A 54,415-nucleotide genomic window follows, 5' to 3' on the forward strand; every position below is an offset into this window, starting at 1 on the left:
CGCGGTGCAGCACGGATGGGCGCCACTGAAGTTTACGGATGAGTGCACCGACTACCACCTCAAGCTGGTGATGGAGACGGTGCAGGAGACGGTCGCGCATCGTCGCAGCGTGCGCGGGCTAAAGAGCAGGCCGCAGAAGGTGAGGAGGGCACTGGCGACTCCGGCGTGGAGGTTTCACCAGAGCTTGCTCTAGGCCCTAGTCAGCAAGGTGCGATTCAGAAAGGTGCGGCCAGCAGGCGCGCACGCGGTCGAACCACCAATCGCGGCGTTCAGCGGGGGCGGCGAGTGCAGCGAGACGGTCTGGGTCGGGGGCGAGGATATCGGCGGGAAGGTGGCCATCGATAAGCGGGCGCGGCGCGGTGACGTCTTCTTCAAAAAGGGAGCCGGTGGCAAGGCCGGCGGCGGCCGGGGTGACGTCGATGTCCTCATCGTCGTAGATGCGCGGGAGGGCGGCGACGGCCGCAAGGCCCATATTGATCCCAATGGAGGTATCCAGCGCGGAGGCCACCGTGATATCCATATGGCGCTGGCGCAGGTGTTGGGCCACCTCGAGGACGCGGCGCACGCCGCCGAGCGGGGCGGGCTTGACCACGGCGACGTCCGCGGCCTGCAACTCGGCCACGCGATACGGGTCGGCCACTTTCCGGATGGACTCATCGGCGGCAACGCGCACAAAGAGGCCGGCGCGCATAAGGCGGCCGCGGACCTGGGCGAGCTCCTCAGTGGTAGCGCACGGCTGTTCCATATAGTCCAGCGGCATCATCATCTGCGCGGCCTCGACCGCCTCATCGACGCTCCAGCCGCCGTTGGCGTCCACCCGCAGGATGGGGATATCGCCGCGTTGGGTGACGGCGTCGCGGACGGCGCGGACGCGAGCGGCGTCGTCGGCAAGCGTGTGCCCCTTCTCCGCCACCTTGATTTTGAAGGTGCGGCAGCCGGGATAGCGCTCCACCACGGCCGGGACCTCGCTGGCGGGCACGGCCGGGATGGTGGCGTTGACCTCGATGGAATCGCGCACCGGATCCGGAAAGCCCTCGTAGGCGGCCTCAAGCCCGGCGCGCAGCCACGCGGCGGACTCGGCCGAGCCGTATTCCAGGAAGGGCGCGAACTCGCCCCAGCCGGCCGGGCCATCGATGAGCAGGGCCTCCCTGGTGGTAATGCCGCGGAAACGCACGGCGAGCGGGAGGGAGACTACGTGGGCGCGGTCGAGGACGTCATCGATATGCATGGCCTTCATGGTAGCGCTCGCTAGCCGTTGACCCCTCCCTCACTCTGCGCTATTTTGGAAACCCATACCAATAAAGGAGGAATTATGCTGCTAGCTGAGGCATTGGCGGAACGCGCCCAGGCGCAGGAGCGCCTCAATAGCCTGCACGAGCGGCTGCTGACCGTGGCCCGCGTGCAGGAGGGCGATACCCCGGATGAGGATCCGCAGGAGCTGCTGCGCGAGCTCGACGGCGTGGCCGGGCGCATCGATGAGCTGGTGCAGGCCATCAATGCGACGAATATCGCCACCGCCTTTGATGAGAAGATGAACCTGATGGAAGCCCTCGCGCTTCGCGATGGCCTCTTGCGCAAGCGCCGCATCTACCACGACCTGGCGCAGCGGGCGGGCACTCGCTCGGATCGCTATTCCCGCACCGAGATTAAGTTTGTCTCCACCATCCCGGTGGCGGATCTGCGCAAGCGCGTCGACGATCTGTCTAAGCAGTATCGCGAGCTGGATACCCGCATCCAGCAGCTGAACTGGATTACCGAACTGAAAAACGGATAGTCATATCGCGCGCTGCTTAGAGCGCGCGATGGTAGCCCACACACCTGCAGCGAGCAGGCCCCCACCCTGGAGGGGAAAATCCTGGGACACTGGCCCCCCTTTAGCGCTTTAAGGGGCGGGGAGTTCGAGTCTCCCCATGGCATGGAGTACCGCGCTGGTATGGCGTACACGGGTATTATGCGGGGCAACAACCTCGCAGTATCGCGTATTGATTATTACCGGCCTGCTGGGCAGCGTGTGTGGGTGAGGGTTGGGAATGGGGACTATTCTTCTTTTGCCACTAAGCTGGCCATCATGAGCGAGCAGAGAAAATACAGCACCGATAATCCGTTCCGCCCGGAATTGTGGCATGCCGTAGAAGGTTTTGAGGACCTGACGGATATCACCTACCACCGGCTCAACGGCGAGGGCCGCAAGAACGGCATCGTGCGCATCGCCTTCGACCGCCCGGAGGTGCGCAATGCGTTTCGCCCGCATACCGTAGACGAGCTCTACCGCGCCCTGGATCACGCCCGCCGCACGCCGGATGTGGGCACGATTTTACTCACCGGCAATGGTCCGTCCGAAAAGGATGGCGGCTGGGCGTTTTGTTCCGGTGGCGACCAGCGCATTCGCGGCCGCTCCGGATACCGCTACGCCACCGAGCACACCCACGATGACGCCACCGCGGATGAATCCACTGTGGATACCGCCCGCGAGAAGGTCGAGGGCGGCCGCCTGCACATCCTCGAGGTCCAGCGCCTGATCCGCACCATGCCCAAGGTGGTCATCGCCGTGGTCAATGGTTGGGCAGCCGGCGGCGGACACTCGCTGCACGTGGTCTGCGATATGACGGTCGCTTCCCGCCAAGAGGCGCGCTTCAAGCAGACGGATGCGGACGTGGGGTCCTTCGACGCCGGCTATGGCTCGGCATACCTGGCCAAGATGGTGGGCCAGAAATTCGCCCGCGAGATCTTCTTCTTGGGCCGCACCTACGATGCCCAGCGCATGTACGAAATGGGCGCGGTCAACGAGGTCGCGGACCACGGCGAGCTGGAAGACGCCGCCATCCGCATGGGCCAGGAGATCAACATGAAGTCCCCCACCGCCCAGCGCATGCTGAAGTTTGCCTTCAACCTCACCGATGATGGACTCATGGGCCAGCAGGTCTTCGCCGGCGAGGCCACCCGCCTGGCGTATATGACCGACGAAGCCGTCGAGGGCAAGGAGTCCTTCCTGGAAAAGCGCGAGCCTAATTGGGATAGCTTCCCGTACTACTACTAATGCTTATCGCTTTTTGTATCGGCATCGCCGTCGTAGCTACGGGTGCGCTCATCGTGGGACGCATCGTGGTGCTGCGCGGCATACGCAAGGCGGAAAAGAACGAAACCCGCCCCTTTGACAGCTAAAATCGACGGCCGTGACTATCCTCTCCCCTCTTCCGGTTGACCCCCACTCCCCGGCCGCCATCCTCCCGGACCTGGAGGCCGCCATTGCCGGGCAGGCCTGCTTCTTGCCGCTCCCGCTTGCCGACGCCACCCGTGCCACCCTCCTGCGCAATACCCAACGCGCCGGTGAGCCCATCGATCCCGGCATCGCACTCGTGATGTCCACCTCGGGTTCCACCGGCACGCCGAAGGGCGCACAGCTCACCCCAGCAAACCTAGTGGCCAGCGCTGATGCCACCCACCAGGTGCTCGGCGGCACCGGCCAGTGGCTGCTGGCCATGCCGGCCCACCACATCGCCGGCATCCAGGTCTTGGTGCGCTCGCTGGTGGCGGGCGTGGATCCGCTATGCATGGATCTCAGCGAGGGCTTCGATATCCCTACCTTCGCCCGCGCAGCTGCAGAGCTCGACCGCACTGGCGACCGCACCTATACCGCGCTGACCCCGCTGCAACTGGCCAAGGCCATGGATTCGGTCGCAGGCATCGACGCGCTACGCACTTTCGATGCCATCCTGGTCGGCGGCGCGGCCATCAACCCGCGCCTGCGCGCAGCGGCCGAGGAGCTGGGCATTGCAGTAGTGGCGACGTATGGATCCTCCGAAACCGCGGGCGGCTGCGTCTACGACGGCCGGCCGATTCCCGGAGCCCAAGTGCGCGTCCAGGACGGCCGCATCCTCTTGGGTGGGCCCACCATCGCCCACGGCTACCGCAACGCGCCCGAGCACGAAGCCTTCCGCGAGCCAGGCTGGTTCGCCACTTCCGACGGCGGCTTTATCGACGCCGGCACCCTCACCGTCACCGGCCGGCTGGATAATGTCATCGACTCCGGCGGCCTCAAGCTGCACCCAGAGGCGCTAGAAACCGAAATCCTCAAGGTTAAGGGCGTGGACCATGCCTGCGTCGTCGGCGTGCCGCACCCGCGGCTTGGCCAGGCGATTATGGCGGCGTATACCGGCTGGGCCGATATCGGCGATATCCTCGAGGCCCTCGAGGACGCCGAGCTCCCCCGCTGGCAGATCCCAAAGGACATCAAGCGCCTCGCGGAATTTCCCACGGCCGGGCCAGGCAAAATAGACCGCCGGGCGGTGGCGCGCATCTTCGGCGCTTAGCCACCTTCCACGTCGCGCACCGCGATATCGCGCGCCGCGGATTCCCCGAGCGAAAAGCTGGCCCCACCATCCACGCTAACCTCTAGGAGGCCGGCTACCGGCGGGGCAACGACGGTCAGCCGCACGCCCGGCCGAACCCCGTGTTTGTCCAAGTAGCGCAGGAATTCGCCATCGGCGTCATTGACCTGTTCCATGGTGACGGGAGAGTTGGGTGGGACGTCGGCAAGCGTAATGCGCGAGAGCGGCTCAGCCGCGCCATCGGCCGCCGGAATGGGATCGCCGTGGGGATCGCGCGCAGGGGCGCCGAGGAAAGCATCGATGCGCTCGACAAACCTATCGGAGGTCGCATGCTCTAGCATTTCGGCTTCCTCGTGCACCTCGTCCCAGGTATAGCCCAAGGTGCGCACCAAGAAGGTCTCGAGCAACCGGTGGCGGCGCACCATAGCAACAGCCAACTCGCGACCTTCCTCCACCAGCCGGACGCCAAAGTAACGCTCGTGTTCCACGAGTCCCTTGGCCGCGAGGCGCTTAACGGCCTCGGAGGTGGTGGGCAGCTTTTGGCCGGCAGCCTTGGCCAGATCACCGAGCGGCATGGCGGTATCGCGCCCCGCCTTTTCCTCGTGGTTCCACAAAATCTTGAGGTAGTCCTGGGTGCGTTCGGGCAGCTCGCTTACGTGCATTCACCCCATCGTAGTTCATCCTATTGCTTCCGTAAGTTTCAATATGTATGTTTTACAGAGTTCATTCCATTGAACTTTGGTATTCATTTCTAATTTAAGGATTTTTCGTTGCAGAAAACCACCGCACTTCCCCTCGCCGTACTGCTCGCCGCTACTACGCTAACGGCCTGCTCAAGCGGCGATGACAACCACGGAGATAGCCTAAAAATCTTCGCCACCACCGGCTACTTGGCCGATGCTGCAGCCAACCTCGCCCCCGAAGCCGATATCACCACCATGGTCGGCCCCGGCGGTGATCCGCACACGTACCAGCCCACCACGCACGATATTGAGGCTATGAAGGACGCCGACCTCGTACTCTGGAATGGCCTCCACCTCGAGGCGCAGATGGTGGACCAGCTCGAATCCCTGGGAGAAAAGCAGCTCGCGGTGGGTGATCAGCTCGATGAACAAGATCTCCTGCCCTGGCCGGAACAAGGAAAGGGCGGCGAGCAACTCTATGATCCGCATATCTGGAATAGCCCCAAGCTGTGGAGCCAGGCCGTCGAGAGTATCGGCGACAAACTTGGCGATATCGATTCCGAGCACGCCGCGGACTACTCCACTGCCGCCGATAACTATGAGAGCCAGATCGCCGCTGCACAGGACAAGGCTAAGAAGGAACTCGCTGCTGCGAAGCCCCGCGTGCTCATCACCGGCCATGATGCTTTCAACTACTTTGGCAAGACCTTCGACTTTGACATCCACGCCACCGATTTCGTGACCACCGAGGCCACAAAATCCGCCACCGAAATTTCCGCTCTGGCCGATACCATTGCCGATAAGAAGGTCCCCGTCATCTTCAAGGACAATCAAGCCAACCCACAGGCCATCACCTCGCTGCAGCAGGCCGTGGAGTCCCGCGGCTGGAAGGTTACCGTCTCGGACGAGGAGCTCTTCGCCGATACCCTAGGACCCGACGCGCCCACCGATACCTACCTCGGGGCTTTCGAACACAACGCACACACCGTGGCAAAGGCCTTAAGCTAATGCTGCGCGCCACCCACCTCACCGCGGGCTATCCGCGCACGCCCCTGCTTGCCGACGCCACCTTTGCCCTCACTCCCGCCACCATCACCGGCCTCGTGGGTGCCAACGGCTCCGGCAAGTCCACCCTTGTGCGCACCTTGGTGGGCCTGCTTCCACCGCTTAACTGCGAATCGCTCACCTTTGATGGCACCAACCTTGCCCATTTCCGCCACCGGCTCGGTTACATGCCGCAGCACGCGGATATCGATTGGGATTTTCCGGCCACGGCCTTCGACGTCGCGCTTATGGGTCGCACCGCCGGCCTGCGCTGGTGGCAGTGGCCGAGCCGCGCCGATAAGCGCGCCGCTCATGACGCGCTCGCCCGCACCGGAATGCAAGAGCACTCGCACCTGCCCATTTCGGCCCTGTCCGGCGGCCAACGCCAGCGCGTCTTGCTCGCCCGCACGCTCGTGAGCGATCCCGAGCTCATTATCTTGGATGAGCCCTTCGCTGGGGTCGACGCCGCAAGCCAGCGCGCCATCATGGACGTGCTCCGGCAACTGCGCGCCGATGGCGCCACCATCCTGCTGGTCCACCACAACCTCGCAGAGGTCGCCGATTTCTGCGATGAGGTCCTCATGGTGGGCCAAGGCCGTCTCATCGCGGCCGGGCCTACTAAGCAGGTGCTCACCGAATCCGCCATCGCCGACATGTTTTGCCTGCCCTCATGAACCCACTAGAACTCTTTCAGGATTTCACCTATACGCAGGCGCTTTTGGGGACGGTACTCATCGGAGCCTGCGCCGGCGCGCTCGGCCCGCTGGTCTATGTGCGCCGCACCAGCCTGCTCGCTGATGCCATCTCGCATTCCTCCTTGCCTGGCCTGCTGGTCGCCTTCGTCGTGGCTACGGCCTTAGGGTGGGACGGCCGCAATATCTGGCTACTTTCTGCCGGTGCCATCCTCACCGGCACACTGGCCGTCGGCTGTATTCACCTGATTCCACGGCTGGCCCCGCTCGGCCCGACCACCGCGATGGCCGCTACGCTTACCACATTCTTCTCCATCGGCATGCTGCTCATGCAGTATATTTCCCGCCAGCCCTTGCCCGGCAAGGCCGGCATCCAGGACTACCTGCTGGGAAACGCGTCCACGCTCACGCGCGCCGATGTGAGTTCTGCGCTCGTCATTGGCGGCGGCGTCTTGCTAATTCTTTCTTCGGTACACACTCGGCAAGCCACCGTCGCCTTTGACGCCCCCTTTGCCCGCGTAGCCGGCATTCGCACCACGGCCTTAAATGCCCTCAGCTTCCTCTCCTTAACCGCCGTCACGGTTATAGGCGTCAAGGTGGTCGGCGTGGTCCTCATGGTGGCCGTAGTCATCAGCCCGGCCGCGGCCGCCCGCCCCTGGGTTCACCGCCTGATTCCCTTCATTGCACTAGCCGGCTTCCTAGGCGCGTTTACTGCCGCCGTGGGTTGCTACCTTTCCATCGCCTTTGGCCCGCTGCCTACCGGCCCCATCATCGTGCTGGTGCAAGCCGCCACCGTAGCGTTCAGCCTCGTCACCAGAAAGCTTCGACCATGACCCTTGCCGCTACCGCTTGCCTGCTCGCCGTCCTTACCGCCGTAGCATGCGCGCTGCCCGGCACTTTTGTAGTTCTACAGGGACAGGCCATGCTTATCGACGGCATCGGTCATGCCGTCCTCCCCGGCATCGCCGTGGGCTACCTTTTGACCTCCGATATCGACTCCCCGCTGCTGCTTATTACCGCCGCGGCCGGTGCCCTGGCCGTCGCGCTCGGCACGCGGTGGCTGCAGCGCAGCGCGCTGGTTACTGCCGACGCCGCCCTAGGCCTCATCTTCCCCGCGCTCTTTGCCGCCGGCGTCATCCTCATCTCTACCCGAATGAGCCACGTACATATCGATGTCCACGCCGTCTTGGTTGGCGATGTTAACCTCGCCGCCTTTTCCAATCCCCACTACTGCTATGTCATGGCCGGCGTGCTTGCCGCTAATGCAATCTTCCTCGCCCTTACCTTGCCGCGGCTTTCCGCCACGTCTTTTGACGCGCCATTCTGCACCGTGCGCGGGGTCCACTCCCGCGCCGTACAGACAACGTTTATGGCGGTCGTCGCCTGCACCGCTACCGCCGCCTTCCACGCCGCCGGCGCCATGCTGGTTATCGCCTTGATGGTCTTTCCCACCATGACCGCTCGGCTTTTCACCCGCCGAGTGCCCGCCCTAGTGCTGGCTGCCTGCGGCATCGCTGCCCTGAGCGCGGTAGCAGGATTCTGGCTGGCGTACTACCTAAACGCGGCCACCTCCGCCGCAATGACGGTCACCAATGCCGCGCTCTTTATCGCGGCGCTGGCTGCGTATCGGGTACACCAGCGCGCCTGCCTACGCTGATTGCCGCCCGCCACCACGCCAGTGGCACAATGGTGGCTATGTCTGCCTCGAAGTCTGCCCCGAATTCTGGGGCCCGTTCCGCCGGTAATTACCCCGCCACTGCTCAGGATTGGCTCGAGGGCGCGCGCCCGCATACCTGGGCCAACGCTTTTGCGCCCGTCGTTGCGGGCACCGGCGCGGCATTCGGCATCGACGGCGGCCACGTGGGCCGCGTGCTGCTCGCCCTCATCGTGGCGTGGGCGCTTATCATCGGCGTGAACTACGCCAATGACTATTCGGATGGCATCCGCGGCACTGACGACGACCGCACCGGTCCGCAGCGCCTCACCGGCGGCGGCTTGGCCCGCCCGGAGCACGTAAAGCTCGCCGCCTTCGCTGCCTTCGCCGTGGCCGGGATCGCCGGCATCGCGCTGTCCTTCGCGGCGCATGCGTGGTGGCTCATCCTCGTCGGCGCGCTATGCATCGCCGGCGCCTGGTTTTATACCGGCGGCAAGAACCCGTATGGCTACCGCGGGCTCGGCGAGGTCGCCGTGTTCGTCTTTTTCGGCCTCGTCGCCGTGCTCGGTACGGAATTTACCCAGGCCGGCCGCCTGTCGTGGTCGGGCCTCGCGCTAGCCGTGGGCATCGGCGCGATGAGCTCTGGGGTGAACCTAGTCAATAATATCCGCGATATTCCCTCCGACGCCGAAACCGGCAAGATTACCCTCGCCGTGCGCCTCGGCAACGAGAAGGCGCGCCTGCTCTTTACGGTGCTGCTCCTGCTGCCTTTCTTGCTAACCATCGGCATTGCCTTCGGCAGCTGGCTCGCGCTCGCTGGCTTGGTCTACTTCCCCCTTGCGCTGCGCGCCATCCGCACCGTCAACCGCGGCGCCCAGGGCTCAGAGCTTATCCCAGTGCTCGGCCTGACCGGCCGCGCGATGCTGCTATGGGCCGTTATCGAGGCCGCCGCACTCATCATCGTCTAGTCCTGGGCGGCGCGGCCTTCCAGCTCCGCCTGGACCCAACGCTTGTGGGCCTTGCGCTGGGCGGAGTACTCGGCCAGCGTCTGGGTGGCCTCGATGCGCCACTTTTTAAAGATCAGCATCGATAGCGGCAGCGCCACAAAGAGCGCCAGCAGCGCCGCGATGAGCACCGGGATGGGAAAGCCGATGGTGATGGCCAAAAGCTCAATCACCACGGTCAAAGCGATAAATAGCACCACGCGGGCGAGCCCGTACTTCCACAGCGCCGCGCGCGAACGGCGGCGCAGTTCTGGGTCCGGCTTGGGTGGCTCAGGGTTATGCGTCATGGGGGTTGATTGTACGCGGTACAGGTAGAATCGCACGCATGGGCCGAATAATCCTCCTCCTACTCTTTGTCCTCGCCGCCTACCTCGTCTGGAAGGCCTTCGGGCCCTCGACATGGAAAAAGCGCGAGGTGGAACAACCCCGCGCTATCAAAGGCCCCGATGATGACGAGGAATTCCTCTGGAAACTGGAAAAGGAGCGCTTCAAGCAACGCCGCGCACAGGAGGCAGAAGAAGAAAAACGCCGCCAGCGCCGCAAACGCGACGCCGACGGCGAGAAGGACTAGGCTTCCTTCGGCACGAAGCGCATCTCTAGGCCTAAGGCCTCGGCCACTGCCGTGATCTTTTCCCACCGCACGCCCGCACCACCGTGCTCGATGGTGTGGAGGGTGGAGCGGGAGATACCGGCGGCGTCGGCAAGCTGCTGCTGCAAAATGCCCAACTCGCGGCGCCGCTCGGCAAATTGGGCGCCAAGCCCCAGAATCACCGCATTATCGCCGGCCGGCTTTCCCTGCTTATGGCGTGGGCTATTATGCTCCGCCATCTAGTTCAGCCCCGCATAGGAATGCAGGCCGGAGACGACCATATTGATAAAGAACAGGTTGAAGACCATCAGCGCCATCGCCATGACGTTGATCCACGGTGCCGCCTTGCGGAAGGCCGGCGTCGCACGCGCATGCAGGTAAGCGGCATACAGGATCCAGGTGGCAAAGGATACGGTCTCCTTCGGGTCCCAGCCCCAGAAGCGACCCCACGCGGACTCGGCCCAGATGGCGCCCAGGATGATGCCCAAGCCCAAGGTCGGCAGGGTAATAACAGCCAGGCGGTAGGCCAGCTGATCAATCTTCGCGGCCGAAGGCAGCGGGCGGGCCACCGCACCGAAGAAGCCATGCTCGGCATGCTTCGGTTGCGCCATACGGAACAGCGTCAGCAGCGAGACAATGCCAGAAATAATACCGATGGACGCGCCCAAGGAAACCACGGTGACGTGGATGGGCAGCCAGTGCGACTGCAGCGCCGGCACCACCGGGGCGGACTCGGCATAGAGCTTGGTGGAACCATAAAACATCAGCGCGAGGGTCGGGGTGAGCAGCCACGGCCACACGGTGCGCCATTCCTTGCGCTGCATGGCCATATTGCCCACCAGCAGCACACCGAAGCTCACCATCAGCACGTACTCGTACAGGTTGCCAAAGGGGAAGCGGCCGGTGGCTAGGCCGCGCAGCACGATCGCCGCGGCGTGCAGGGCAATACCCACCCACATCAGCGCGCTGGTCATGCCGCCGAGCTTATCGGCCTTGCGCTCCTTTTCCTGCAGCTCATCGGCCGTGATTCCGGAAGAGGACTGGGCAACCTCACCCTCATAGCTGTGCTTGTCGACGCCCCCAGCGCCCGCCCCCACCAAGACCTTCGCGGCCTCGGACTTCACGGCGCGGCGGCCCTCGATAATGCCCTGCATGCGGCCGTAGTAAAACAGCCACATAAAGAGCGCGACGCAGTACACCACAAAGGCGGTCTGCACCGCGATATCCGAGAAATTAGACAGATTCTGATCAATCTGCATGAACGCTCCTAGCCAATACACGTGCGGGGATAATGCTGATTACCTTACTCAGCGAAACGGCCTAATCCAACTTTTGTTGGACTAGGTCGGCGTACTAATCATCGGTATACAGCTCGTCTTCTTCGACCTCGTCTGGGTCGGGCAGTTCGAGCAGCGCTCGGTGGAGCTCGTGGAACTCCTCGGACCAGCCGGCGCGGTCGGTGCGGGCGAGGCCGCCCATTTCCACGTCGGTGCCGCCTGCCACATTCGGCCGCAGGCGGATGTAGACGCGGCGGCGCTTAATCACCAGCGATCCCACCAAAGAAATGAGCATCACCAGCGCGGAGGCCAGCACCCACTTCTGGAAAGGATCATAAGAGACCTGGTAGTTGGCGAACTCGCTGGCGCCGTCGAAGGTGATCTTCGTGCCATCGTCCAGGGTGACATCCTCGCCCTGGTTGAGGTTCACGCGGTCAATCTTTTGCAGCTGGCCGGACTGCACCAGGTTCGGGTCCAGCGAGAAGAAGGACTGCGGGGTGCCGGTGTCCAGGCCGGCATCGCCGCGGTAGATATCGATGGCCATCGCCGGATCCTGCAGCCCGGGGTATGCGGACTGCAGCAGCTTGCCGTTCTCGCCGGACCACTCGGCCGTGGGCGCGAAGAGGCCCTGGATGGCGATCTGGTTCTGGCGGCGGTCATAGAGATCCGGGTGCATGCCGGCCGGTGGGTCAAAGCGCATCGCACCAGAAGACAGGAAGAAGGTCGTGTCATTCGGCTGGAACTGAATGGTCTGGGTGCGCTTTTCGCCATTGGGCCATTCCACCGTGACCGTCGGTGCGTAGCCGTGGCCCTGCAAGTAGACGCGGTTGTGCGCTAGGCGCAGCGGGTGGTTGACCTTAAGCTCATAATCCTTCCACTCGGAGTCATCCTTGTAGATGTCTTCGTCCTCCGCGTAGGAAACGTTGGAGGTAAACATTTCCGCCTGGCCGTTGGGCAGGTATTCGGCCGCGAAGTCATGAGCGATGAGGCAGAAGGGGTGGAGACCGGTGCCGTCGAAAAGCGGGCCGGCGCGGAAGGAGTCAAAGTTTGACGTGGAGGTATTACAGAACTCCGTGGACTGGTCCAGGGTCTGGCCGCCGCCCTGCGAGCCGGACTCGGTGACCACGATGACCTGGCCCTCATAGTTGACCAAGCGGCCGGCGGCGACGGTAACCAAGATGGCCACCAGCGCCACGTGGAAAATGAGATTCGCCAGTTCGCGGCCGTAGCCGCGCTCTGCGGAAAAGGTGTGCACGCCGGCTCGGTCTTCTTCGGGGGAGTACTCGGCCACGCGCCACTTCTTCAGGCGCTTTTTAATTTCCGCGGATAGCTCTTCCTCGCTCTTATCCGAGTGCCCCTCGGCCGCCAGCGGCAGCTTGTGGAGGTACTTCGGCGCGCGCGTTGGCGGGGTCTTCCACGCCTTGTAGTGATCCCAGGAGCGCGGCAGGATGCAGCCCACCAGGGAAATGGCCAAGAGGATGAAGATGGCCTGGAACCAGACGGACGAAAAGACGTCGAAAAGCTGCAGCTTGTCGTAGATCTTCGCCACGTTGCCGTTGGACTCGATGAAGTCCTGCACGTTCTGCTCGTTGAGGTCGCGCTGCGGCAGCAAGGAACCGGGAATCGCGGCCAGCGCCAGCAAGAAAAGCAGCGCCAGCGCCGTGCGCATGCTGGTCAGCCAATGCCAGGCTTTGCGAAAATATTTCACGTCTCTCCTAAATCAGGGTTGCGCCAAAGTTGCCGGTCCACTGGCGGATGAGGCTAATAAACTCGCCCCACAGACCGGTTACCAGGGCCAGGCCGACGAGTATCATGGCCACGCCGCCGATTATCTGGATGGTATGCGAGTGCTTACGGGCCCACGAAATCGAACGCATCGCCCGCGCGGAGCCCAGCGCCACCAGCAGAAACGGCAGGCCCAAGCCCAGGCAATAAAAGATGATGAGCAACACGCCGCGCGCAGCCGTCATGCCTTCGGTGCCGGCCGATACGGAAATGATGGCGGCCAGCGTTGGGCCCAAACACGGCGTCCAGCCCAGCGCGAATATCCCGCCCAGCAGCGGCGCGCCTAGCCAGGTGGTCCAGCGCTTCGGTGCCATGCGGGTGTCTTTTTGCAGCGCCGGGATCGCGCCGAGGAAAACCACACCCATCAGGATGGTCACGCCGCCGCCTACCCGCATGAGCGTCTCCTCATTGAGCCGGAGCGCGGAAATCGCGCCGAATACGGAGACCGTCGCCAGCAGGAAAACCACGGTAAATCCCAGGATGAACAAGGCGGCGGCCAGTACCACGGCCCATTGCCTACGCTTGCCGACGCCCACCCCCAACTCACCGTCAAACGTAACCTCGCCGCCCACTACGCCGGCTAGGTAGGAAATATAGCCGGGCACCAGTGGGATCACGCACGGGCTGGCGAAGCTCACCAACCCCGCCACGGCGGCCGCGAGCAGGCCCAGAATGAGTGGGCCGGAGGTCGCGGCCTCGGCAAAGGAGTTGCCGATGCTCGCTGCGTTGTCCATTTATTCCTTTTCTAGTTTGTCCACTACGTCCATCACATCTTGGGCGGTGATGGACCGCAAAAAGACCGTAGCCGGGCGGTGCTGTTTATCCAAGACGATGGTGGTCGGGACCACGGAGGTGGGCACGCCGCCAAGGGCCGCCGCGGTCTTAAACGGCGGATCGTAGATGGAGGGATACTTCAGCCCGTTGTCTTCGAGGAAGTCATTGGACACCTGCGGGTTATAGTCGCGCACATTGATGCCCAAGACGGTGCCAATCTTCCGCTTCTGTAGCTCGGAGTGGACCTCTTGGAGGTCATCGGCCTCGGCGCGACACGGGGCGCACCACTGGCCCCAGGAGTTGAGCACGACGATCTCGCCCTCATAGTCCTCCAGAGAAATGGTCTTATCCGTATCGCGCACATCCTCGCCGGAGAACGTGCGCAGCGGCTTGCGCTCGGATTCCTCGTAATTGATGACCTTTTCGCCGCCGGGCGTGATGAACTCGAAATTGCCGCCGGTAGCCACCGCGTTTTGCGCGTTGTCGGCGTCCTGCGAGCACCCAGCAAGCGGCAGCACGATGGCTGCCGCCGCCAGCACCGCGCCGACTGCGCGTCTGCGTTGCGATGCCATTAAATCTCCTGGGCCGGCGAGGAGTAGAAGATGTCCGTGACCTGGTTATCCTCAAAAAGCAGGGAGGTAACCGAGGCCAAGTCGCATTCGCGGTTCCACGGCGCGTGCGGCAGGCGCTGGCCCAGCACGGTGCGCTGCACCATCACGATGGGCAGCTGGTGGCTGACCAAGATCGCCTCGTGGCCGGCCGCGGCGGTGCGGGCGCGTTCGATGGAGCCCAGCATGCGCTCGGCAATCTGCTCATAGGGCTCGCCCCACGAGGGTTCCAACGGGTTGACCAGCAGCGGCCAGCGGCGCGGATTCCACAGCGCGGAGCGCAGGCCTTTTGTGCGCAGGCCCTCGAAGCGGTTGCCGGACTCGATGAGCGTCTTATCGACGTCCACGTCTAGCCCCGTTACCTGCGCAATCGGCCGCGCGGTTTCCTGGGCGCGCTGCAGCGGCGAGGCCGCCAGGTAGGTCACGTCGTGGTCGCGGAAAGATTCCGCGGTGCGCGCCGCCATGGAATGCCCGCGCGAGGACAGGTGATAGCCCGGGATGCGACCGTAGAGGATCTTCTCCGGGTTGTGGACCTCGCCGTGGCGCACGAGGTGAACGATGGTGCGTGTCATGTCTCTCCTTGGTGTGCGGGACTTAATGTGCGGGACGCGCGGCGGCCGCCGCCTGCGCGGCGGGCTTGAGGGCGGCTTCGATGAGTTCAAAGTCGGCGTCGGTAAGTGCATCCGAGACAAACCAGGTCTCGAATGGGCTTGGCGCGACGTAGATGCCGTTATCCAGCAGGGCGTGGAAGAACGGGGTGAAGCGGAAGGTCTCGGCCGCCTGCACATCGGCAAAGTTGCGGCCCTCGCCCTCGGCAAAGCGGATGGAGAACATCGACGACGCCCGCTGGATGTGGTGCGCTACGCCTTCGGCCGACAGCGCGGAAGAAATCATGCCGGTCAGGCGGTCCGCGTTGGCCTGCAGGCGCTCGTAGAGCGATTCATCGGCCAGCTCCAAAGACTTCAGGCCGGAGGCCATGGCCACCGGATTACCGGACAGCGTGCCGGCCTGGTAGACCGGACCGTCCGGAGCAAGGTAGTCCATGACCTCAGCGCGGCCGCCGAAAGCAGCGGCCGGCAGGCCACCGGAGACGACCTTGCCGAAGGTCACCAAGTCCGCCGCCACGCCGTCGACGCCGTACCAGCCCTTATAGGAGGTGCGGAAGCCGGTCATGACCTCGTCGAGGATGAGGAGGGCGCCGTCGCTATGGGCGACGTCGGCAAGCGCGGCATTGAAACCCTCTTCTGGTGCCACAGTGCCCATGTTGCCGGCCGAAGCCTCCGCGATAATGCAGGCAATCTCGCCCGGGTGCTGCGCAAATGCCTCGCGCACGGCCTCGATATCGTTATAAGGAACGACGATGGTATCGGCCGCCGTCGCGCCCGTAACGCCCGGGGAATCCGGCAGCGCAAAGGTCGCCACGCCGGAGCCGGCCGAGGCCAACAGTGCATCCACATGGCCGTGGTAGCAACCCTCGAACTTCAGCACCTTGGGGCGACCGGTGTAGCCGCGGGCCAGGCGCACCGCAGACATGGTGGCCTCGGTGCCGGAGTTGACCATGCGCACCTTATCGGCCGCGGTGCGCGCGACGATGGCCTCCGCGAGCAAAGCCTCACCCTCGGTGGGCGAGCCGAAGCTCAAGCCACCCGCTGCGGCCTGCTGCACGGCCTCCACAATCTCTGGGTGCGCATTGCCGTGAATCATCGGGCCATAGGAGCTGACCAGGTCAACGTACTCGTTGCCGTCGACGTCCCACAGGCGCGAGCCTGCACCGCGCTCAATTACGCGAGCCTGGCCGCCCACGGAGCCAAACGCGCGCACCGGCGAGTTCACCCCGCCCGGAATCACCTTGGAGGAACGCTCAAACCACTGTTGCGACTGGGAAGTATTAGGCATGTCTGACATTCTAGCGATTCGCGCGCTATACAAAAGTTGGAGTGCGCGATTCACAGTCAGCCGCTAAACTTCGGGGCGTTGCACTTTTCAATTCGGGGGGATTTTCAATGCAGCGCACTCTCATTTTCGCCATCCTGGCCGCTTTCTGCCTCGCCGGTTGCGCTCAGCCCAGGCCCGAGCGGTCGCTGCCTACCTCGGTGGGTGCTACCCCGCTTGCCGACGCCCCCTCCTGGCAACCCCCTCCCCGCCCGCTCGCCCCGCGCGACCTTCCTCGGGAGGACAAGCCGGCCCCTCCCTCACCGCCGGCCGAGCAGCCTTCGCCGTCGGACGCGGCGCCGGTGCCTGAGTCTGGTTCGCGTCCTAGCCCGGCTCCCGCGCCACGGCAGCGGCCCGCACCAGCGGCAGCACCAGCGCCCGCACCACGTCTGCAACCAGCGGCGCCGGCCCCACGCCCACCTGCGAGGGACAAAAGCGGCCTGCCAAACCTCAATATTCCGCCGCACGAGGTGCGCGGGCGCATCGAAGACGCGGTGCCTGATGTGCCGGCAGTGCCCGCTATGCCCGCGCCGGCCCCGCCACCTACGCCGCCGCTGCCACCCGCGCCGCGGATTCCGGACCTCTAACTCACCGCTTTCAGCCCCACGATGCCGCCGATAATCATGGCGAGGAATAGTACCTTCCACACCGTGGCGGCCTCGTGTCCGGCGGCGAAAGAATAGATAACCGCCACCGACGCGCCAACGCCCGCCCACACCGCATAGGCCGTGCCCACCGGGATGCTGCGCATCGCCCACGCCAGCCCGCCCATGGAAATCGCGCAGGCCACGAGGAAAATGAGCGAGGGCCACAGGCGCGTAAAACCTGCGGACTTATCCAGCGCCGCCGCCCACACGGCCTCGAATGCGCCGGAGAAAATCAAGATGAACCACGCCATAACTGCTTCCTGGCCGTCTTGTCGCGTTTCCGGGTACGGCTCCCTCGTCCGGGGCTCGTGCAAGTCGCGGCGAACCTACACCCAATGATGGCACACTAGGAAACCATGAAGATTGCATTTCTTGGAACTGGCCGCATGGGAACCGAACTAGCCCGCCGCCTGCTCAACGAGCAAGATGGCATCGAATTGACCGTCTGGAACCGCACCGCCGAGCGCGCCCAACCGCTGGTGGAGGAAGGCGCCGAGCTTGCCGCCTCGCCTACCGAGGCCGTAGCGAACGCTGAGGTCATTATTACCTCTCTCTTCGGGCCCGACGATGTCCGCGAGGTCGTCGTCGAGCCGCAGCTCATCCCCGCCGGCGTGACGTGGATTGACACCACCACCGTCTCGCCCAATGATGCCCGCGAGTTCGCTGCCGCCGTGGAAACCTACGTCCACGCCCCGGTCGTCGGCACGCTTGGCCCGGCCCGCGAGGGCAAGCTCGGCGTCTATGTGGGCACGCCTAACGACGCCCGCCGTGAGCAAGCCATGTCCCTCGCCGAGTCCTGGGCAGGCGAAGACAAGCTCATCGGAGTGGAGACGGCGGCCACGGCGGCCATCGGAAAGCTGCTGGCAAACCTCGCGCTCGCCGTCACCGCCGAGGGCCTGCTCGAAGCCCTGCAGCTCGGCGAGTCCGAGGGCCTAGACTCCGAGGTGGTGCTGCAGATGCTCGATATCACCGGCCTGTCCTTCATCGCCAATATGAAGGCGCCGTTTATCACCGGCGAGCGCAATACCGACCCGGGCGATTTCACCGTCGACGCCCTAGCCAAGGACGCCAAGCTCATGGAGATGACCTCCACCAAGCCACTGCCCGCCCTGACCGCTGCCATCGGCCGCTTCGAGGAAATGCAGGCCATGGGCCACGGCGATCAGGACTTCTCCTCCATCTTCGTTTTCCGCAATAAGGGCTAGTTATCCACAGGCCCGCCGGGCGTGCGGGCCGAAATTCGCCCTGTGAGCCCTAGTTATCCACAGGTTCGCGCGCTCGCCCTCGCACGGGTTGCGCGCCGTGGCTTAGGCTGCGGGGCATGACAGCTCTTCAGACCTATCTCGCGGCCTTGGCGCCCGGCATCGACATCGTTGCCGGGTGCGCCGGTATGTCTGAAGACCAGCTGCGGGCCGCCGGGGCGCCCAATAAGACGGCCCGCACTTTGCTCACGCTTGCCGACGCCCTCTTTGCCCCCACCTACTTTGCCCGCCTGCAGCGCCAGGCGGTGACCGCCGCCCGCGACCGCGCCCACCCGCTGCCCACGCTCGAGGTTATCGAGCGCTACGCATCCCGCGCCAAGACCAAGCGCGACGCCTGGCGCCTGCGCGTGGAGCTGTGCCGCACCGCCGCCGATACCGATGAGATGGAAAAGCTGGCGCGCAAAAAGCTGCGCGAGCTCAATCCCCCGGCCCCGCCGCGCCCCGGCGTGCGCATCCGCCGCCGCAAGGACGCACCGTGGACCCTCGCGATTACCGGGCCCTCTTCGCTCATCGCGGACTTAGAATCCAGTCTGGATGAGGATTCTCCCCTCGACTCCGTAGCGGAGCTCTTCTCCCCTTCCGGCGCCTCACCGGCTGCCCGCCCGACCATTATGACCAACGCGATCATCACGCTCGACGAGCTTGACCGCATCATCGATGGCGACGGCGAAGAAGTCACCATCCAGCTCACCAACGGCGCCCGCCTCACCGGCGCGGAAATCGTCTCGCGCACGCTGGCAGAGCGCGGGCTTATCACCCTCGTCCACCCCTTCGAGGGCGCGGTCAACCTCTACCGCACGGAGCGCATGGCAAACGAGAAGCAGCGTCTCATGGCCGCCGCGGAAAATCCGGTATGCCCGTGGGCCGAATGCAACTATCCGGCGGATAAATGCCAGGTGCACCACTTGCAGGCGTGGCGGCACGGCGGCGATACCAATATGGCAAACCTCGCCACCTGTTGCCCGTACCACAACGGCGTCAACGACGATGACCCGAATGCCCCACCGGTGCGCGGGCGCCTCGTTCGGCGCCGAGGCCGCGTGGTGTGGCAGCCGCCCTGGGCTGATACCGCGCCATCACCGCCCAAGTAACTCCGCACCCGCCAGGCAGCAGGATGCCCTGCTGCCGCATTGGCATGCCCGCAGCTAGCGAACCCCGCAGCTAGCGAGCGATGCGGGCCGCAGCAGCGCGGGCATCCGCGATGACATTGGGTACGCCAACCCCGCCGGCCCAGGCACCGGTGGCATCGATGCCCGGCGTCGCCGCGAGGGCACCCCGCGCACCGGCCACGGTTTCCAGGTGTCCGGCATCAAAGCGCGGCAAACCGCCGAACCAACGTTGGGTGAAAATCTCGGCAACGCCCGCGGCGCGGCCGTCGAAGCCGGTGAGCCGCTGAAGGTCGTCGAGGGCATAGTCCACCAGGTCGTCTTCCTCGGCGCGGACGATGGCGTCGTCGCCAAAGCGGCCGAAGGAGGCGCGCACCAAGGCACCACCGCGCTCGGCCAAGTGTGGCCACTTGCGCGAGGACAGGGTGAAGGCCTTGGCGTGAACGTCGTCTTGGTCGGTGGCGACGAGGATGCCGGAGTTCTGCGGCAACGCGTTGCCGGCCGGGTCCGTGTCGGACTCGAACTTCAGGCCCACGACTGCCGACGCCGCCAGCTTCACGCTCTTCAACCGCTCCGCCGCCCCCGGGGACACCTTGGGCAGCAGGCGCGCTGCGGTCGGGGCCGGGGTGGCCACCAGTACGCGGTCAAAGGGAGCGGTATCTCCGGGTGCGCCGGCTAGGCGGAATTTCTCGCCTTCTCGAGTGATGCCGGAGATGAAGGTATCGAGGTAGATCTTGGCACGGGATTTATCGGCCAGCGCTTCGTAGAGTTCTGCGTAGCCGCCGCGGAAGGTCTGAAAGACGGGGCCGCCGTTGCTCGGCTTGGCCGCGCGGGCTTCTTCCAGCGAGCGGACCGCGGCCGAGAGGGTGACTGGGCCGCGCTCGGAGAGCGCGTCGAGGGTCTCGGCCAGCGCTGGGATGGTCGCGCGTAACCCCAGGTCATCGGCCGAGCAAGAGTACACGCCGCCGAGGAGGGCGGAGATAACGTGGTCGACGAGGTCGTCGCCAAACTGCTGGCGCACCAAGCGGCCGACGGAGACGTCGCTGCCTGCCGTCCACTCGAAGGGCTCCTCGTTGTCGATGCGGCGGGCGGTCTCAGCCGAGACCAAGTGCGCGACCGGCTCCGAGTGCGAAGGAATGCCCATCATCCCGCCGCGCGGCAGCGGCTTAAGCTCGCCGGAGTACACCAGCGAATGCAGGCCGGAGGGCTCAACCAGGCTGTCACCTAAGCCGAGGGATTCGATGAATTCCACGGCGTCGTGGCGGCGGGCCAGGAAGGCCTCGGCGCCCATGTCGGTGGGGCCGTCATTAAACGGCACGGAGTACAGCTTGCCGCCGATACGGCCGGCGGCCTCGAAAACCTCAACGTCGTGGTCGCGCAGCTCGTAAGCGGCCGTCAAGCCCGCCAGGCCGGCACCAATAATCGCAATACGCATTTAGCCCTCCTCGTGAATGATGGATACGGCGCGGGTGATGGCCTCCGCGTCGGTAGTCGGCAAGACCCCGTGGCCGAGGTTCCAGATATGGCCGTCGATATCGCCGCGCTCGCGGGCCCGATCGACCTCGCCGCGGATGGTGCGCACGGCCTGGCGCACGGCGTCGTCGCCGGCAAAAAGCATGGCCGGGTCGAGGTTGCCCTGCAACACGCGGGCGCTCACGCGCTCGGCCGCGGCGTCCATGGGCACGCGATAATCGACGCCCATAACTTCCGACCCCGCCTCCGACATGGCCGGCAATAGCTCGCCGGTGCCGACGCCGAAGTGGATGCGCGGGATATCCACGCCCGCCAGGATTTCCCGGGAGTACGGCAGCACGAACTCGCGGTAGTCGCGCTCGTTGAGGTAGCCGGCCCAGGAATCAAAGAGCTGCATGGCGTCAATGCCGGCGTCGACCTGCACCTGCAGGAAGCGGGTGATGGTCGGCACCAAGCGGCGCATGAGCAGGTGCCAGGTCTCCGGCTCTGCGTGCATGAGGGCCTTGGTGCGCTCGTGGTTCTTGGATGGCCCGCCCTCAACAAGGTAGCTGGCCAGCGTGAACGGCGCGCCAACGAAGCCGATGAGCGCTTGGGTTTCGGTGAGCTCGGCCAGGATGCGGGCGATACCTTCGGTAACTTCGGGGACGTCAGTCTCCAGCAGCGGCAGCTTGCCGACGTCCTCCCTACTCCGCACCGCCTGCTCCATCACCGGCCCACGACCGGGCACGATATCGACCTTGACGCCCGCCGCCTTGAGCGGGACGACGATATCGGAGAATAAAATGGCGGCGTCGACGTCGTGGCGGCGCACCGGCTGCAGTGTAATCTCGGCTAGCAGCTCCGGCATGAAGCAGGAATCGAGCATGCTAATCCCCTCGCGGGCGGCGCGGTACTCCGGCAGCGAGCGGCCGGCCTGGCGCATGAACCAGACTGGGGGTCGGGAGGGGGTGCGGCCGAGGGCGGCTTCGATAAGCGGGGCACGATTGAGTCGAGACATGCCCCAATTATGAATCAAAAGTTGGAGTGAGGGCTAATTAGCCACGCAAGCTGCGGTCCTTGATGAAGCGGTTGGACTGCGGCTGGAAAAGCAGCGCGAGGGCGACGATCAAGGTGATGGGGATGATCAGCAGCCCGAGCCCGCCGATGCCGAGTGCAAGAGCGGCGATATTGGTAAAAAGCGCGAATGCGATGACCACGGTGATGATGCGGCGCGCCCACTTGGACCCGCCGGCCAGCTGCGCCGCGAAGAGCGCAAGCAGGATGGCACCGACGGCGTTGGTCACCGCGACAAATAGGCGATTGGAATGGAGGTACTCCGCGACCTGCGCATTCTGTGGCTCCACCTGTGGCCCTCCCGAGCCGAAGATGCCCACCATGCCGCTGACCAGCATGATCACGGCGCTGAGGACGAGCACCCAATAGGCCCAGCGCAGCTGTCGCGGCCACGCATCGAGGTTCTCCTTGGCGGAGGTGTTTCGGGCCGCCCGGTTATAGTCCCGGGGCCCGGGCCGCTCGGTATTATTCATCGCTTGTTCTCCCGGTCAGTGCGGCTAGCACGGTCGGCACGGTTGGTGCGGTCGGTGCGGTCGCGCTTGCCGCCGTCATGCTTGCCGCGCTGGTCATCCTTGGAGCGCTTGCGCTCTTCTTCGGCGCGCTTCTTCTCGCGCTGCGCTTGCTCGAGTTCTTTTTCCAGCTCGCGCATCTGCTCGAGTTCGCCGGTGTAGTCCAAAGTCTCGGTCCGCACGGAGAAAATCAGGCCGAGCACCGCCGCGACGCCGACAAGGATCTGCACCATGCCATCGGCGGCAAAGAGCCAATCGGGCACGTCCGCGCCGGCCGGGGTGACCATGAAGGTCAGCAGGATACGGAATCCGAAGTAGATCGAAAAAGCGAACCACACGCGGCGCGAGGTGCCGGCCCGCTTGCTGCGGTTAGCAAGGGACCGCAACAGGAAGGCCAACAGCACGATAATCGCCAGGGATATGGCAGCCGAAAGAGCGACGGAACCGTAGGCGGCGGTGCGGAGGAAGGCGTCGGAAAGCTGGGCTTCATCCACGCCGGCCGGTGCGGACTTGGCCATCTCCTTGGCCTGCGACATGAGTACGTCGTGGTTGAGCAGCGTGAGCACCACGTTGAGCACCTGGTGCACGGCCTCGCCGCATAGCGCGCCCAGCCACAGCCACAGCATGTACGTCACGGACTCCGGCCGCTGCTGCTGCCGCGGCGGGCGTTGCGTGCGAGGGGCAGGGGCGGACGACGGGGGCGTAGCAGTCACAGGGTTCCTTTACTTGAGAAGGCGGGCGGCTTCGGTAGCGAAGTAGGTCAGAATCTGGCCGGCGCCGGCGCGCTTGAATGCGGTCAGCGACTCGAGCATGATGGCCTCGCCGTCGATCCACCCGTTGGCGGCCGCGGCCTTGACCATCGCGTACTCGCCGGAGACCTGGTAGACCGCGACCGGCACGGGAGAAGTCTCCGCCACGGCCGAAAGCACATCCAAGTAGGGCAGACCGGGCTTGACCATGACGAAGTCCGCACCCTCTTCGATGTCGAGCTCGGCCTCGAGCAGGGACTCGCGGAAGTTGCGCGGATCCTGCTGGTAGGTGCGGCGATCGCCTTCGAGGGAGGAGCCGACGGCATCGCGGAACGGGCCGAAGAAGGCGGAGGCGTACTTGGCGGAATAGGCCATGATGGCCACGTCCTCGTGGCCGGCCTCGTCGAGGTCGGCGCGGATGGCAGCAACCTGGCCGTCCATCATGCCGGACGGGGAGACGATCTGCGCGCCGGCGCGGGCTTGGGAGCGGGCCATGTCTTGGTAGAGCTTGACGGATTCGTCGTTAAGCACGCGGCCCTTGTCATCCAGCACGCCGCAGTGGCCGTGGGAGGTGAACTCGTCCAGGCAAGTATCGGCCATAACGATGAGGTCATCGCCGAATTCCTCGTGCAGGCAGGAAATACCGCGGTTCAAAATGCCCTGCGGGTCCCAGGCGACGGAGCCGGTATCGTCCTTGTCCTCATCGAGCGGCACGCCGAAAAGGTCGATACACGCCACGCCGGCCTCCAACGCCTCTTCGGCCGCGCGGCGCAGCGAGTCGAAGGTGTGCTGGTAGACGCCCGGCATGGAGGGAATCTCGCGCGGGGCGTCGAGGCCGTCCACGATGAACATGGGCAGAATCAGGTCCGAGGGGCGGACCTCGGTTTCGGCCACGAGGTTGCGCATCTGCGGGGTGGTGCGCAGGCGGCGTGGGCGGCGGGCTGGGAAGGTGCTCATTGGGTACTCCTTAGAGCGAGACTAAAACTTATGCCTTGTCGACCTTAGTAGCCTTCTTGCGCGAGCGGCGTTTCTTGCGCGGCGCAGGCAGGTTTCCGGCGGCGCGGAGGGCGGCGACGTGGTCTGCGAGGGCGTCGACAAGCGCGGGCACATCGGCGACTTCGGGCACCACATCGACGCGCAGGCCCATCTCTTCCGCGGCCGCTCTTGCCGACGGCCCGATACACGCAATGATCGTCCGCTGGTGCGGTTTGCCCGCAATGCCCACCAGATTGCGCACAGTGGACCCGGAGGTAAAGGCGACGGCGTCGAAGCCGCCGGTCTTGATCATGTCGCGGATCTCGGCCGAAGGCGGGGCGGCGCGGACGGTGCGGTAGGCCACGACGTCGTCGACCTCCCAGTCGAGGGCCTTGAGCCCGTCAACCAGGGTGTCGGCCGCGATATCGGCGCGCGGGAGCAGGACGCGGCCGACGGCGTCGATATCTTCCACAAAGTTGGGGAAGACATCGAGCAGGCCCTCGGCGTTCTGCTTCTTCTTGTGTGGCAAAAGCTCCGGGACCATGCCCTTGGAGCGAATGGCGGCCGCGGTTTTGGTGCCCACGGCCGCGAGGTGGACGCCGGCGAAATCGCGGGCGTCGAGGCCGAGCTGGGCGATCTTGTCCCACACCGCGGTCACGGCGTTGACGGAGGTGAACACGATCCACTTATAGCGGCCCTCGACGATGCCCTTGATGGCGCGGTCCATCTGCGCCGGGTTGCGCGGCGGCTCGATGGAGATGGTGGGCACGTTTTGCGGGATAGCGCCGTAGCCGGCCAGACGCGCGGACATCGGGCCGGCTTGTTCCTTGGTGCGCGGGACGAGCACGCGCCAGCCATAGAGCGGACGGTTTTCCCACCAGGAGTACTTGGTGCGGTCGTCGATGCTGCGGCCGAGAGTAACGACGAGCGGGCCGGTGAGGTCCGCGTCGAGCTTGCCCATGGTGCCCAGCGTGGTCTCATAGGTGCGCTGCAGGCGGGTGGTGCCGTGGACGGTGACAAATGCCTCGGTCTCGGCCGGCATGCCGCGCTGCTGCAGCTCGTCGGAGACAACCGGCAAGTCCTCCTTGGTGGCCTGCAGGACGATGGGCTGGGTGGCGTTGGCCAGCGCGTCCCAATCGGCGCCGTCGGTAACGTCGGCCTCGGTATAGGTGGAGCCGAGGGCAATGCCGGCAAAGGACGGCACGGTAGACGGCAGGGACATGCCCGGCACTACCTGGAACTCCAGGCCAGCAGACGCCACGGCGTTGATCTCGGCCTTGATGGACTCGCGGTGCAGCGGGTTGCCGGTGACCAGGCGGATGACATCCTCGCCATCCGCCTCGACCAAGCACTCACGCAGCTGGCCCACGATATCTTCGGCCGGCTCGTACAACACCGCGGCCGTTGGCGGCGCGGGGCGGGGCGGTTTGCGGCGCGCGCCCTTGGCTTTGGCATCGGCGCACATTTGGGCGTATTCGGCCTCGGCGGCGTCGAGAAGCTCTTGCGGAACGGGCAGCGCGGCGGCGACGGCATCGCGCACGCCCTGCATGACCTGCGGATCGGTCACGGCGATGGCACTATTTGCCAGAACCTCGCGGGCGCGGACGGTCAGCAGGTCGGGATTACCTGGACCAGCGCCCACAAAGACGATCTTGCCCAATTGGGTGTCTGGCGCGGCATTGCTCATAAAGTTCTTTTCTAAAATCGGGCGCGCGGCACCGCGCACGGACATGATCGCATGCGGTGTGGTTCCCCGCGCCGGCGGTGGGTGACACGGTCTTAACGGCCAAAATCCCAGGCCTTGCGTCCTGGGATGCCCTTAAAGGGGGCCGGATCATTGCGGGACAATGATCTGTGGTATCTACACCTTAAATTATTAGCGCCTAAAGGCGAAATTACTTGCCCAGCAGCTCGGCCGCGCCACCGGCGAAAAGCTCGTCCGAGATGCGCGCGCCGAGTTCGGCGGCTTCGGCCGCGGAGCCGGAGGCTGTGGCGGTGAGCTGGCGGGTTCCGTCGAGCGCGAAGACGCCGCCGCGCACGGTGAGCTGGTCGCCGTCCCAGCGCGAGGTGGCGGCCACCGGCGCGGTGCAGCCGGCCTCGAGGCGGGCCAGCACGGCGCGCTCACCAGCAGCGGCGGCCGAGGCGCGGTCGTCGACAATGGCGTCCAGGGCCGCGGCAGCCTCGGTGCCGGCCACGGCCTCGATGGCGAGGGCGCCCTGGGCCGGTGCCGGCATAAAGACGGAGGGTTCGAAGATTTCGGTGGCGCGGTCCGCGTAGCCGCCGCGCAGCAGGCCGGCGTAGGCCAGCAGGACGGCGTCGAGCTCGCCGTCGGTGACCTTGGACATGCGAGTATCGATGTTGCCGCGCAGCGGGCGAATTTCCAGGTCCGGGCGGAGGGCGGCCAGCTGGGAGATGCGGCGCGGGGCGGAGGTGCCCACGCGCGCGCCCTGCGGCAGCTGCGCCAAGCTCAGGCCATCGCGGGCGACGAGCGCCTCGCGGGAATCCTGGCGCTGCGGCACGACGAGGCGGAAGCGTTCATCGGGGGCGGTGGGCAGGTCCTTAAACGAGTGCACGGCAATATCGCATTCACCGGCATACAGCGCCTCGCGCAGCGCCTGGGTAAATACGCCGACGCCGATGCGCTCGACGGGCGCCATGTTGACGTCGCCGGCGGTGGTGACGATGTGAAGTTGGGAGTCAAAGCCGGCGTCGATAAGCCAATCGCGCACATGGCCCGCCTGGGTGGTGGCGAGCTTGGAGCCGCGGGTACCAATCTGAAACATTTAGGCCTCCTTTGCCATGGTGGGCAGTTCATTGACGGCCACGGACACACCGGAGCCTTCCAGCTGCAGGCCAAAGAGCTCCTGCAGGGCGTTCTCGCTGCTGACGCTGCTTTCCGACGCCGCCAGCTTCTTCGCCCTAACCGTCGGTTCATGCAGCAGTTTATCGGCCACACGCTTGAGCGCGCGCTGCACGTCCTCGAGCTGCTTGCCCGCGAGCTCGGGGTGCTTGTGCTGCAGGCGCGCGGCCTCGCACTCGACGAGATCGGCCGCGCGGCGGTGCAGGGCGCTTACGGCCGGAGCGACGTCGCGCACGCGCTGGGCTGAGGTATAGGCCGCCAGTTCTTCATCGACGATGTGGCGCGCCTGCACGTGCGGACTGGTCCCGGCCGCGACATCGGTATCGGCGGCCGAAAGCGACTTGCTCAGGCGCTCGATATTGACCAAGTCCACGCCCTCGGCCGCGGCGGCGGCATCGTCGATATCACGCGGCAGGGAGAGATCGATGAGCATGAGATCGCGGCCGGCGGGAAGGTCGGCGGCTTCGATGGTGAAGTTATCCGCGCCGGTGGCGGAGATGGCTAGGTCGACGTCGGAAAGCGCGGTGGCGCGCTCAGCAAAGTCCACGACGCGGGTGGCAACGCCCGCCTCTTCCGCATGGCTGGCCAGGCGCTCGGCGCGCTCGCGGGTGCGGTTGGCCAGCACCAGCTCCTTGACGCCCAGCCGGCCGGCGTGGGTAGCGGCGAGGGACGCCATGGCGCCCGCACCAAGGACTAGCGCGGTCTTGCCAGTCAGGTCGGCGGCGTCGAGGCGCTGCAGGGCTTGGTCGAAGGCGAAGGACACCATGGAGGCGCCGGCCTCGTCGATATCGGTCTCGGAGTGCACACGCTTGCCCGCCCGCAGCGCGGCCTGCGCCAGCGCGTGAATGCGCGGGCCGACCGTGCCCTGCTCGGAGGCGGACTGGTAGGCGCTACGCACCTGGCCGATGATCTGCTGCTCGCCCACCACCATGGAATCCAGGCCGGAGGTCACGGACATCAGGTGCTCGGCCGCGGCGTCGGCAAAGCGCACGTAGAGGTAGTTGCGCAGTTCCTGCTCACCCACGCCCGAAACCTGGGTGAGCACGCGCACGACTTCCTGCACGCCGGCGTGGAAGGAGTTGGTGACGGTGTAGACCTCCATGCGGTTGCAGGTGGAGATAATCATCGCCTCTGACAGCGGCTCGGCCGCCACGAGTTGCCCGCAGGCGGAATCCTGGACCGGACTATCCATGCTCAGCTTTTCCAGCAGCGCCACCGGCGCCGACTGGTGGGACATGCCCACGACGAGCACGCTCATGCACAACACTCCTCAACCCTTTGATTGATTTTAATCCTCCAAAAGACTACCCGTCGGTGTCGCGGATCCCGAATCAACCGGCTAGCTCGGCCGCCAACTCCTCGTTGTCTACTTCCCAGCAGGCAAACTCTTCGCCGTCGATGACCACAACGGGCACGCGGTCACCGAACTCCATGGCCAGCTCCGCGTCCTCATCCACGTTACGCACGGCAAGCTCCGCGCCTGCCTGCTTGACGACGGGGGTGATCTGCTCCCTCACGCGCGCGCAAGAACCGCAGGTGGTGCGCACCATGAGCTCGACGAGATGCTGGGACATATTCTCCTCACAAGGACGGCGGCGGTCGAAACCATTACTATGGACACGTTAGTCCACCCCGCGTTTGCGAAAGCTGTTTGTCTCACTCGTGTCCGCTACCACTCCCCCAGGGTTCCCCGAATCCCCCCGCGACTTCTTGGCCAATTGGACCGCCTCGCGCGGTAACCTGCGTAATTTCTTGGAGACCCAAGCGCTCGCCCCACTGGACGAGGAATCGCAGCGCACCGCCGGTGAGGCCGCGGCCGCCGCGGCGCTGGAGGAATTTGGGCTGGAGTTGGAGGATTTCGCCTCCGGCGTGGACTCGGTAACCGGCTCCTATGACGCGGCTGGCGCGCAGCGCATCACCGCCCAGGACCCGGACGTGCCGGTGGATGTGGGCGCGGCAGCGTTTTTCGACGTCGACAACACCCTCATCCAAGGCTCTTCCCTCGTGGAATTCGCCTTTGGCTTGGCGCGCAAGCGCTACTTCCGGCTTTCTGAAATCCTGCCGATTGCGTGGAAGCAGCTCAAGTTCCGCGTCTCCGGCAGCGAAAATGCCAAGGACGTGGCCGCCGGCCGCGCGCAGGCGCTGGAGTTTGTCAAAGGCCGCAGCGTCGACGAGCTGGTGGATTTGTGCGAGGAGATCGTGGACGCCTCGCTGGCCCGCCGCGCCTACCCCGGCACCACGCAACTGGCGGAGATGCACCTAGCCGCCGGCCAGCAGGTATGGCTGGTGACGGCCACCCCGGTCCAGCTGGCGCAGGTGCTCGCCCGTCGCTTCGGGTTTACGGGCGCGCTCGGCACCGTCGCGGAGGTCAAGGACGGCAAGTTCACCGGACGGCTGGTCGGCGATATCCTCCACGGGCCCGGCAAGAAGCACGCCGTGGCCGCGCTCGCGACCATCGAAGGCCTCGACCTCTCGCGCTGCACCGCGTATTCGGATTCCGCCAATGACGTGCCCATGTTGTCCATGGTCGGCACCGCCGTGGCCATTAACCCGGACCGCAAGCTGCGCGATATTGCCGGCGACCGCGGCTGGCTCGTGCGTGACTATCGCTCCGTGCGCCGCGCCATCCGCACCTATGGCCTGCCGGCACTGGCCACCGCCGCCTTCTCCTATGGCGGCTGGCGCTACTACCGGCGGTAGCAAGGGCGGTAGCGGGCGCTGGGGGACGTCGGCAAGCATGCAAAAACCCTCCGCACAATGGCGGAGGGCAAGAAGCGGGCTGGGTTTACTTGCCCAGCTTACGACGCTGCACGCGGGTGCGGCGCAGCATCTTGCGGTGCTTCTTCTTGGACATGCGCTTGCGGCGCTTCTTAATGACGGAACCCATGGAGTCCTCACTTTCGTGTAGTACGTACTGTAAAACTTGTCAGCGCTAAAACGGCGAAGGTGCACTCTTGCCGCCGTGGCCACACGGACCGCGGGCCACATCAGCGAGCCGACACGAATGCACACCATCTTACCCAGCACCCAGCCCGTGACCAAAAAGGGCCCGCGACAACAACAGCGAGAAACAACAGCGCCCACCACCGCTGACCACGAGGGCCAACAGAGGTGGGCACTGTCTGTGCGGCGCGAGCCTAGGCTCCGTAGACGGAAGCCTCCAGGTACTCGTTGACGGCAGACTCGTGAACGCGGAAGGAGCGTCCGACGCGAACAGCCGGCATTTCGCCTGCGTGAACCAAACGGTAGACGGTCATCTTGGAGACGCGCATAATCTCGGCGACCTCCGCGATCGTCAGAAAGGTTCCCTTTTCTTCATTTGCCATATATATCTAACCCTTCAGCTCGTTACGCGCTGTAGGCTTCCCCTCCCACAGGACTTCACGCACGTGCTTGCCCTAGCCTATCGTGAAACATGTGACTAATGCGACCCAAGTGCCAAATTTTTTCACAGCATTCATTAGGGTTTCCCCTAAAAGCGCTGCTTAACACCCGCCCCAACACTCCCGGGTGGGTACACCCCCACCACGGGGAGGTCGCACACGGCGGCGCTAGCCGAGTTCCTTGGCCTTATCGGAGCAGGCCTCTGCCGCGCGGTAGAACGCGCCGCGTAGGCCGGACTCCTCCAGCTCGCGGACGGCGGCCGCGGTGGTGCCGCCCGGCGAGGTTACGCCAGCACGCAGCTGGGTGGCCGAGCGGCCGGAGCTAGCCAGCATCTCACCAGAGCCGGCTGCGGCCTGGGCGGCAAGCTTCTCGGCGACGTCGCGGGGAAGGCCGAGCTGTACGCCGGCGTCGACAAGCGCTTCTGCTACAAGGAAGAAGTAGGCCGGGGAGGAACCTGCCAGTGCGGTGGCGGCGTCGATATTCTTCTCCGGGATGACCGCTACCTCGCCGACGGCCTCCAGCAGCTCACGCACGCCGTCCATCTGGGCCTCGCTCACGTGCTCACCGGCCGCGCAGGTGCACATGCCGCGGCGCACCAACATGGGGGTATTGGGCATAACGCGCACCACCGGCACGCCTTCGCCCGCCGCGCCCTGCAGCTGCTCTAGCGTCAGGCCCGCGGCCATGGACACGACCACGGCATCCTTGGCCGGCTCAAGGCCTTCGAGCAGGTCTAGGATGGCGTAGGGTTTCACGCACGCGAAGATATAGTCCGCGCCGTCCACCGCCGCCGCATTATCGCTGGTGGTGGCGACGCCATAAGTCTCTTTGAGTTCCTGGCTGCGGGATTCGGTGCGGTTGGTGACCGTGATATCCGAGCCCGCAAAGCCCGATGCTACGAGTCCCGAGGTCAAAGCCTCACCGATTTGTCCGCCACCTAAAATTGCAATCTTTGTCATAGTCTCCACCATGCCAAAAATGCGGAACCCCGGCTACCACGAGGGGTAACCGGGGCGTCGACAAGCGAGGGGCTTAGAGCATAACCAACAGCAGCGGGCCGAAGGTCAGGATAAGGCCGGTAAAGCCGGCCAGGAACATGGAGAATCCATCGCGCGCGGTGCGCAGGGCGTGCGTCACGCCCACCATAATCGCGGTGACGCACAACGCGAGGATGGCGACGATCAGGCGCGGGAAGCTATCCCACAGAATCTCAAAGCCCTTGAAGATGACAATCGCCAGCAGGATGCCCGCAACAATCATCAGCAGGATGGAAACCGGGTTGAGCTTCTCGTGCTCTTCCTCGATCCACTCTTCGTCGTCCTCGACCTTAGGAAGGTTGCCGGTTTCCTCTGCACTCTTAGCGACGCCCGCCTTCTTCGACGCCGGCACCGCCGCCGCAGCGGCCGCTCCAGCGCCAGCTGCCGCAGCTCCCGCTCCGGCCGCCTTTGCGCCCTTGTCGGCCTTCGGCTTTTCAGCGACGGGCTTTTCGGCAGCGGGCTTCGCTGCGGTGGCCTTGTCCGCGCCGGCCTTGTCTGTGGTCGGCTTCTCCGCTGCGGGCTTGGCCGTAGCCGCCTTCGCCGCGGCAGGCTTGTCGGCAGCAGGCTTGGCGTCGTCCGCCTTCGCCTTATCCACGCGCTGGATTACCGCGGTGTCATCGGCAGAAGGCTGATTCTTCTTCGCCGCCTCCTGTGCCGCGCCGGCAGAAGCCGACTTCTTTGCGGTGGGCTGTGCAGCCGACGGGGCGGACGCAGCAGGCTTTGCGGCAGCCTTGGCTGCAGGCTTGTCGGTGGACTTCTTTGCGGAGTCGGCACCGGTCGCGTCAGCGGCCTTGGGGGCGCGGATGACGGGAGCGTCCTCGTCGATAGAGACGGAGGTGTGCTTGGCCTCGGCAGGCGAAGCTTCGACCTTCTTAAGATTGCCGGTTAGCTCGGCAACGGAAATGCCGCCTTCATCCAGGCTGCGGCGGTGGCGACGCGAACGCTTGTCGTCCTTGCCGCCCTTTTCGCCGCGGGCCTTTTTATCGCGAGCCAGCAGCTCTGCCACGGTCAACTTGTTCTTGTCAGCCATGATCTCTTCCTATTCCAATCCCTTGTCGGTCCGGCGCAAAATGACGCCCTCACGCAGCGCCCACGGGCAGATTTCCAGCTTCTCGATGTCCAAGGCTCGCATGGATGCCTCGGCCACCAGAGCGCCGGCAACGATTTGGTGCGATCGGTTAGAACTTACACCTTCTAGGTCCGCTCTGTCTGCCGCAGTCATGCGAGAGATGAAGGAAATCAACTGGCGCAGACCCGGTGCAGTTAACGTGCGCTTGACGTATGGGCCGGCAGACGAGGGGGCGGAACCGGTCAGGCGCGCCAGCGTACGGAAGGTTTTGGAGGTACCCACGGCAAGGCCAGCGGGGCCCATGGCCTTCATCTGCTGAGCGGCGTCCTCAAGCTCCGCATCAATAAAATCGCGCAGCGCGCTTACCTTCTTTTTCTCCGGCGGGTCAGTGTCGAACCAATTATGGGTCAACCGGCCAGCGCCCAGGTCGAGGGAGAAGGCAAGGTCGGGGTGCTCGTCGGTACCGGTGGACAGCTCTAGCGAGCCGCCGCCGATGTCCAGGTTGGTAATACGGCCGGCGGACCAGCCGTACCAGCGGCGTGCGGAAAGGAAGGTCAGCTGGGCTTCTTCCACGCCGGAGAGAATCTGCAGGCGTACGCCGGTCTGCTTTTCCACCTCATCGAGCACGGCCTCCGAATTATGCGCGGAGCGCACCGCCGAGGTAGCAAAGGCGATAAATTCAGCGCAGCCCAACTTTTCGCCCAGCTCGCTCGCCTCCGCTACGGCGCTGACCAGCTTCTTTACACCCTTTTCATGGATGTTGCCCTTCTTGTCCAGCTGTTCTACCAGCCGGAGCGGGGTCTTCCAATCGCTCATCGGAGTAGGCCGCCCGCCCGTCGCGGCATCGACCGCAACGAGGTGGACGGTATTGCTTCCGACGTCTAATACACCTAATCGCACACTAATAGCGTAGTAGGTCTACCGTGGTTAGGTGTGAATCGCCCAAAATCTGACACGGTATACCTAGGTTTTCCCGCGAGCTCGCCCGCGGCGGCGTCGATAAGAGCGGGCCGCGAAGAGGCCCCCGATTTCCCGCGGGAGTGGTTTGAATTTACCAACCCGAACGACCCGCACCACGTCTTTTCCATCGACCTGACATGGGTGGAATCGCACTACAGCTGCCAATTTGGAACGTCGGCATGCCGGGGCATCGATAAGAGCCAGCCCGAGGTGGGCTGCTGCGTGCATGGCGCCTATATGGCCGATGAGGAAGACCGCGACCAGCTTTACGACGCCGTTTCGCGCATGCCTGCCAAGTATTGGCAGCTGCGCCCAGCGGGGGTAGATGAGTTCCTCGCGCAGGACGCTACGGACGAGTTGGAGCCGTGGCTGGAATGGGACGAGCTCGACGGCGAGGACGGCGAACCGGAACCGGCGCTGAAGACACCCATTGTGGATGGCGCGTGCATTTTTGCCAACCGCGCCGGCTGGGCAACGGGTACGGGCTGCGCGCTGCACCAGTGGGCTGTCGATACCGGCGAGGAACTCACGGTGGTAAAACCCGAGGTGTGCTGGCAGTTGCCGCTGCGCCGATACGAGGATTATGAAGAGCGCCCGGATGGGCAGGAGATTTTGCGCACGCAGATCGGCGAGTATGACCGCCGCGGTTGGGGTAATGGCGGCGAAGACTTTGATTGGTATTGCTCGGCTGATGCGGCCTGCCACGCCAACCCGCTGCCGATGTGGCAATCGCACGAAGACGAGCTGGTAGCGCTCATGGGCCGGGAGTCCTATGAGATTCTGGCCGCGCACTGCAAGGCACGCGCCGCGGCGGCAGAGCACGGCGTCCAGCTCACGCAGCACCCGGCCAGCGTGAAGGCCGGGAGCCTACAGGCAGGAAGCCAGCAGGCGGAGAGCTAGAGCTCGAATTTATAGCCCAGGCCGCGCACCGTAACCAGGTGCTTCGGGCGGGAGGGCTGCTCCTCGATCTTGGAGCGCAGGCGCTTGACGTGGACGTCGAGCGTCTTAGTATCGCCAACATAATCGGCGCCCCAGATGCGGTCAATGAGCTGGCCACGGGTGAGCACGCGGCCGGCGTTGCGCAGCAGGTACTCCAGGAGGTCGAATTCCTTAAGAGGCATGGATACCGGCTCGTCCGCGACGGTAACGGTGTGGCGTTCCACGTCCATTTTGACGCGGCCGCCCTCGAGGATCTGATCGGCTACTTCTTCCTCCAACTCGGCGTCGGCACCGGCGCCGGAATCGTGGCCGCGGCGCAGGACCGCGCGGATACGCGCGATGAGCTCGCGGGAGGAATAAGGCTTGGTCACGTAATCATCAGCGCCCAGCTCGAGGCCGACGACCTTGTCGATCTCGGAATCGCGCGCGGTCACCATGATGACCGGCACGGACGAGGTGGTGCGCAGCTGCTTGCATACCTCGGTGCCGGACATGCCGGGCAGCATGAGGTCTAGAAGGACGATATCGATGTCGTTAGCGGCAAACTTTTCCAGCGCGGTGGGGCCATCGTGCGCAATGATCGGCTCGAAGCCCTCCTTGCGGAGGAGGAATGCCAGCGGATCTGCCAGCGACTCTTCATCTTCAACGATGAGGATGGTGGTCATTGTGCTTTATCCTTTCGACGTGCTGCAACGCGTGCTACTGCACGCGGGAGCCCAGGCGCCGCCGCAGTGACGGCATCCTGATTCTCATTATCCTTCATGCCAGCATCCTGCGCTGGCTTTTCTTCCCTGTAGATAGGCAACTCAATGGTGAATGTAGAACCCGTACCGGGCCGGGACCACAGTTTGATGTTGCCGCCGTGGTTGGCCACCACGTGTTTAACAATTGCTAATCCTAGGCCAGTACCTCCGGTCTGCCGCGACCGGGCTTGGTCTACGCGGAAGAAGCGCTCGAAGACGCGCTTTTGATCATCCGGTGCGATACCGATGCCGCGGTCGGTGACGCGGATGAGCACGACCCCACCGTCCACGACTTTCTGGGAGACCGATACCGGCATCTTCTCCGGCGAATAGTTAATCGCGTTGGAGATGAGGTTAGATAGTGCGGTAACCAGCAGGGACCTATCTCCTTTGACCTGCACGCCAACCGAGGCGCCCCGGTTGAGCTCGATGGAGCGAGCCTCCGCAGCCAGTTGGTTGCGCGTGAGCGCTTCCTCGATGAGGTCATCGACGGCCAACGGTTCCATTTCCGGCAAGGCCTCGGCGCCCTGCAATTTGGACAGGGAAATAAGCTCGCTGACCATATCGGCCATGCGGTTGGCTTCCTTGTAAACCTTATTGCCAAAGTACTCCACGGTTTCCTGGTCACCGGGGTCTTGTAGCAAGGCCTCGGCCAGCAGGGCAATGCCGCCGACGGGGGTCTTGAGCTCGTGGGAGACGTTTGCCACGAAGTCGCGGCGGGCGGATTCCATGCGGACGTTTTCACTCTCATCGGTGCCGTAGATGATGACAAAGCGGCCGTCGTTAAGCGTCAGCGGCTTAATTACCGCCTTGACCTGTGTGACGCGGTGGCCAGTGCGGCGCTTGGGAATGGCCAGGTCGACGGTGCGGGTCTCCTTATCCTCGAAGACCTCCTGCGCGGTCTGCCACACGTCCGGGTTCACGGCGCGATCATGCACCAGGGACATCTCGTGGGCGGCGGAATTGGACATGACGATTTCTTGGCTGCGGTCCAACACCGCCAGGGCCGTCGGCGAGCCCTGCACGGCCAAGTGCAGCACCTGGCTGACCGTCGTGACCTGGTTGGCCTCGGCATCGGTGGCTTGGCGGTAGCGCGCAATGCGCCCGCGCAGCCAAGAAATCGCTGGCAGCGCCAGCCCGCAGGCCACCACGCCGGCGGCAAAGGAAAGAATCAATTCCACGTGTCTACCCTATCCACCACAAAGTCCCCAGGGAATACTCCCCGGGGACTGTGGCGCAGTTTCTTACTTACCGCCCTGCGCAGCAACGGCGGCGGCACCGGCAGCGGCGGCTTCCGGATCCAGGTAGGTGCCACCTGGGTTTACTACGGAGCCATCCTCGGTGATCTCATACACCAGCGGGATGCCGGTCGGAATATTCAGGCCGGCAATATCATCATCGGAGATATTGTCCAGGTGCTTGACCAATGCGCGCAGGGAGTTGCCGTGTGCGGCGATGAGCACGGTCTCGCCCTTCTTGGCGCGTGGGAGGATTTCTTCCTCGAAGTACGGAACGAAGCGGGCGACGACGTCCTTCAGGCACTCGGTCTGCGGGACCTTTTCCAGGTCGGCGTAGCGCGGGTCATTGGTCTGGGAGTACTCGGAGTCATCGGCCAGCTCCGGCGGGCGCGTGTCATAGGAGCGGCGCCATGCCATGAACTTTTCCTCACCGTATTCTTCCTTGGTCTCGGCCTTGTTCAGCCCCTGCAGGGCGCCGTAGTGGCGCTCGTTGAGGCGCCAGTCGCGCACCACTGGAATCCAGTGGCGGTCGGCGGCGTTGAGTGCGATGTTCGCGGTGCGGATAGCACGGCGAAGAAGAGAGGTATAGAGGACATCGGGCAGAACGCCTTCCTGCGCGAGCAGCTCACCGCCGCGCTTGGCTTCCGCCTCGCCCTTTTCGGTCAGATCTACATCGACCCAGCCAGTGAACTGGTTGGACTCGTTCCACTTGGATTGGCCATGGCGAAGAAGAATCAGTTTTCCGTTAGTCATGCCTCCAGCATGCCACGAAATTACTACCGGCGTCGGGGTTTAATCCCCAATCGCCCGCCGTTGATGGCAATCCGGGACCTTGATGCGGCTGGCCTCGTCATAGATTTCTGCGAGCGCGGCGGCGGAGCTGGCCCAGCTAAAGCGCGCAGCGTGGGCGACGGCGGCTTCGCCCATGGCGATGCGCATGGGGTCGTCGTCAAGCAGGCGGGCTAGAGCATCGGCCCAGTCGGACGGGTCGTGCGAGTGCACCAGCAGGCCGGTCTCCCCTTCGGCTACGGCGATGGGCAGCCCGCCGACGGCCGCGGCTACCACCGGCGTGCCAGAAGCCTGGGCCTCCAGCGACACCAGGCCGAAGGACTCGTTATAGCTAGGCACCGCCACAATATCGGCCGCGCGGTAGACCCCCACCAGCTCCTCTGGCGGGCGGGCACCCAAAAAGCGCACGCGCTTATCGACGCCCAACTCGCGCGCCAACTCCCTATAGGCCTCCGGCGCCGTATTAGCCCCCGATGGTCCGCCACAAATGACCACGCACAGGTTGCGGGTCGGTTCGCGGCGGAAGAGCTCGGCCGTGGCGCGAATGAGGACCTCTGGGCCCTTGAATTTTTGCAGGCGCCCCACAAAGGCCACCACCTTGGTATGCAGTGGAATGCCCAGCTCGCGGCGGGAGCGCTCTGTATTGCGGTCCGTGCCTGGGGTAAATAGCTCGACGTCGGCGCCGGGCGAGACCACGCGAATGATGTCGCACTCGGCGTCGTAGTGCTCGGCTAAGTCGCGGGCCTCTTGCTCGGTATTGACCACGAGCAGGTCCGCGTTATCCACCAATTGCTGCTCGCAGATGCGGCGGGCCTCGGACTCCAGGGTGTCATCCGCCGTCCGAGAAGCGTTTTTTACCGCGGCCAGAGTATGGGCCGTGTGGATGAGCGGTATGCCCCAGAGATCCCGCAGTAGCCAGCCCACCTGACCAGAGAGCCAATAGTGGGAGTGAATAAGGTCATATTTCTTGCCCTGCCATTTGGCAAATTGCACCATGCCGCCCGCGAAAGCGGCCAGCTGGGTGGGCAGATCCTCTTTATCCAGGCCCTCGTACGGGCCCGCGACAATATTGATAACGCGCAGGCCGGGCTCGACCGCAATGATTTCGCCCTGGCTAGGCCGGGTGGCGCGAGTGTAGACGTCCACCTCTATTCCCCGGCGAGCCAGTTGGCGCGCACTATTGAGGACGTAGACGTTCATGCCGCCGGCATCCCCCGAGCCGGGCTGTTCAATCGGCGAGGTATGCATAGAGATCATGGCGATGCGCATGGCGCTCAATTCTACCGGCGCTATACTGGCCCCTGCCAGAAACCTACGCCACCGAAAGGTATAGTTTTGTCCGCATACGAATCACAGGCTTGGCTCCAGTATTACCCGGAATGGACACCGCACCACCTCGAGTACGGCGAGACCACGTTGCTGGATATCTACGACAACAATCTTGAGGTCAACGCCGATAAACCGGCCACCTACTTCTTCGGGCGCACCCAAACGTATGCGGAGCTGGACCGGCAGGTTCGCGCTGCCGCCGCTGGCTTGAAGGCCTTCGGTGTGCGCCCCGGTGACCGCGTAGCCATCGTGGCACCAAACTCGCCGCAGTACATCGCGGCGTTCTACGCCATCTTGAAGCTGGGCGCCCAGGTGGTGCTGCACAACCCGCTCTACACCGCCCACGAGCTGGAGGGGCTCTTCCAGGATCACGGCGCGCGCATTGCCATTGCCTGGGATAAGGCAGCCCCGACCTTGGAGAAGCTGCGCGCGACCACCAATCTGGAAACGGTCGTGTCCATCAACATGATCAACGCCATGCCCACCCTGCAGCGCGCCGCCCTGCGCCTGCCCATCCCGCCGCTGAAGTCCAAGCGCGAGCAGCTCTCGTCCCCGGCGCCAAATACCGTGCCGTGGGAGACCTTGGTGGGCAACGCCATCGGCGGCGATGGTAGCGATATCACCACGCCGGAGGACGTGGACAAGGACACCATCGCGCTGATTATGTACACCTCTGGCACCACCGGCGCCCCGAAGGGCGCCATGCTCTCGCACGGCAACCTGTTTTCTAACCTGATGCAGGGCAAGGCGTGGGTACCAGGTTTGGGCGATAAGCCGGAGCGCATGCTGGCAGCCCTCCCCTTCTTCCACGCTTATGGCCTGACCATGAACGTGACCTTGGCGCAGTTCATCGGCGGCGAGCTAGTTATCCTGCCCAAGCCAGATATGTCGCTCATCATGCAGTTGATGAAGAAGCACACCCCGACCTGGGTTCCGGGCGTGCCGACGCTCTATGAGCGCATCGTGAAGGCCGCCGAGGATCAGGAAATCCCCATCAAGGGTGTGCGCGCGGCCTTCTCCGGCGCGTCTACCCTGCCTTCGGACACGGTCAATAAGTGGGAGAACTACACCGGCGGCCTCTTGGTGGAGGGCTATGGCCTCACCGAGTGCTCGCCGATTATTGTGGGCAACCCCATGAGCACCGACCGCCGCCCAGGCTACGTGGGCATTCCGTTCCCAGATACGCAGGTGCGCATTGCCAACCCGGATAATCTGGACGAGACCCAGCCGGACGGCGTCGAAGGCGAGGTTCTGGCCCGCGGCCCGCAGATCTTCAAGGGCTACCTCAACAATGAAGAGGCCACCGAGGCCGCCTTCCACGGCGAGTGGTTCCGCACCGGCGATATGGGCGTCATGGAAGAAGACGGTTTTATCCGCCTGGTCAGCCGCATCAAGGAAATCATCATCACCGGCGGCTTCAACGTGTATCCGGGCGAGGTGGAAGAAATCCTGCGCGAGCACCCGAGCATCGATGACGTCGCCGTGGTCGGCCGCCCGCGCGAGGACGGCTCCGAGGACGTCGTGGCCTGCCTCGACCTCGCCGATGGCGCCGCCCTGGATCCGGAGGGACTCAAGGACTACTGCCGCGAGCGCCTGACCCGCTACAAGGTCCCGCGCACCTTCTACCACTTTGAGGAGCTGGCCAAGGACCAGATGGGCAAGATCCGCCGCCGCGAGGTCCAAGCGGACCTCATCCGCCGCCTCGAGGCCGAACAGAACTAACATGTTCCGCCTTATCGATAGCCCCCTCGGACCCCTGCGCTTGCAGGCGAGCCCGCGGGGGCTTTCCCGCGTGGACATCACCGCGGCCAGCACCTTGCAGGAAGCGGTGGGCGGTGTGGAAGAAGGGGGCGTCGAAAAGCGCAGCGCGGACGTGCTCGACGCCGCCCAGACACAGCTCGCGGAGTATTTCGCCGGCCAGCGCCGCGCCTTCGAGTTGCCCCTCGCCCCGCCTGCGACGACCGACTTTCGCGCCGCAGTGCATGCGCGGCTGGCCGAGATTGGCTATGGGGAGACGGTCACCTACCGCGACATGGCCAAGCTGCTGGGCCGGCCCGGCGCGACGCGGGCCGTGGGCAGTGCGTGCGGCGCCAATCCCCTGCTCATCGTGCGGCCATGTCACCGTGTGCTGCGCAGCGATGGCGGTCTCGGCGGCTATGCGGGTGGTCTGGAAGCCAAACGTTTTTTGCTGACACTGGAAGAAAACTAGAGGGATTCCTCATATTTGGGATATGCTATCCCCTCAGAAATAGTTTTTGTAGCCAAACGAAAGGTTTTCCGCGTGTCCGCTTCCACCTCCCGAGCTTGGCTCGAGCACTACAGCGATTGGACCCCACACACGCTGGACTACGGCGATAAAACCATCGTCGACTACTACCGCAATAACCTGCGGGTCAATGCCAATAAATCCGCCACCTACTTCTTCGGAAAGACACAGACCTACGCGGAGCTCGATACCCAGGTGCGCGCCGCTGCGGCCGGTCTCAAGGCTTTTGGTATTCGCCCCGGCGACAAGGTGGCCATCGTGCTACCGAACTGCCCCCAACACGTCGCCGCGTTCTATGCGGTGCAATTGCTTGGCGCCACCGTGGTCGAGCACAACCCGCTCTATACCGCCCCGGAGCTGGAAGGGCTGCTCAATGACCATGGGGCGCGCGTGGTCATCTCCTGGGATAAAACCGCCTCCACTCTGGAAAAGCTACGCTCGACCACCCCGCTGGAGACCATCGTCTCCGTCAATATGGTCGATGCCATGCCACCACTCAAGCGCCTCGCACTGCGCCTGCCCATCCCGCCGTTGGCCGCCAAGCGCGAGCAGCTCACCAGCCCCGCACCCAATACCGTGGAGTGGTCCACCCTCATCGGCGCGGCCATTGGCGGCGATGGCTCGGACCTCGATATCCCTGAGATCTCCCAGGACGATATCACGCTCATCCTCTATACCTCCGGCACCACCGGAAAGCCCAAGGGTGCCCTGCTCTCACACGGCAACCTCATTGCCAATGCCATTCAGGGCAAGGCCTGGGTGCCACAGATGGGCAAGCAACAAGAGCGCTTCCTCGCGGCATTGCCCATCTTCCACGCCTATGGCATGACCACGCTGTGCATCTTCAGCATCTACCTTGGCGCTGAGCTCATCCTGGTCCCCTCCCCGCAGATGCCGCTGATTATGGACATCGTAAAGAAACGCACGCCTACCTGGCTGCCGGGCGTGCCCACGCTGTATCAGAAGATCATGGACGCGGCGGAAGAAAAAGACGTCGACTTAAGCGGCATCCGCAATGCCTTCTCCGGCGCCGCCACGCTGCCCATAGAGATTGTGGAGCGCTGGGAGACCATGACCGGCGGCCGGTTGGTGGAGGGCTTCGGCATGACGGAGACCTCCCCGGTACTTACGGCCAATCCCATGAACGGCAAGCACCGCCCCGGCTATGTAGGCGTGCCCTTCCCGGATACGGAGGTGCGCATCGCCAACCCTGAGAACCTGGATGAGGCCCAGCCCGATGGCCAACCGGGCGAGATGCTCGCGCGCGGTCCGCAGATTTTCCAGGGTTACTTTGGCAATGCCGCCGCTACCGAAAAGACCTTCCACAATGGCTGGTTCCGCACCGGTGATATGGCACTCATGGAACCGGATGGCTATATCAAGCTGGTCAGCCGCATCAAGGAAATCATCATCACCGGCGGCTTCAACGTCTATCCCGCCGAGGTGGAAGAGGCGATTGCCCAGCATCCCGACGTCGTGGATGTCGCCGCCGTGGGCCGCCCGCGCCAGGATGGCTCCGAGGATGTCGTCGGCTGCGTCACCCTGCGCGATGGCGCCGTGCTCGATCCAGAAGGCCTGAAGGAATTCTGCCGCGCACGCCTGACCCGCTATAAGGTGCCGCGCACCTTCTACCACTTCGAAGATCTGGCGCGCGACCATCTGGGCAAAATCCGTCGCCACCAGGTGCGCAAGGACCTACTCGAGCTGCTGGAGGCAAAGGCATAAACTTAGCGGCTATGGCAGATATTCATTACGGCGCTACCTTGACGGATTTCCTCGCGTCCGCCGTCGCGAGGTTTCCCCAGCACCCCGCCACCTACTTCGCTGGCCACACGCTCACCTATGGCGAGCTCGACGCCCAGGTGGCGGCCGCGGCCGGTACCCTGCGCGAGATGGGCGTGCGCCCCGGCGACCGTGTGGCGCTCCTGCTGCCCAATTGCCCGCAGCACGTGGTGGCATTCTTCGCCATCCTGCGCCTGGGCGCGGTGGTGGTGGAGCACAATCCGCGCTATACCGCGCACGAGCTCACCCCGCTGCTCGCCCACCATGGCGCCCGCGTGGCGATTGCCTGGGAGGACATCGCCCCCACCGTGTCCGCGCAGGTAGAGACCACCATTGCCGTTTCCCTCAGCGAGCCGCTTCCCCTCACCGGCGCCCCGGTGGAACCGCACCCTGCCGCGCTTGCCGACGCCGCCCTTATCCTCTACACCTCCGGCACCACCGCCCGCCCCAAGGGCGTGGTCTTAACCCACGGCAACCTCGCGGCCAACTGCCTGCAGCTAGAAACCCAGGCCCCGCTGCGCGCTGGACATGAGCGCTTTCTGGCCGCGCTGCCCATGTTCCATTCCTATGGCCTGACGATGAGCGTGCTCCTCGCGGTGCGCTGTGCGGCCGAGATCATCCTGCTGCCTGCCCCACACACCGACGCGGTGACCGCGGCCCTTGCCGTGCGCCGCCCCACCTGGATGCCGGGCGTGCCCACCATCTACGAGCGCGCCATGGCGTCCACACCCGCGGCCGCAGACACAGCCGCGTCCGACGCGCCCACGGATCTCGGCAGGGTGCGCTATTCCATCTCGGGCGCAGCTTCCCTCCCCTCGCGCATCATCGAGCCATGGGAGGCGCGCACCGGCGGCATACTGGTGGAAGGCTATGGGCTTACGGAGACCTCTCCCGTGCTGACCATCAATCCCCTCGATGGCACCCGGCGCGCCGGCACCATCGGCCTGCCGCTGCCGGATACGCAGCTGCGCATCGGCGATCCTCACGACCTCAGCCGCACCCAGCCGGATGGCGAGGCCGGCGAGATCCTCGCCCGCGGCCCGCAAGTCTTTAACGGCTACCTTGCCGACGCCCCCGCCACCGCCGCCGCCTTCCATGACGGCTGGTTCCGCACCGGGGACATGGGCGTGCGCGAGCCTGACGGCCATATCCGGTTGGTGGGCCGCATCAAGGAAATCATCATCACCGGTGGCTTCAATGTCTACCCCGGCGAGGTCGAGGAGGCTTTAACCTCCCATCCTGATATTGCCCAGGCCGCGGTCGTGGGCCTTCCTCGCTCCGATGGTTCGGAGGACGTCGCAGCCTGCGTGGTGCTTGCCCCCGGCGCGCAGCTCGACGAATCCGCCTTGCGCGACCATTGCCGCGGGTTGGTGGCGCGCTATAAGGTCCCGCAGCGCTTCTTTGCCATGGATGAGCTCGCCGGCGATCAGCTGGGCAAGCTGCGCCGCCGCGATGTCCAGCGCGATCTGCTCGCGCTGCTCAACCAGGGCTAGCCTTCTTAACGCTCTTCCCGGCGCACCGCCTGCTCGTAGATGCGCTCGGAACGCTCCTCAAGGTCGTGCTGGGCGCGGGCTTGGGACTTAGCGGCGGCGTCGGAACGCGGCGGGGCCTGGATATGCCGCGCGGCGCGCAGGCCCAATTGCAGTTCCTTGGCGCGCAGGATCTCCGCATCGAGCTTGATGCCCAGAATGAGCATCGTATTAGATAGCCACACGGCCATGAATACGGCCATGATGAGGCTGAAGGCGCCATAGACGCTGGCTCCGGCAAAGCGCTGGGTATACAGCGCAAATGCTCCCCACACCACAACATTGGTGCTCAGCGCTACGACGGAGCCTAGGGTTATCCACCGAAAGCGCGCTGGCCGCACGTTCGGGGAAAAGTGATACAAAATAGCGATCAAGCTCAGCACGATCGCCACGGTGAGCGGGAAGCGCAGCCAATTCCACACTGGCATGAAGATCCCACCCAAAAAGTCCGCGGTGCCCTGCATCTCCAACTTGCCCGCGAGCGGATTGATAACGCCGCTCACGATGGTATCGCGCAGCAGGTTAGCAAAGAGCACGATGACCGCACCGATGACGAGGACGATGGTAAGCCCCCACATCAACGCCCAGGTGCGGATGATTCCGCGGCCTTCCACTCGTCCATAGACGGTATTAGCCGTGCGCGAGAAGGCGCGCACATAGGCCGAGGCCGCAAAGAGCGAAACTAGCACGGATACCACCAGCGCGAAGGTGCCTTGCGCCGTGGAACCAATGATGGAGCCCACCAGTTTTTCGGCCTGCTCCGTCATGGAACTGGGCACGTAGTCCGCAATGAAGTGTGAGGTCAATTCGTGCACCTCGGCACGCCGCGAGGAAAAGATGAGCGTGGCGATGGAATAGGCGGCTAGCACCGTGGGAGCAAAGGCCATGAGCGTGAAGTACGTCATCGTGGCCGCACGATCCATCAAGGCATCGTGAAAGAAATCGGCCCACACGCGGCGCGCCACCAGCCCCCAGCTTTCCTTACGTAAGCGGTTACCGCGGGCCAGGGGATCTACTTCCTCGGTGTGGCCCGCAATCTTGACCACGGTGGGCGCGGTGCTGGGCACGATCTTATCCGCCCCCTCGTACCCGGATTCGCTTACCGGAGTAGCCGCGGCGCTCGACGGAGTCCCGGCAGGCTGGCGGCCGGCGGGCTGCTCGCCGTCAGGCTGTTCGGCAGAAGGCAAGTCCCCAGGGGTGCGTGCGGCGCCGGGGGCCTCAGCGGCGTCGTCGAGAGTGCTCATATTATCCCAGCGTATGCGGTAAAGAATCTATTTCAGGAAGTGACACTCAGCCGTGATTACACTGGAGAAGCATGACTGAACAGAATGACAAGAAGCTCAACGTTAAGTCCTTCGAACTCGACCACCGCCTAGTCAGCGCGCCATATATCCGCGTAGCCGACCGCACGGATTTGGGCGGCGGCGTCGAAATCATCAAGTATGACCTGCGCTTTTGCCAGCCTAACCAGGATCACCTGGATACCAAGGCGCTGCATTCGGTGGAGCACATGATGGCAAACTTCATGCGCAACTACACCGATAAGCTCATCGGCTTCGCCCCGATGGGCTGCCGCACTGGCTTCTACGCCATCACCAACGGCATGGAGCAGGACGAGCTGCTGCGCGCGGTGGAAGGCGCGCTCAACGATATTCTTGACGCCACCGAGGTACCGGCCGCCAATGAAGAGCAGTGCGGTTGGGGTGCGCACCACAGTTTGGAGGGCGCGCAAGAGGCGGCCCGCGAATTCCTGGGCGCTAAGGATGAGTGGCTCCAGGTCATGGCCGCCTAAGCCAGTCGCCGGCGCGAGAGGCGCCGAACTGAAAAGCAGCCACGATAGACCCGAAAACCGCGTGGTTAAGGGCGCTATCGTGGCTGCTTTGTAGATTTTATGCCCCAGAGACTCGGAGCAAAAGCGCGCTCGCGCACTACTCGTCGAGGGAAAGGCCGATCCACACGGGTTCGGGCACAAGCTCCACGCCGAAGGTTTCCTGGACGCCGTCACGGATGGTGCGGGCAAGGTCCACGATATCGGCGGCCGTGGCCTCGCCGCGGTTGGTCAGCGCCAGCGTGTGCTTCGTCGAGAGCGTGGCCCGGCCGGAGCCCGGGTAGCCCTTGGCAAACCCGGCGCGGTCAATGAGCCAGGCGGCGGACAGCTTTTCCCGGCCGGTCTCGGCAGAGGGGTGGCGGGGCATGGAGTCTGCGGTGGCGTCGCCAAGCGAGGCACGGACTTTGGCCTGGACGGCGTCGGCAAGAGCGGAGTCCACCACCGGGTTGGTAAAGAAGGAGCCGGCGGACCAGGTGTCATGGTCGGTGGGGTCGAGCACCATACCCTTGCCGCGGCGGAGCTTCAATACCTCCTCGCGGACCTCGGCCACGGGGCGGCGCTCGCCCGGATTCTGGGTGAGCTGGCCAAAGCGCAGCGGGCGGGAAAGGCCCTCGGTATCGAGCTGGAGCTCCACCTCCAGCACCACGGCGCGGCCGGTGAATTTCAGGTTGGAATAGCGATACGCCAGCTCTAGATCGGAGGCGGGAACCCACTCATCGGTATCGGTGCGGCGGTTATAGAGGCGCACGCGGGTAAGGACCTCAGAAATTTCCGCGCCATAGGCACCCACATTCTGCACGGGGACCGCGCCCACGGTGCCGGGAATGCCGGAGAGGCACTCTATGCCGCCCAGGCCGAGCTGCACGGAGCGGGCCACTACGTCATCCCAGACGGCACCCGCCTGTGCGCGCACCACGCCGGTTTCGGTGTCCATGGAGACCTCGTCGAAATCGAGGATGACCGCGACGAGATCCACTGCGCCATCGGCCACCAAGAGGTTGGAGCCGCCGCCAACGACGATGAATTTCACTTCGGCGTGATCAAGGGCACGCACCACGGCAACGGCGGCCTCCGGCTGCGAGCAGCGCAGTGCGGCCTGCGGTTTTCCGCCTACACGCAGCGTAGTCAGGTCCGCGAAGGTGGCGGCAGGGTCCAGTTCTACGCCGTCGATCGCTGTGAGCTGTTGCGTCAAAGATTTATCAAGCACGCCTACCAAGGTAGTCTGTTAGGCATGTCAACCCGTAGTGAAAACACCGTAACCATCAATCAGCCCATCGAAAAGGTCCACAAGGCGCTGCTCACCAAGGAATACTGGGAGTACATCGTGGCCAACCTCTCCCCTGAGGCGGGCCAGGTGCACGACTTCAGCGATAACGTAGCCACCCTCTTCGAGGTTCTGCCGACCACCCTGCTGCCAGAGGCAGTGCGCGCCATGGTCTCCCAGGACTTGAAGGTCAAGCGCGTGGTTACCGTGGGCGCGCTCAATGGTGAGGCTGCTGACGTTAACTACACCGCGGATGTCAAGGGCACCCCGGTAGACTTCAAGGGCGATATCTCCCTGGCTGGCGAGGGCGAGATGACCAAGCTGTCCTACGTCAACGAGATTTCCGTCAATATCCCGATGATGGGCGCCGCCATCGAGCCGAAGGTGGGCGAGTCCCTGGGTGAGCTCTTCGATAACGAGGGCAAGCTGACCGAACAGTGGATTTCTGAGAACGCCTAAGCTCTCAAGACCCAATATCTATGGCCGACCACGCACATAATCTGCGCGCTAGCGCAGCTGCGGGTCGGCCTTTTGGCGTTATTACCCGCGGCACCACCAACCACAACCGGCTGCGGCGCTGCGATAGGTGGATGCTCGCGCACCCGGAGATTTCCGCGCTGCTGCGGCATGTGGATGCGCCGCTGGCGCTCGACGTGGGCTACGGGGCCTCGCATGCGACCACTGTGGAGTGGGCAGGGTGGCTGCGCCGGGCGAATCCGCGGGTAGACGTGCGCGGGCTGGAGATCCACCCGGACCGGGTGCTGCCGCCGCGCGATGGCGTGCGCTTCGAGCTGGGAGGCTTTGAGCTGGCCGGCTACCGGCCGCAGCTGGTGCGCGCGTTTAATGTGCTGCGCCAGTATGACGTGGACCAGGTGGAAGAGGCCTGGCAGACGGTATGTTCCCGGCTTGCCCCAGGCGGTTTCTTTGTGGAGGGCACCTGCGATGAGCTCGGCCGGCGCGCGGCCTGGTTGCTGCTCGATGCCCATGGTCCGCGAACGCTCACCCTGGCGTGGGACCCGTTCGACGTGGCGCGCCCCTCCGATATTGCCGAGCGCCTGCCCAAAATCCTCATCCACCGCAATGTGCCCGGCGAGCCCATCCACGAGCTGCTTCAGGCCGCCGACGAGGCTTGGGACCGCGCGGCCGGCTGGGCGCCTTACGGTCCGCGCGTGCGCTGGCGTAGGGCGCGAGCCATGCTTGCCGACGCCCCCTTCAACATCCACCCCGTCCGCCGGCGCCTGCGCGATAATGTGCTCACCGTGGACTGGGAATCGGTGGCGCCGCAAGGTTAAAAATGTCCTGCTAACTTCACCGCAGACTTTGCCCCGCGCCGTCTCATGCGCCACACTGGTACGCATGGCTTCGAAGAAATCGGCGGGTTCACTCGCCTGGAAAATCATCATTGGCATCCTCGTAGCACTTCTCGTGCTCATCTTGCTGGCCGAGTTTGGCCTGCGCTGGTTCATCGGCAACCAGATGACCTCGCAGTTCAACGAGGCCGCTGAGCAAGAGGGCATCCAGGTCAAAGAAGACCCCTCCGTCAGCTTCGGCGGCAGCCCGCTCCTTCTGGGGTTGTTTAAGGGCTCCATTTCCCAGATGGATATGACCACGCCGTCCACCCTGCAAATCGACGGCACCGAGATCAAGGGCCAGCCTGCCTCCGAGATCCACGTGGAAGACATGAGCACGGACCAGGACAATCCGGTGGCCGGTAAGTTGCGCGCTTCTACCACTGTGCCGGATGACTACCTGCTGGCCTCCTTCCAGAAGGGTATTTCCGAGCAAGCCGGCAGCGAGAAGGTGGGCAATATGGTGGTCACGGAAATTACCGCCAATGAGCAGGACCATGTGCTGGACGTGAAATTCGCCGGCGGCTTAGCCAACCTCTCGCTCGAGCCCACTGCCCACGATGGAAAGCTGGATATCCGCGCCACCGAGGCCTCCATCTTCGGCCTCGAGCTGCCGGACCAGGCCACCGAAGCCATCTCCTCCGCGCTGCAAAACGGCATGTCGGATCAGTTCGTGGGCTCGGACATGAACGTCGATTCCGTAGAGGTGCTCGATGGCGAACTCAAGCTCACCATCACCGGCACCGATGTTCCGATGAATGACATGGATAAGCTGGCCGGCGGCGAGGGCACCACCGGCAATGGTGGGGCCAACAATGGCGCGCCACAGCAGGACGCGCCGAAGGAAGCAGCCTAAACCAAAGCTGCGGGAAATTCGAGGACCGGAAGAGTGGCAGCGGCCAACGCCGGTCCTTTTTTCATGCCTTCGGCACCGGCGCCCGATTCCGCGTGGTCCAGGGCCGCGGCTGCGGAACTGCGCACAATAAGGCGCTGATAACCGGCTTGGTGGGCGGCGTTGAGGGCGGCATCGGCAAGCGGGGCGTCTGGGACGATGAGGCCCAAGCGGGCCGGGTCGGGGCAGGCCTCGCGGATGGCGATGAGCTCGGAGAGCACGGCATTGGCATCCGTCACGGTCTCATCAAGGCTGACCCACACCTCGCTGGCGCCCGATTGGATGGCCAAGCGCGCCTCAGAGGCCTTGATGAGCGTGTGGTGGCGGCCGGTGGGATAGCCGGCGACGGAGATGATATCGGCCGCGCCGGCCCCCGCGGCGAGGGAAACATGGTGCGGGGAGACCACGACGGTGTTATCGGCGGCGCGGTCCTTGACCGTCGCGGCCGAGGCAACGAGCAGGTTAAGCATTAGTAGCTGTAATCGCCGTTGATAATAGCCTTGAGCTGCGGGCGCACATCAAACCAGTACACGCCGGTAATGACCGTGCCGATCCAGGACAGGAATGGCATGCCGGTGGCCATCGCTACGGCCGAGCCCGCCAACAGGCCAACCCACACCCACTTGCCCTGACGGTCGCCGGCGCGGAAGGCGTCCTCGCGCGTGATAGCGGCGAGCACCGCACCGACGATGGCGGTCAGGGTGAGGATTTGGAAGATGTAGCTGTCTAGCTTCCAGGCAAGTTCATAAAGGAAATACATGCAGATTAATTCTGTGGGTCGTCGGTATCGATTACTTCACCATCGATAATATTATCGCCCTGCGAAGGAGCCGAATTCTGGCCGGGGCGCGGCGCATTCTTCTTCTCCGCGCGGCGGGCCTGGGCGGAATTATAGGCGTCCATGACGCCCTCGCGGGTCTCGTTATAGGCGGTGGAGAACTTTCCCTTGGCGTCAGCGAAAGACGCGGACTCGCGGGTGCCGTCCGCGGCCTTCTTCAAGGAAGCACCAAATTCCTTCGCGGTGGCGGTGGCCTTGTCCACCAGGCCATCCTTGCCGGTGGCGCCGTAAGGGCTATGTGCCTGCGCGCCTTGAGCGTGCTGGGTGCGCTCTTCTTGCAGGCGGCCGCCGAAGTCCTTGGCTACGTCAAAAGCAGCGCTGCCGGCATCCTTCAGGGAATCGAAAATCTTTTTATTATCGCTCATTGCTCATTACTCCTTGTGTTTAAGCACCAAAGATCAGGTGGTTGATCGCGAATATCACCAATCCTGCCAGGGAACCGACGATAGTGCCGTTCAAACGAATAAACTGCAGATCCTTGCCCACCATGAGCTCGATATTCTGGGAGGCTTCCTCCGCATCCCAACGCTTGATGGTCTCTGGGATAATAGCGATGATTTCCGGCGCGAATTTCTCGACCGCGTAGCGCGCGGCCTTATCCACGAGGGCATTAGCCTGGGCCAGGAATTCGGAGTCCTCGAGCAGACGGTGCGCCAGCTCCTTTACCTTGGCCGTAATCTTCTGGCGCAGGAAAGACTCCGGGTCATTGAGCTGGTCAATGAGCGTGGTGGATACCGTGCGCCACATGGCCGCCGGTGCCTGCTGGGCTTGGTCGGAGGCGAGCATCTCTTGCTTGATGCCCTCAATGCGCCCGCGCATGTCCTCGTCCCACTGCAGGTCCGCGGCCAGCTTGGACAGGTTTCGGCGAATGGCCAGGCGAGCCTCATGGTTGCCATTGCGGCGCACCTCATCGGCGAATTCCACGAGCTCGGTATAGACCTTCTCCCCCACCATCTCGCGGGCAAAGCGTGGCGCCCACCCCGGCATCCGCTCGTCGATGGCGGTGACCACGGTGGACTCCATGCTCAGAATCTTGCCGTGCGCCCACTCAATGAGGTCGTCTTCCAGCGGACGGGCCTTGCCGTCTGCAATATAGCCCTCCAGCAGCCTACCCAGCGGTGGGCCCCACTCGGGCTCGGCCAGGCGGTCCATGACTTGGGTGCGGATAAAATGCTCTGCTTCTTCGGGGTCCAAATCTGCGACCACGCTGGCGGCACGCTCGCCAATCCACGCGGAGACCTCCTCCGCCTTGCCGGGCTCCACGCCCTGGCGCGCCAGCCATAGCGGCAGCTCCGCTTCCCGCACCTTGGCGCTAAGCGCATCCGCGGTAAGGAAGTTCTCCTCCACAAAGTCACTTAAGGCATCGCCCACGCGGTCCTTATTATTCGGAATCAGCGCCGTGTGCGGAATGGGCAGCCCCATCGGCCGGCGAAATAGCGCGGTCACCGCAAACCAGTCCGCCAGGCCACCCACCATGCCTGCCTCCGCCGCTGCACGCACGTAACCCACCCAGACGGGAGCCCCGCTTTCCGACGCCTGCCACCACGAACACCCCAAAAAGATCACCGCCGCACCAATCAGGAACGACAGCGCAATCGCTTTCCACCGGCGCAGGTCTGCACGACGGGCTTCCTGGTTGCCAGCCTGCGGCACGGGAGCAGCACCCGACGATGCCGATGCCGTAGCCGTTTCGAGGCCTTCCTCCGCGCAGTGCGTCATGAGTTCTCCTTGAGGTTGTGAAGGTGTATTCGGGCTTCGACCATTAAGACTAGTGCGTACTTAAAAGCACTCGACCTCTGCCTTCAGCAATTAAGCTTATGAACGCCAAAGAATCTGAACTGAAGGGCACCAGATTTTGTTCTGTTAGAGAAGATAAATACCCACTAGCACAAACACTAACTTCGTTAATCTAAGCAGGCGGTCTTAATGGGGTTGACCAGGTCGCTTCCGAGGCTAAGGATAAGCTCTTCGATGCTGCCGAGGGTATGAAGGATAAGGCCAACAAGGTTATCGGCGGCCTGAAGGACGACTAATCCTCGGCCCCCTCATCTCTGTCTCTGCACATCGCTGCGCTGACACTCTGCTGGCGCAGCGAATTTATTGATCAAGAGTACGTGCGCATCACGAAACGCAGTGACGTGTCCGAGCAGCAGAAGGCTATCCCTTCGAAAGCGATTGTTGGATAGAGCCCAACCGTAGTGTCATAACCACATCCCCAATTCCAACTTTCCCGGAAGCAGCGTCAGAGGCTTTTAATGCCCAGAAGTACGCAAAGTAAAAATCCGCCCAGGTTCACCCAGAGACACGCATTATCATGTCGATTTGCCCCTTGCTTTCATCTTCTCTAGGGAAACCAGCAGCTAGAACCACAAATCAGAACATATGCTTTAGCATATGTTCTGCTTTATGGCGGGCTCGGCGAGTGCGCTGATTTACCCTCACATTGCGTTGTTTACACGTTTTCAATGCTCATTACAAAAAAGGGTTCAAACGGAATTCGTGTAGGCGCAATCAAGGGCTATAAAATATCGCATTCCTTGCATCCAAACCTGTACATTCAGAGAATTGCCTTGGATTGGCGGTAACAGGTACTAGATATGCGTTCGTAAAATTAGCGCGCGTTAATGTCGCTCCACGAAGGTCTGACTCGCTAAGAATTGCGTTCGTAAAATCTGCGTCGGTGAAATCTGCCGATTTCAAGTTAGCCCATGCCACCATGGAGCCGCGGAAAGAGCATCCTTTACATATGCTTCCTTCGAGATTGATATCCGTCAGGTCATAGTTGGACATATCTTTTCCGGAAATGTCTTTACCAGCGAGTCCCGTGACCCACGTTTGGGGCATTGCTTTATACATCTTTTACGTGGTCCGATCTGTTTCGATTGTGGAACTGGCCTATGGCCAACAATATAAATGCGTTTAAAAATACGTTTACTAGAGACAGCAAATCGATGTAATCATGACCTAACCCTAGAAATCCTGAAGTGTCCCAGGTTTTGTTCCGTTTGAGTAGATGGGAAATCTGGAATATGCCAAGAAAATTTGACCAGGATGCGAAGGATCGTGTGGTCCGTCTTGTAGAGGACCGCATCTTGGCGGAAAATATGTCGATGCAAGCCGCGTGCCAGGCAGTAGCCCCAAAGCTGGGGGTGTCATGGCACACAGCCCGTCAATGGACCCAACAGGCCCGCCGTGCGGGAAACATCCCAGAACCCGTGCCTGAAGATCTGGCCGCCGAAAACGCGAGGCTTCGCCGTGAAAATCAAGAGCTACGCGACACCAATGAACTTTTAAAGGCTGCCTCAGCTTTTTTCGCGTCGGAACTCGACCCAAAACGTCGGAAATGATCCGGTTCATCGATGAATACCGGAATCGTTTCTCTGTCGAGTTCATCTGTAAGACGTTGAAGAAAAACCGCGCTGGTGGGTTCATCACCTCGCGTGGGTATCGTCAGTCCAAGGCCCGTGGGGTAAGTGCTCGCGGCCTTCGTGATGCTGTGCTGGTTGAACGCATTAGTGCTATCCATCGGGATAATTACGGCATCTACGGTGTGCGGAAAATGTGGCATGCTCTTCATCGTGACGGAATCGATATCGGTCGTGAACAAACCGCGCGGCTGATGCGTCTAGCCGGTGTATCAGGCAAAGGCAAAGGCCGCTCGCCTATGACCACTCGCACACCTCAAAGGCCGGATTTGCGCCCGGACTTGGTGGAGCGAGAATTCAAAGCCGAAGGCCCGAACAAGCTGTGGGTGGCTGATATTACCTACGTGCGCACGAAGAAAGGCTTTGTGTATGCCGCGTTTGTCACCGATGTTTACTCCCAACGGATCGTTGGGTGGGCGTTATCAGATTCCATGCGCACCGAAGCGTTGCCGCTGCAAGCTCTCAACCAGGCGATCGCGTCTGCTGAGGAAACAACAGGTCTCATTCATCATTCGGATCACGGCTCGCAGTATGTCAGCGTTGTCTACAACGAGCGTCTTGCCCAGCACGGGATTGCCGCTTCCACCGGAACTGTTGGCGACTCCTATGACAATGCTCTGGCGGAAAACGTTAATGGTTCCTACAAAAACGAGCTGATCCATACTCGCAGGTGGGATGAGGTTGTCGAGGTGGAAATCGCGACGTTTGAGTGGGTGTCATGGTGGAACGAGACGAGGCTTCACCAAAGCT

At 63.7% G+C, this 54,415-nt stretch carries 61 protein-coding genes and 1 riboswitch (2 of these 62 running past the window's edge); of the genes, 25 read left to right on the forward strand and 36 right to left on the reverse strand.

The window, feature by feature from the left end; genetic code table 11:
* On the forward strand, positions 1 to 193 hold the 3' end of the coding sequence (locus QP915_RS04885; RefSeq protein WP_284768330.1) for a hypothetical protein. 719 nt of this gene lie to the left of the window's left edge; 193 of the gene's 912 nt are visible here — the last part of the coding sequence; the start codon falls outside the window, past its left edge; its stop codon occupies positions 191 to 193.
* A gap of 3 nt (positions 194 to 196) precedes the next feature.
* Here QP915_RS04885 and QP915_RS04890 read toward each other — a convergent pair whose 3' ends face one another.
* Positions 197 to 1,237 (reverse strand): o-succinylbenzoate synthase, encoded by a 1,041-nt coding sequence (locus tag QP915_RS04890; protein ID WP_502869323.1) that lies wholly within the window; start codon positions 1,235 to 1,237, stop codon positions 197 to 199.
* Positions 1,238 to 1,312: 75 nt separating this feature from the next.
* Between QP915_RS04890 and QP915_RS04895 the strand changes: the two genes are divergently transcribed.
* The 4 genes from QP915_RS04895 (at position 1,313) to menE (ending at position 4,310) form a co-directional block, all read left to right on the forward strand.
* Positions 1,313 to 1,774 carry a DIP1984 family protein gene (locus QP915_RS04895; protein WP_284768334.1) on the forward strand — a complete coding sequence of 154 codons (462 nt, stop codon included), beginning with the start codon at positions 1,313 to 1,315 and terminating at the stop codon, positions 1,772 to 1,774.
* 294 nt (positions 1,775 to 2,068) lie between these two features.
* On the forward strand, positions 2,069 to 3,037 hold the full coding sequence (locus QP915_RS04900) for a 1,4-dihydroxy-2-naphthoyl-CoA synthase (RefSeq protein WP_284768335.1): 969 nt from the start codon (positions 2,069 to 2,071) through the stop codon (positions 3,035 to 3,037).
* Positions 3,037 to 3,162 (forward strand): hypothetical protein, encoded by a 126-nt coding sequence (locus tag QP915_RS04905; protein WP_284768336.1) that lies wholly within the window; start codon positions 3,037 to 3,039, stop codon positions 3,160 to 3,162. The genes QP915_RS04900 and QP915_RS04905 overlap by 1 nt, the downstream gene beginning before the upstream one ends.
* An 11-nt stretch (positions 3,163 to 3,173) precedes the next feature.
* On the forward strand, positions 3,174 to 4,310 hold the full coding sequence (gene menE / locus QP915_RS04910; RefSeq protein WP_284768337.1) for an o-succinylbenzoate--CoA ligase: 1,137 nt from the start codon (positions 3,174 to 3,176) through the stop codon (positions 4,308 to 4,310).
* Here the strand turns inward: menE and QP915_RS04915 are convergent.
* Positions 4,307 to 4,990, reverse strand: coding sequence for a metal-dependent transcriptional regulator (locus QP915_RS04915; RefSeq protein ID WP_284768339.1), 684 nt, complete (start codon positions 4,988 to 4,990; stop codon positions 4,307 to 4,309). The genes menE and QP915_RS04915 overlap by 4 nt on opposite strands.
* 108 nt (positions 4,991 to 5,098) lie before the next feature.
* Here QP915_RS04915 and QP915_RS04920 point away from each other — a divergent pair, with 108 nt between their 5' ends.
* From QP915_RS04920 to QP915_RS04940, 5 genes are read left to right on the forward strand one after another with little or no spacing between them, the layout of a single operon-like run.
* Positions 5,099 to 6,019: a metal ABC transporter substrate-binding protein gene (locus QP915_RS04920; RefSeq protein ID WP_284768340.1), complete on the forward strand. Its 921-nt coding sequence runs from the start codon at positions 5,099 to 5,101 to the stop codon at positions 6,017 to 6,019.
* Entirely contained in the window at positions 6,019 to 6,729 is a 711-nt protein-coding gene (locus QP915_RS04925) for a metal ABC transporter ATP-binding protein (RefSeq protein ID WP_284768341.1), read from the forward strand. The genes QP915_RS04920 and QP915_RS04925 overlap by 1 nt, the downstream gene beginning before the upstream one ends.
* Entirely contained in the window at positions 6,726 to 7,580 is an 855-nt protein-coding gene (locus tag QP915_RS04930; protein WP_239274487.1) for a metal ABC transporter permease, read from the forward strand. Before QP915_RS04925 ends, QP915_RS04930 begins: the two co-directional genes overlap by 4 nt.
* Entirely contained in the window at positions 7,577 to 8,404 is an 828-nt protein-coding gene (locus tag QP915_RS04935; RefSeq protein WP_284768344.1) for a metal ABC transporter permease, read from the forward strand. Before QP915_RS04930 ends, QP915_RS04935 begins: the two co-directional genes overlap by 4 nt.
* A 38-nt stretch (positions 8,405 to 8,442) precedes the next feature.
* Positions 8,443 to 9,369: a 1,4-dihydroxy-2-naphthoate polyprenyltransferase gene (locus QP915_RS04940; protein ID WP_284768345.1), complete on the forward strand. Its 927-nt coding sequence runs from the start codon at positions 8,443 to 8,445 to the stop codon at positions 9,367 to 9,369.
* On the opposite strand, the gene QP915_RS04945 is transcribed toward QP915_RS04940, so the two are convergent.
* Positions 9,366 to 9,692, reverse strand: coding sequence for a DUF4229 domain-containing protein (locus QP915_RS04945; RefSeq protein ID WP_284766061.1), 327 nt, complete (start codon positions 9,690 to 9,692; stop codon positions 9,366 to 9,368). The genes QP915_RS04940 and QP915_RS04945 overlap by 4 nt on opposite strands.
* 38 nt (positions 9,693 to 9,730) lie before the next feature.
* Between QP915_RS04945 and QP915_RS04950 the strand changes: the two genes are divergently transcribed.
* Positions 9,731 to 9,976 (forward strand): hypothetical protein, encoded by a 246-nt coding sequence (locus QP915_RS04950; protein ID WP_179387346.1) that lies wholly within the window; start codon positions 9,731 to 9,733, stop codon positions 9,974 to 9,976.
* Here QP915_RS04950 and QP915_RS04955 read toward each other — a convergent pair.
* The 8 genes from QP915_RS04955 to QP915_RS04990 form a co-directional block, all read right to left on the reverse strand.
* Entirely contained in the window at positions 9,973 to 10,233 is a 261-nt protein-coding gene (locus QP915_RS04955; RefSeq protein ID WP_250411601.1) for a helix-turn-helix domain-containing protein, read from the reverse strand. The two genes, QP915_RS04950 and QP915_RS04955, sit on opposite strands and share 4 nt — an antisense overlap.
* On the reverse strand, positions 10,234 to 11,253 hold the full coding sequence (gene ccsB, locus QP915_RS04960) for a c-type cytochrome biogenesis protein CcsB (protein WP_284768347.1): 1,020 nt from the start codon (positions 11,251 to 11,253) through the stop codon (positions 10,234 to 10,236). It lies immediately after the preceding gene.
* 94 nt (positions 11,254 to 11,347) lie between these two features.
* Complete coding sequence (locus QP915_RS04965) at positions 11,348 to 12,979, reverse strand: cytochrome c biogenesis protein ResB (protein WP_284768350.1); 1,632 nt, start codon at positions 12,977 to 12,979, stop codon at positions 11,348 to 11,350.
* Positions 12,980 to 12,986: 7 nt separating this feature from the next.
* Positions 12,987 to 13,790, reverse strand: coding sequence for a cytochrome c biogenesis CcdA family protein (locus tag QP915_RS04970; protein ID WP_284768352.1), 804 nt, complete (start codon positions 13,788 to 13,790; stop codon positions 12,987 to 12,989).
* The gene (locus QP915_RS04975) at positions 13,791 to 14,402 is read right to left on the reverse strand and encodes a TlpA disulfide reductase family protein (protein WP_284768354.1); all 612 of its coding nucleotides are present in this window, start codon (positions 14,400 to 14,402) and stop codon (positions 13,791 to 13,793) included. It abuts the gene before it with no gap.
* Positions 14,402 to 15,010, reverse strand: a complete 609-nt coding sequence (locus tag QP915_RS04980; RefSeq protein WP_005327918.1) for a histidine phosphatase family protein — start codon at positions 15,008 to 15,010, stop codon at positions 14,402 to 14,404. The genes QP915_RS04975 and QP915_RS04980 overlap by 1 nt, the downstream gene beginning before the upstream one ends.
* Positions 15,011 to 15,032: 22 nt before the next feature.
* Positions 15,033 to 16,334: a glutamate-1-semialdehyde 2,1-aminomutase gene (gene hemL, locus QP915_RS04985; RefSeq protein ID WP_284768357.1), complete on the reverse strand. Its 1,302-nt coding sequence runs from the start codon at positions 16,332 to 16,334 to the stop codon at positions 15,033 to 15,035.
* 619 nt (positions 16,335 to 16,953) lie between these two features.
* The gene (locus QP915_RS04990) at positions 16,954 to 17,268 is read right to left on the reverse strand and encodes a DMT family transporter (RefSeq protein WP_005327239.1); all 315 of its coding nucleotides are present in this window, start codon (positions 17,266 to 17,268) and stop codon (positions 16,954 to 16,956) included.
* Positions 17,269 to 17,276: 8 nt separating this feature from the next.
* Positions 17,277 to 17,342, reverse strand: a riboswitch (guanidine-III (ykkC-III) riboswitch).
* A 31-nt stretch (positions 17,343 to 17,373) separates the two neighbouring features.
* Between QP915_RS04990 and QP915_RS04995 the strand changes: the two genes are divergently transcribed.
* Positions 17,374 to 18,222, forward strand: a complete 849-nt coding sequence (locus QP915_RS04995; RefSeq protein ID WP_284768359.1) for an NAD(P)-dependent oxidoreductase — start codon at positions 17,374 to 17,376, stop codon at positions 18,220 to 18,222.
* 116 nt (positions 18,223 to 18,338) lie between these two features.
* Complete coding sequence (locus QP915_RS05000; protein ID WP_284768361.1) at positions 18,339 to 19,370, forward strand: HNH endonuclease signature motif containing protein; 1,032 nt, start codon at positions 18,339 to 18,341, stop codon at positions 19,368 to 19,370.
* 70 nt (positions 19,371 to 19,440) lie between these two features.
* On the opposite strand, the gene QP915_RS05005 is transcribed toward QP915_RS05000, so the two are convergent.
* The 9 genes from QP915_RS05005 to QP915_RS05045 all read right to left on the reverse strand — a co-directional run bounded on the left by QP915_RS05005 (position 19,441) and on the right by QP915_RS05045 (position 28,578).
* A complete protein-coding gene (locus QP915_RS05005; protein WP_284768362.1) occupies positions 19,441 to 20,820 on the reverse strand; it encodes a protoporphyrinogen oxidase in 1,380 nt (459 codons plus the stop codon).
* Positions 20,821 to 21,855, reverse strand: coding sequence for a uroporphyrinogen decarboxylase (hemE, locus tag QP915_RS05010; protein WP_284768363.1), 1,035 nt, complete (start codon positions 21,853 to 21,855; stop codon positions 20,821 to 20,823).
* Between the two features lie 37 nt (positions 21,856 to 21,892).
* Positions 21,893 to 22,384 (reverse strand): tellurium resistance protein TerC, encoded by a 492-nt coding sequence (locus QP915_RS05015; protein ID WP_284768365.1) that lies wholly within the window; start codon positions 22,382 to 22,384, stop codon positions 21,893 to 21,895.
* Positions 22,381 to 23,133: a hypothetical protein gene (locus tag QP915_RS05020; RefSeq protein ID WP_284768367.1), complete on the reverse strand. Its 753-nt coding sequence runs from the start codon at positions 23,131 to 23,133 to the stop codon at positions 22,381 to 22,383. Before QP915_RS05020 ends, QP915_RS05015 begins: the two co-directional genes overlap by 4 nt.
* A 9-nt stretch (positions 23,134 to 23,142) precedes the next feature.
* Positions 23,143 to 24,126: a porphobilinogen synthase gene (hemB, locus tag QP915_RS05025; RefSeq protein ID WP_284768368.1), complete on the reverse strand. Its 984-nt coding sequence runs from the start codon at positions 24,124 to 24,126 to the stop codon at positions 23,143 to 23,145.
* Positions 24,127 to 24,154: 28 nt separating this feature from the next.
* Positions 24,155 to 25,831, reverse strand: coding sequence for a bifunctional uroporphyrinogen-III C-methyltransferase/uroporphyrinogen-III synthase (locus tag QP915_RS05030; RefSeq protein ID WP_284768370.1), 1,677 nt, complete (start codon positions 25,829 to 25,831; stop codon positions 24,155 to 24,157).
* Positions 25,832 to 26,039: 208 nt separating this feature from the next.
* Entirely contained in the window at positions 26,040 to 26,927 is an 888-nt protein-coding gene (hemC, locus tag QP915_RS05035) for a hydroxymethylbilane synthase (RefSeq protein WP_284768371.1), read from the reverse strand.
* Positions 26,928 to 28,262: a glutamyl-tRNA reductase gene (locus QP915_RS05040; RefSeq protein ID WP_284768373.1), complete on the reverse strand. Its 1,335-nt coding sequence runs from the start codon at positions 28,260 to 28,262 to the stop codon at positions 26,928 to 26,930.
* Between the two features lie 73 nt (positions 28,263 to 28,335).
* Complete coding sequence (locus QP915_RS05045) at positions 28,336 to 28,578, reverse strand: glutaredoxin family protein (RefSeq protein ID WP_150851354.1); 243 nt, start codon at positions 28,576 to 28,578, stop codon at positions 28,336 to 28,338.
* Positions 28,579 to 28,666: 88 nt separating this feature from the next.
* Between QP915_RS05045 and QP915_RS05050 the strand changes: the two genes are divergently transcribed.
* Entirely contained in the window at positions 28,667 to 29,704 is a 1,038-nt protein-coding gene (locus tag QP915_RS05050) for an HAD family hydrolase (RefSeq protein WP_005327220.1), read from the forward strand.
* 85 nt (positions 29,705 to 29,789) lie between these two features.
* On the opposite strand, the gene QP915_RS05055 is transcribed toward QP915_RS05050, so the two are convergent.
* The 5 genes from QP915_RS05055 to QP915_RS05075 all read right to left on the reverse strand — a co-directional run bounded on the left by QP915_RS05055 (position 29,790) and on the right by QP915_RS05075 (position 33,394).
* Positions 29,790 to 29,891 carry a 30S ribosomal protein bS22 gene (locus tag QP915_RS05055; RefSeq protein WP_003855542.1) on the reverse strand — a complete coding sequence of 34 codons (102 nt, stop codon included), beginning with the start codon at positions 29,889 to 29,891 and terminating at the stop codon, positions 29,790 to 29,792.
* Between the two features lie 250 nt (positions 29,892 to 30,141).
* Positions 30,142 to 30,330, reverse strand: coding sequence for a helix-turn-helix domain-containing protein (locus tag QP915_RS05060; protein ID WP_005276651.1), 189 nt, complete (start codon positions 30,328 to 30,330; stop codon positions 30,142 to 30,144).
* A gap of 225 nt (positions 30,331 to 30,555) precedes the next feature.
* Entirely contained in the window at positions 30,556 to 31,347 is a 792-nt protein-coding gene (gene proC / locus QP915_RS05065) for a pyrroline-5-carboxylate reductase (protein WP_284768375.1), read from the reverse strand.
* A 73-nt stretch (positions 31,348 to 31,420) separates the two neighbouring features.
* Positions 31,421 to 32,455 carry an Rv0497 family membrane protein gene (locus QP915_RS05070; protein ID WP_284768376.1) on the reverse strand — a complete coding sequence of 345 codons (1,035 nt, stop codon included), beginning with the start codon at positions 32,453 to 32,455 and terminating at the stop codon, positions 31,421 to 31,423.
* Between the two features lie 9 nt (positions 32,456 to 32,464).
* A complete protein-coding gene (locus tag QP915_RS05075; RefSeq protein ID WP_284768378.1) occupies positions 32,465 to 33,394 on the reverse strand; it encodes a Ppx/GppA family phosphatase in 930 nt (309 codons plus the stop codon).
* A gap of 33 nt (positions 33,395 to 33,427) precedes the next feature.
* Between QP915_RS05075 and QP915_RS05080 the strand changes: the two genes are divergently transcribed.
* Positions 33,428 to 34,354, forward strand: coding sequence for a DUF3109 family protein (locus QP915_RS05080; protein ID WP_284768379.1), 927 nt, complete (start codon positions 33,428 to 33,430; stop codon positions 34,352 to 34,354).
* On the opposite strand, the gene QP915_RS05085 is transcribed toward QP915_RS05080, so the two are convergent.
* From QP915_RS05085 to mshA, 4 genes are all read right to left on the reverse strand, one after another.
* Entirely contained in the window at positions 34,351 to 35,058 is a 708-nt protein-coding gene (locus QP915_RS05085; RefSeq protein ID WP_284768381.1) for a response regulator transcription factor, read from the reverse strand. The genes QP915_RS05080 and QP915_RS05085 overlap by 4 nt on opposite strands.
* Positions 35,055 to 36,317 carry a sensor histidine kinase gene (locus tag QP915_RS05090; protein WP_284768383.1) on the reverse strand — a complete coding sequence of 421 codons (1,263 nt, stop codon included), beginning with the start codon at positions 36,315 to 36,317 and terminating at the stop codon, positions 35,055 to 35,057. Before QP915_RS05090 ends, QP915_RS05085 begins: the two co-directional genes overlap by 4 nt.
* Positions 36,318 to 36,380: 63 nt before the next feature.
* On the reverse strand, positions 36,381 to 37,127 hold the full coding sequence (locus QP915_RS05095) for a phosphoglyceromutase (protein WP_238800529.1): 747 nt from the start codon (positions 37,125 to 37,127) through the stop codon (positions 36,381 to 36,383).
* Positions 37,128 to 37,166: 39 nt separating this feature from the next.
* Positions 37,167 to 38,432, reverse strand: coding sequence for a D-inositol-3-phosphate glycosyltransferase (gene mshA / locus QP915_RS05100; protein ID WP_284768386.1), 1,266 nt, complete (start codon positions 38,430 to 38,432; stop codon positions 37,167 to 37,169).
* Between the two features lie 66 nt (positions 38,433 to 38,498).
* Between mshA and QP915_RS05105 the strand changes: the two genes are divergently transcribed.
* From QP915_RS05105 to QP915_RS05120, 4 genes are all read left to right on the forward strand, one after another.
* Positions 38,499 to 40,214, forward strand: a complete 1,716-nt coding sequence (locus QP915_RS05105) for a long-chain-fatty-acid--CoA ligase (RefSeq protein ID WP_284768388.1) — start codon at positions 38,499 to 38,501, stop codon at positions 40,212 to 40,214.
* Between the two features lies 1 nt (position 40,215).
* Positions 40,216 to 40,701, forward strand: coding sequence for a methylated-DNA--[protein]-cysteine S-methyltransferase (locus QP915_RS05110; protein WP_284768389.1), 486 nt, complete (start codon positions 40,216 to 40,218; stop codon positions 40,699 to 40,701).
* Positions 40,702 to 40,773: 72 nt separating this feature from the next.
* Entirely contained in the window at positions 40,774 to 42,483 is a 1,710-nt protein-coding gene (locus QP915_RS05115) for a long-chain-fatty-acid--CoA ligase (RefSeq protein WP_284768390.1), read from the forward strand.
* Between the two features lie 11 nt (positions 42,484 to 42,494).
* The gene (locus QP915_RS05120; RefSeq protein WP_284768391.1) at positions 42,495 to 44,033 is read left to right on the forward strand and encodes an AMP-binding protein; all 1,539 of its coding nucleotides are present in this window, start codon (positions 42,495 to 42,497) and stop codon (positions 44,031 to 44,033) included.
* Between the two features lie 5 nt (positions 44,034 to 44,038).
* Here QP915_RS05120 and QP915_RS05125 read toward each other — a convergent pair whose 3' ends face one another.
* Complete coding sequence (locus QP915_RS05125) at positions 44,039 to 45,313, reverse strand: YihY/virulence factor BrkB family protein (RefSeq protein WP_284768393.1); 1,275 nt, start codon at positions 45,311 to 45,313, stop codon at positions 44,039 to 44,041.
* A 71-nt stretch (positions 45,314 to 45,384) separates the two neighbouring features.
* Here QP915_RS05125 and QP915_RS05130 point away from each other — a divergent pair, with 71 nt between their 5' ends.
* Complete coding sequence (locus tag QP915_RS05130; protein ID WP_284768396.1) at positions 45,385 to 45,861, forward strand: S-ribosylhomocysteine lyase; 477 nt, start codon at positions 45,385 to 45,387, stop codon at positions 45,859 to 45,861.
* A 136-nt stretch (positions 45,862 to 45,997) separates the two neighbouring features.
* On the opposite strand, the gene QP915_RS05135 is transcribed toward QP915_RS05130, so the two are convergent.
* Entirely contained in the window at positions 45,998 to 47,104 is a 1,107-nt protein-coding gene (locus tag QP915_RS05135) for a UDP-N-acetylmuramate dehydrogenase (protein WP_284768397.1), read from the reverse strand.
* Between the two features lie 24 nt (positions 47,105 to 47,128).
* On the opposite strand from QP915_RS05135, the gene QP915_RS05140 reads away from it, so the two are divergent.
* The 3 genes from QP915_RS05140 (at position 47,129) to QP915_RS05150 (ending at position 49,366) form a co-directional block, all read left to right on the forward strand.
* The gene (locus QP915_RS05140; RefSeq protein ID WP_284768399.1) at positions 47,129 to 47,620 is read left to right on the forward strand and encodes a DUF2505 domain-containing protein; all 492 of its coding nucleotides are present in this window, start codon (positions 47,129 to 47,131) and stop codon (positions 47,618 to 47,620) included.
* 20 nt (positions 47,621 to 47,640) lie between these two features.
* Entirely contained in the window at positions 47,641 to 48,453 is an 813-nt protein-coding gene (locus QP915_RS05145; protein WP_284768400.1) for a class I SAM-dependent methyltransferase, read from the forward strand.
* A 64-nt stretch (positions 48,454 to 48,517) separates the two neighbouring features.
* Entirely contained in the window at positions 48,518 to 49,366 is an 849-nt protein-coding gene (locus tag QP915_RS05150) for an LmeA family phospholipid-binding protein (RefSeq protein WP_284768401.1), read from the forward strand.
* Here the strand turns inward: QP915_RS05150 and QP915_RS05155 are convergent.
* The 5 genes from QP915_RS05155 to QP915_RS11720 all read right to left on the reverse strand — a co-directional run bounded on the left by QP915_RS05155 (position 49,363) and on the right by QP915_RS11720 (position 53,096).
* Positions 49,363 to 49,872, reverse strand: coding sequence for a beta/alpha barrel domain-containing protein (locus QP915_RS05155; protein WP_284768402.1), 510 nt, complete (start codon positions 49,870 to 49,872; stop codon positions 49,363 to 49,365). The two genes, QP915_RS05150 and QP915_RS05155, sit on opposite strands and share 4 nt — an antisense overlap.
* Positions 49,872 to 50,162 carry a DUF2516 family protein gene (locus QP915_RS05160; RefSeq protein ID WP_284768403.1) on the reverse strand — a complete coding sequence of 97 codons (291 nt, stop codon included), beginning with the start codon at positions 50,160 to 50,162 and terminating at the stop codon, positions 49,872 to 49,874. Before QP915_RS05160 ends, QP915_RS05155 begins: the two co-directional genes overlap by 1 nt.
* Before the next feature lie 5 nt (positions 50,163 to 50,167).
* Positions 50,168 to 50,605 carry a CGLAU_01105 family protein gene (locus QP915_RS05165; protein ID WP_284768405.1) on the reverse strand — a complete coding sequence of 146 codons (438 nt, stop codon included), beginning with the start codon at positions 50,603 to 50,605 and terminating at the stop codon, positions 50,168 to 50,170.
* Positions 50,606 to 50,624: 19 nt separating this feature from the next.
* A complete protein-coding gene (locus QP915_RS05170; RefSeq protein ID WP_284768406.1) occupies positions 50,625 to 51,959 on the reverse strand; it encodes a DUF445 domain-containing protein in 1,335 nt (444 codons plus the stop codon).
* A gap of 792 nt (positions 51,960 to 52,751) precedes the next feature.
* The gene (locus tag QP915_RS11720) at positions 52,752 to 53,096 is read right to left on the reverse strand and encodes a pentapeptide repeat-containing protein (protein WP_350309422.1); all 345 of its coding nucleotides are present in this window, start codon (positions 53,094 to 53,096) and stop codon (positions 52,752 to 52,754) included.
* 173 nt (positions 53,097 to 53,269) lie between these two features.
* Here QP915_RS11720 and QP915_RS11725 point away from each other — a divergent pair, with 173 nt between their 5' ends.
* On the forward strand, positions 53,270 to 53,587 hold the full coding sequence (locus QP915_RS11725) for a transposase (RefSeq protein ID WP_013887466.1): 318 nt from the start codon (positions 53,270 to 53,272) through the stop codon (positions 53,585 to 53,587).
* A protein-coding gene (locus tag QP915_RS05175; RefSeq protein ID WP_350309423.1) for an IS3 family transposase crosses the window boundary here: on the forward strand, positions 53,584 to 54,415 show its 5' portion. It continues 89 nt past the right edge of the window; 832 of the gene's 921 nt are visible here — the first part of the coding sequence; the start codon lies at positions 53,584 to 53,586; its stop codon lies off the right edge, out of view. Before QP915_RS11725 ends, QP915_RS05175 begins: the two co-directional genes overlap by 4 nt.

The sequence above is a fragment of the Corynebacterium sp. MSK158 genome (assembly GCF_030229085.1).
GTDB lineage: Bacteria > Actinomycetota > Actinomycetes > Mycobacteriales > Mycobacteriaceae > Corynebacterium.

Excerpts from the sequence above, each read along its gene's own strand:
- QP915_RS05120 (WP_284768391.1), top strand. The coding sequence starts at position 42,495 with ATGGCAGATATTCATTACGGCGCTACCTTGACGGATTTCCTCGCGTCC.
- QP915_RS04895 (WP_284768334.1), top strand. The coding sequence starts at position 1,313 with ATGCTGCTAGCTGAGGCATTGGCGGAACGCGCCCAGGCGCAGGAGCGC.
- QP915_RS04900 (WP_284768335.1), top strand. The coding sequence starts at position 2,069 with ATGAGCGAGCAGAGAAAATACAGCACCGATAATCCGTTCCGCCCGGAA.
- QP915_RS11720 (WP_350309422.1), bottom strand. The coding sequence starts at position 53,096 with ATGTATAAAGCAATGCCCCAAACGTGGGTCACGGGACTCGCTGGTAAA.
- QP915_RS04940 (WP_284768345.1), top strand. The coding sequence starts at position 8,443 with ATGTCTGCCTCGAAGTCTGCCCCGAATTCTGGGGCCCGTTCCGCCGGT.
- QP915_RS05040 (WP_284768373.1), bottom strand. The coding sequence starts at position 28,262 with ATGAGCGTGCTCGTCGTGGGCATGTCCCACCAGTCGGCGCCGGTGGCG.
- QP915_RS04905 (WP_284768336.1), top strand. The coding sequence starts at position 3,037 with ATGCTTATCGCTTTTTGTATCGGCATCGCCGTCGTAGCTACGGGTGCG.
- ccsB (WP_284768347.1), bottom strand. The coding sequence starts at position 11,253 with ATGCAGATTGATCAGAATCTGTCTAATTTCTCGGATATCGCGGTGCAG.
- QP915_RS05150 (WP_284768401.1), top strand. The coding sequence starts at position 48,518 with ATGGCTTCGAAGAAATCGGCGGGTTCACTCGCCTGGAAAATCATCATT.
- QP915_RS05045 (WP_150851354.1), bottom strand. The coding sequence starts at position 28,578 with ATGTCCCAGCATCTCGTCGAGCTCATGGTGCGCACCACCTGCGGTTCT.
- QP915_RS05140 (WP_284768399.1), top strand. The coding sequence starts at position 47,129 with ATGTCAACCCGTAGTGAAAACACCGTAACCATCAATCAGCCCATCGAA.
- QP915_RS05005 (WP_284768362.1), bottom strand. The coding sequence starts at position 20,820 with ATGCGTATTGCGATTATTGGTGCCGGCCTGGCGGGCTTGACGGCCGCT.
- hemE (WP_284768363.1), bottom strand. The coding sequence starts at position 21,855 with ATGTCTCGACTCAATCGTGCCCCGCTTATCGAAGCCGCCCTCGGCCGC.
- QP915_RS11725 (WP_013887466.1), top strand. The coding sequence starts at position 53,270 with ATGCCAAGAAAATTTGACCAGGATGCGAAGGATCGTGTGGTCCGTCTT.
- proC (WP_284768375.1), bottom strand. The coding sequence starts at position 31,347 with ATGACAAAGATTGCAATTTTAGGTGGCGGACAAATCGGTGAGGCTTTG.
- QP915_RS04915 (WP_284768339.1), bottom strand. The coding sequence starts at position 4,990 with ATGCACGTAAGCGAGCTGCCCGAACGCACCCAGGACTACCTCAAGATT.
- QP915_RS04975 (WP_284768354.1), bottom strand. The coding sequence starts at position 14,402 with ATGGCATCGCAACGCAGACGCGCAGTCGGCGCGGTGCTGGCGGCGGCA.
- hemC (WP_284768371.1), bottom strand. The coding sequence starts at position 26,927 with ATGTTTCAGATTGGTACCCGCGGCTCCAAGCTCGCCACCACCCAGGCG.
- QP915_RS04970 (WP_284768352.1), bottom strand. The coding sequence starts at position 13,790 with ATGGACAACGCAGCGAGCATCGGCAACTCCTTTGCCGAGGCCGCGACC.
- hemL (WP_284768357.1), bottom strand. The coding sequence starts at position 16,334 with ATGCCTAATACTTCCCAGTCGCAACAGTGGTTTGAGCGTTCCTCCAAG.
- QP915_RS05110 (WP_284768389.1), top strand. The coding sequence starts at position 40,216 with ATGTTCCGCCTTATCGATAGCCCCCTCGGACCCCTGCGCTTGCAGGCG.
- QP915_RS05000 (WP_284768361.1), top strand. The coding sequence starts at position 18,339 with ATGACAGCTCTTCAGACCTATCTCGCGGCCTTGGCGCCCGGCATCGAC.
- QP915_RS04890 (WP_502869323.1), bottom strand. The coding sequence starts at position 1,237 with ATGAAGGCCATGCATATCGATGACGTCCTCGACCGCGCCCACGTAGTC.
- hemB (WP_284768368.1), bottom strand. The coding sequence starts at position 24,126 with ATGAGCACCTTCCCAGCCCGCCGCCCACGCCGCCTGCGCACCACCCCG.
- QP915_RS04955 (WP_250411601.1), bottom strand. The coding sequence starts at position 10,233 with ATGGCGGAGCATAATAGCCCACGCCATAAGCAGGGAAAGCCGGCCGGC.
- QP915_RS04935 (WP_284768344.1), top strand. The coding sequence starts at position 7,577 with ATGACCCTTGCCGCTACCGCTTGCCTGCTCGCCGTCCTTACCGCCGTA.
- QP915_RS04950 (WP_179387346.1), top strand. The coding sequence starts at position 9,731 with ATGGGCCGAATAATCCTCCTCCTACTCTTTGTCCTCGCCGCCTACCTC.
- QP915_RS05170 (WP_284768406.1), bottom strand. The coding sequence starts at position 51,959 with ATGACGCACTGCGCGGAGGAAGGCCTCGAAACGGCTACGGCATCGGCA.
- QP915_RS04990 (WP_005327239.1), bottom strand. The coding sequence starts at position 17,268 with ATGGCGTGGTTCATCTTGATTTTCTCCGGCGCATTCGAGGCCGTGTGG.
- QP915_RS05130 (WP_284768396.1), top strand. The coding sequence starts at position 45,385 with ATGACTGAACAGAATGACAAGAAGCTCAACGTTAAGTCCTTCGAACTC.
- QP915_RS05160 (WP_284768403.1), bottom strand. The coding sequence starts at position 50,162 with ATGTATTTCCTTTATGAACTTGCCTGGAAGCTAGACAGCTACATCTTC.
- QP915_RS05060 (WP_005276651.1), bottom strand. The coding sequence starts at position 30,330 with ATGGCAAATGAAGAAAAGGGAACCTTTCTGACGATCGCGGAGGTCGCC.
- QP915_RS05165 (WP_284768405.1), bottom strand. The coding sequence starts at position 50,605 with ATGAGCGATAATAAAAAGATTTTCGATTCCCTGAAGGATGCCGGCAGC.
- QP915_RS05145 (WP_284768400.1), top strand. The coding sequence starts at position 47,641 with ATGGCCGACCACGCACATAATCTGCGCGCTAGCGCAGCTGCGGGTCGG.
- QP915_RS05055 (WP_003855542.1), bottom strand. The coding sequence starts at position 29,891 with ATGGGTTCCGTCATTAAGAAGCGCCGCAAGCGCATGTCCAAGAAGAAG.
- QP915_RS04995 (WP_284768359.1), top strand. The coding sequence starts at position 17,374 with ATGAAGATTGCATTTCTTGGAACTGGCCGCATGGGAACCGAACTAGCC.
- QP915_RS05125 (WP_284768393.1), bottom strand. The coding sequence starts at position 45,313 with ATGAGCACTCTCGACGACGCCGCTGAGGCCCCCGGCGCCGCACGCACC.
- QP915_RS04980 (WP_005327918.1), bottom strand. The coding sequence starts at position 15,010 with ATGACACGCACCATCGTTCACCTCGTGCGCCACGGCGAGGTCCACAAC.
- QP915_RS04930 (WP_239274487.1), top strand. The coding sequence starts at position 6,726 with ATGAACCCACTAGAACTCTTTCAGGATTTCACCTATACGCAGGCGCTT.
- QP915_RS05015 (WP_284768365.1), bottom strand. The coding sequence starts at position 22,384 with ATGAATAATACCGAGCGGCCCGGGCCCCGGGACTATAACCGGGCGGCC.
- QP915_RS04945 (WP_284766061.1), bottom strand. The coding sequence starts at position 9,692 with ATGACGCATAACCCTGAGCCACCCAAGCCGGACCCAGAACTGCGCCGC.
- QP915_RS05030 (WP_284768370.1), bottom strand. The coding sequence starts at position 25,831 with ATGAGCAATGCCGCGCCAGACACCCAATTGGGCAAGATCGTCTTTGTG.
- mshA (WP_284768386.1), bottom strand. The coding sequence starts at position 38,432 with ATGCGCATCGCCATGATCTCTATGCATACCTCGCCGATTGAACAGCCC.
- QP915_RS05095 (WP_238800529.1), bottom strand. The coding sequence starts at position 37,127 with ATGACTAACGGAAAACTGATTCTTCTTCGCCATGGCCAATCCAAGTGG.
- QP915_RS05070 (WP_284768376.1), bottom strand. The coding sequence starts at position 32,455 with ATGGCTGACAAGAACAAGTTGACCGTGGCAGAGCTGCTGGCTCGCGAT.
- QP915_RS05085 (WP_284768381.1), bottom strand. The coding sequence starts at position 35,058 with ATGACCACCATCCTCATCGTTGAAGATGAAGAGTCGCTGGCAGATCCG.
- QP915_RS05155 (WP_284768402.1), bottom strand. The coding sequence starts at position 49,872 with ATGCTTAACCTGCTCGTTGCCTCGGCCGCGACGGTCAAGGACCGCGCC.
- QP915_RS04925 (WP_284768341.1), top strand. The coding sequence starts at position 6,019 with ATGCTGCGCGCCACCCACCTCACCGCGGGCTATCCGCGCACGCCCCTG.